The 53,723-nt window shown below is 66.0% G+C and carries 62 protein-coding genes and 1 other RNA gene (2 of these 63 cut by a window edge); 44 read left to right on the top strand and 19 right to left on the bottom strand.

Annotation, left to right across the window (positions count from 1 at the left end; genetic code table 11):
- From rseP to lpxB, 8 genes are all read left to right on the top strand, one after another.
- Positions 1–170 carry the 3' end of an RIP metalloprotease RseP gene (gene rseP / locus ABD923_RS17960; protein WP_259554123.1) on the top strand. Its footprint begins 1,159 nt before the window's first position, so 170 of the gene's 1,329 nt are visible here — the last part of the coding sequence; its start codon lies beyond the left edge, outside the window; it ends in the stop codon at positions 168–170.
- A gap of 109 nt (positions 171–279) precedes the next feature.
- Complete coding sequence (locus tag ABD923_RS17955; protein WP_222187173.1) at positions 280–417, top strand: hypothetical protein; 138 nt, start codon at positions 280–282, stop codon at positions 415–417.
- A gap of 320 nt (positions 418–737) precedes the next feature.
- Positions 738–3,008 carry an outer membrane protein assembly factor BamA gene (bamA, locus tag ABD923_RS17950; RefSeq protein ID WP_259554124.1) on the top strand — a complete coding sequence of 757 codons (2,271 nt, stop codon included), beginning with the start codon at positions 738–740 and terminating at the stop codon, positions 3,006–3,008.
- Between the two features lie 46 nt (positions 3,009–3,054).
- On the top strand, positions 3,055–3,711 hold the full coding sequence (locus ABD923_RS17945) for an OmpH/Skp family outer membrane protein (protein ID WP_345229560.1): 657 nt from the start codon (positions 3,055–3,057) through the stop codon (positions 3,709–3,711).
- Between the two features lie 116 nt (positions 3,712–3,827).
- On the top strand, positions 3,828–4,307 hold the full coding sequence (gene fabZ, locus ABD923_RS17940) for a 3-hydroxyacyl-ACP dehydratase FabZ (RefSeq protein WP_222187176.1): 480 nt from the start codon (positions 3,828–3,830) through the stop codon (positions 4,305–4,307).
- On the top strand, positions 4,307–5,107 hold the full coding sequence (gene lpxA / locus ABD923_RS17935) for an acyl-ACP--UDP-N-acetylglucosamine O-acyltransferase (protein WP_259554127.1): 801 nt from the start codon (positions 4,307–4,309) through the stop codon (positions 5,105–5,107). The genes fabZ and lpxA overlap by 1 nt, the downstream gene beginning before the upstream one ends.
- Positions 5,108–5,119: 12 nt before the next feature.
- Positions 5,120–5,902, top strand: a complete 783-nt coding sequence (locus ABD923_RS17930) for an LpxI family protein (RefSeq protein WP_259554128.1) — start codon at positions 5,120–5,122, stop codon at positions 5,900–5,902.
- A gap of 2 nt (positions 5,903–5,904) precedes the next feature.
- Complete coding sequence (lpxB, locus tag ABD923_RS17925; protein ID WP_259554244.1) at positions 5,905–7,074, top strand: lipid-A-disaccharide synthase; 1,170 nt, start codon at positions 5,905–5,907, stop codon at positions 7,072–7,074.
- Positions 7,075–7,078: 4 nt separating this feature from the next.
- Here the strand turns inward: lpxB and ABD923_RS17920 are convergent, their stop codons facing one another.
- A complete protein-coding gene (locus ABD923_RS17920) occupies positions 7,079–7,549 on the bottom strand; it encodes a YbaK/EbsC family protein (protein ID WP_222187180.1) in 471 nt (156 codons plus the stop codon).
- A gap of 74 nt (positions 7,550–7,623) precedes the next feature.
- Here ABD923_RS17920 and ABD923_RS17915 point away from each other — a divergent pair, with 74 nt between their 5' ends.
- The 3 genes from ABD923_RS17915 to ABD923_RS17905 are packed head-to-tail and all read left to right on the top strand — an operon-like array spanning position 7,624 to position 11,090.
- Positions 7,624–8,001: a nuclear transport factor 2 family protein gene (locus ABD923_RS17915; RefSeq protein ID WP_222187181.1), complete on the top strand. Its 378-nt coding sequence runs from the start codon at positions 7,624–7,626 to the stop codon at positions 7,999–8,001.
- Positions 7,998–10,802, top strand: coding sequence for a bifunctional [glutamate--ammonia ligase]-adenylyl-L-tyrosine phosphorylase/[glutamate--ammonia-ligase] adenylyltransferase (locus ABD923_RS17910; protein ID WP_259554129.1), 2,805 nt, complete (start codon positions 7,998–8,000; stop codon positions 10,800–10,802). The genes ABD923_RS17915 and ABD923_RS17910 overlap by 4 nt, the downstream gene beginning before the upstream one ends.
- Positions 10,803–10,811: 9 nt before the next feature.
- Complete coding sequence (locus tag ABD923_RS17905; RefSeq protein ID WP_222187183.1) at positions 10,812–11,090, top strand: hypothetical protein; 279 nt, start codon at positions 10,812–10,814, stop codon at positions 11,088–11,090.
- Between the two features lie 7 nt (positions 11,091–11,097).
- Here ABD923_RS17905 and ABD923_RS17900 read toward each other — a convergent pair whose 3' ends face one another.
- The gene (locus ABD923_RS17900) at positions 11,098–12,102 is read right to left on the bottom strand and encodes a GlxA family transcriptional regulator (protein WP_259554130.1); all 1,005 of its coding nucleotides are present in this window, start codon (positions 12,100–12,102) and stop codon (positions 11,098–11,100) included.
- A 178-nt stretch (positions 12,103–12,280) separates the two neighbouring features.
- Here ABD923_RS17900 and ABD923_RS17895 point away from each other — a divergent pair, with 178 nt between their 5' ends.
- The gene (locus tag ABD923_RS17895) at positions 12,281–13,651 is read left to right on the top strand and encodes a class II 3-deoxy-7-phosphoheptulonate synthase (protein WP_259554131.1); all 1,371 of its coding nucleotides are present in this window, start codon (positions 12,281–12,283) and stop codon (positions 13,649–13,651) included.
- A gap of 60 nt (positions 13,652–13,711) precedes the next feature.
- Here ABD923_RS17895 and ABD923_RS17890 read toward each other — a convergent pair whose 3' ends face one another.
- Entirely contained in the window at positions 13,712–14,344 is a 633-nt protein-coding gene (locus tag ABD923_RS17890; RefSeq protein WP_259554132.1) for a PAS domain-containing protein, read from the bottom strand.
- Positions 14,345–14,473: 129 nt separating this feature from the next.
- Here ABD923_RS17890 and ABD923_RS17885 point away from each other — a divergent pair, with 129 nt between their 5' ends.
- Genes ABD923_RS17885 through ABD923_RS17875 form a run of 3 tightly spaced genes read left to right on the top strand, consistent with a single transcriptional unit; the run spans position 14,474 to position 16,556 of the window.
- Positions 14,474–15,379, top strand: coding sequence for a YicC/YloC family endoribonuclease (locus tag ABD923_RS17885; protein WP_310796450.1), 906 nt, complete (start codon positions 14,474–14,476; stop codon positions 15,377–15,379).
- 2 nt (positions 15,380–15,381) lie between these two features.
- On the top strand, positions 15,382–16,038 hold the full coding sequence (gene gmk / locus ABD923_RS17880; protein WP_222187186.1) for a guanylate kinase: 657 nt from the start codon (positions 15,382–15,384) through the stop codon (positions 16,036–16,038).
- Entirely contained in the window at positions 16,035–16,556 is a 522-nt protein-coding gene (locus tag ABD923_RS17875) for a gamma carbonic anhydrase family protein (protein WP_259554133.1), read from the top strand. Before gmk ends, ABD923_RS17875 begins: the two co-directional genes overlap by 4 nt.
- A 5-nt stretch (positions 16,557–16,561) precedes the next feature.
- Here the strand turns inward: ABD923_RS17875 and ABD923_RS17870 are convergent, their stop codons facing one another.
- Positions 16,562–17,194 carry a histidine phosphotransferase family protein gene (locus ABD923_RS17870; protein WP_259554134.1) on the bottom strand — a complete coding sequence of 211 codons (633 nt, stop codon included), beginning with the start codon at positions 17,192–17,194 and terminating at the stop codon, positions 16,562–16,564.
- 12 nt (positions 17,195–17,206) lie between these two features.
- Between ABD923_RS17870 and ABD923_RS17865 the strand changes: the two genes are divergently transcribed.
- From ABD923_RS17865 to olsA, 3 genes are all read left to right on the top strand, one after another.
- A complete protein-coding gene (locus tag ABD923_RS17865; protein WP_259554135.1) occupies positions 17,207–17,392 on the top strand; it encodes a DUF3553 domain-containing protein in 186 nt (61 codons plus the stop codon).
- Between the two features lie 167 nt (positions 17,393–17,559).
- Positions 17,560–18,339, top strand: coding sequence for an L-ornithine N(alpha)-acyltransferase (gene olsB / locus ABD923_RS17860; protein WP_259554136.1), 780 nt, complete (start codon positions 17,560–17,562; stop codon positions 18,337–18,339).
- Complete coding sequence (gene olsA, locus ABD923_RS17855) at positions 18,336–19,172, top strand: lyso-ornithine lipid O-acyltransferase (RefSeq protein ID WP_259554137.1); 837 nt, start codon at positions 18,336–18,338, stop codon at positions 19,170–19,172. Before olsB ends, olsA begins: the two co-directional genes overlap by 4 nt.
- Before the next feature lie 127 nt (positions 19,173–19,299).
- Here the strand turns inward: olsA and ABD923_RS17850 are convergent, their stop codons facing one another.
- On the bottom strand, positions 19,300–19,920 hold the full coding sequence (locus ABD923_RS17850) for a thiamine phosphate synthase (protein ID WP_259554138.1): 621 nt from the start codon (positions 19,918–19,920) through the stop codon (positions 19,300–19,302).
- Positions 19,921–20,024: 104 nt separating this feature from the next.
- Here ABD923_RS17850 and ABD923_RS17845 point away from each other — a divergent pair, with 104 nt between their 5' ends.
- The 3 genes from ABD923_RS17845 (at position 20,025) to ABD923_RS17835 (ending at position 23,550) form a co-directional block, all read left to right on the top strand.
- Entirely contained in the window at positions 20,025–20,783 is a 759-nt protein-coding gene (locus ABD923_RS17845; protein ID WP_259554139.1) for an RNA methyltransferase, read from the top strand.
- A gap of 153 nt (positions 20,784–20,936) precedes the next feature.
- Positions 20,937–22,070: a heme A synthase gene (gene ctaA, locus ABD923_RS17840; RefSeq protein ID WP_259554140.1), complete on the top strand. Its 1,134-nt coding sequence runs from the start codon at positions 20,937–20,939 to the stop codon at positions 22,068–22,070.
- A gap of 4 nt (positions 22,071–22,074) precedes the next feature.
- Positions 22,075–23,550: a carboxypeptidase M32 gene (locus ABD923_RS17835; RefSeq protein WP_259554141.1), complete on the top strand. Its 1,476-nt coding sequence runs from the start codon at positions 22,075–22,077 to the stop codon at positions 23,548–23,550.
- Between the two features lie 30 nt (positions 23,551–23,580).
- On the opposite strand, the gene ABD923_RS17830 is transcribed toward ABD923_RS17835, so the two are convergent.
- A complete protein-coding gene (locus ABD923_RS17830) occupies positions 23,581–24,375 on the bottom strand; it encodes an enoyl-CoA hydratase (protein WP_259554142.1) in 795 nt (264 codons plus the stop codon).
- An 84-nt stretch (positions 24,376–24,459) separates the two neighbouring features.
- Between ABD923_RS17830 and ABD923_RS17825 the strand changes: the two genes are divergently transcribed.
- Positions 24,460–24,882 carry a PaaI family thioesterase gene (locus tag ABD923_RS17825; RefSeq protein WP_222187196.1) on the top strand — a complete coding sequence of 141 codons (423 nt, stop codon included), beginning with the start codon at positions 24,460–24,462 and terminating at the stop codon, positions 24,880–24,882.
- A 100-nt stretch (positions 24,883–24,982) separates the two neighbouring features.
- Entirely contained in the window at positions 24,983–25,960 is a 978-nt protein-coding gene (locus ABD923_RS17820) for an SLAC1 anion channel family protein (RefSeq protein WP_259554143.1), read from the top strand.
- 85 nt (positions 25,961–26,045) lie between these two features.
- Here the strand turns inward: ABD923_RS17820 and speE are convergent, their stop codons facing one another.
- Both speE and speD read right to left on the bottom strand, forming a co-directional pair.
- Positions 26,046–26,912 (bottom strand): polyamine aminopropyltransferase, encoded by an 867-nt coding sequence (gene speE / locus ABD923_RS17815; protein WP_259554144.1) that lies wholly within the window; start codon positions 26,910–26,912, stop codon positions 26,046–26,048.
- A gap of 89 nt (positions 26,913–27,001) precedes the next feature.
- Positions 27,002–27,499 (bottom strand): adenosylmethionine decarboxylase, encoded by a 498-nt coding sequence (speD, locus tag ABD923_RS17810; RefSeq protein WP_222187199.1) that lies wholly within the window; start codon positions 27,497–27,499, stop codon positions 27,002–27,004.
- A 258-nt stretch (positions 27,500–27,757) separates the two neighbouring features.
- Here speD and ABD923_RS17805 point away from each other — a divergent pair, with 258 nt between their 5' ends.
- From ABD923_RS17805 to ABD923_RS17770, 8 genes are all read left to right on the top strand, one after another.
- Positions 27,758–29,071: an NAD(P)/FAD-dependent oxidoreductase gene (locus ABD923_RS17805; protein ID WP_476691415.1), complete on the top strand. Its 1,314-nt coding sequence runs from the start codon at positions 27,758–27,760 to the stop codon at positions 29,069–29,071.
- A gap of 12 nt (positions 29,072–29,083) precedes the next feature.
- Positions 29,084–29,440, top strand: coding sequence for a DUF5368 domain-containing protein (locus ABD923_RS17800; protein ID WP_259554147.1), 357 nt, complete (start codon positions 29,084–29,086; stop codon positions 29,438–29,440).
- A 269-nt stretch (positions 29,441–29,709) separates the two neighbouring features.
- Positions 29,710–30,171, top strand: coding sequence for a 50S ribosomal protein L13 (gene rplM, locus ABD923_RS17795; RefSeq protein WP_222187202.1), 462 nt, complete (start codon positions 29,710–29,712; stop codon positions 30,169–30,171).
- Between the two features lie 2 nt (positions 30,172–30,173).
- The gene (gene rpsI / locus ABD923_RS17790; RefSeq protein ID WP_259554148.1) at positions 30,174–30,671 is read left to right on the top strand and encodes a 30S ribosomal protein S9; all 498 of its coding nucleotides are present in this window, start codon (positions 30,174–30,176) and stop codon (positions 30,669–30,671) included.
- Between the two features lie 201 nt (positions 30,672–30,872).
- On the top strand, positions 30,873–31,136 hold the full coding sequence (locus ABD923_RS17785) for a hypothetical protein (RefSeq protein WP_259554149.1): 264 nt from the start codon (positions 30,873–30,875) through the stop codon (positions 31,134–31,136).
- Between the two features lie 268 nt (positions 31,137–31,404).
- The gene (locus ABD923_RS17780) at positions 31,405–32,295 is read left to right on the top strand and encodes an ABC transporter permease (protein WP_259554150.1); all 891 of its coding nucleotides are present in this window, start codon (positions 31,405–31,407) and stop codon (positions 32,293–32,295) included.
- Positions 32,292–33,098 carry an ABC transporter permease gene (locus tag ABD923_RS17775; RefSeq protein ID WP_259554151.1) on the top strand — a complete coding sequence of 269 codons (807 nt, stop codon included), beginning with the start codon at positions 32,292–32,294 and terminating at the stop codon, positions 33,096–33,098. The genes ABD923_RS17780 and ABD923_RS17775 overlap by 4 nt, the downstream gene beginning before the upstream one ends.
- Positions 33,095–34,201: an ABC transporter ATP-binding protein gene (locus ABD923_RS17770; protein WP_259554152.1), complete on the top strand. Its 1,107-nt coding sequence runs from the start codon at positions 33,095–33,097 to the stop codon at positions 34,199–34,201. Before ABD923_RS17775 ends, ABD923_RS17770 begins: the two co-directional genes overlap by 4 nt.
- A gap of 128 nt (positions 34,202–34,329) precedes the next feature.
- Here ABD923_RS17770 and ABD923_RS17765 read toward each other — a convergent pair whose 3' ends face one another.
- The gene (locus ABD923_RS17765) at positions 34,330–34,560 is read right to left on the bottom strand and encodes a sulfurtransferase TusA family protein (protein WP_259554153.1); all 231 of its coding nucleotides are present in this window, start codon (positions 34,558–34,560) and stop codon (positions 34,330–34,332) included.
- Positions 34,561–34,654: 94 nt separating this feature from the next.
- Between ABD923_RS17765 and ABD923_RS17760 the strand changes: the two genes are divergently transcribed.
- Genes ABD923_RS17760 through ABD923_RS17750 form a run of 3 tightly spaced genes read left to right on the top strand, consistent with a single transcriptional unit; the run spans position 34,655 to position 38,116 of the window.
- Positions 34,655–35,425, top strand: coding sequence for a cytochrome c biogenesis CcdA family protein (locus ABD923_RS17760; protein ID WP_259554154.1), 771 nt, complete (start codon positions 34,655–34,657; stop codon positions 35,423–35,425).
- A gap of 43 nt (positions 35,426–35,468) precedes the next feature.
- Positions 35,469–36,767, top strand: a complete 1,299-nt coding sequence (locus ABD923_RS17755) for a hypothetical protein (RefSeq protein WP_259554155.1) — start codon at positions 35,469–35,471, stop codon at positions 36,765–36,767.
- Positions 36,764–38,116, top strand: coding sequence for a cytochrome P450 (locus ABD923_RS17750; RefSeq protein WP_259554156.1), 1,353 nt, complete (start codon positions 36,764–36,766; stop codon positions 38,114–38,116). Before ABD923_RS17755 ends, ABD923_RS17750 begins: the two co-directional genes overlap by 4 nt.
- 73 nt (positions 38,117–38,189) lie before the next feature.
- Here ABD923_RS17750 and ABD923_RS17745 read toward each other — a convergent pair whose 3' ends face one another.
- The 10 genes from ABD923_RS17745 to ABD923_RS17700 form a co-directional block, all read right to left on the bottom strand.
- Complete coding sequence (locus ABD923_RS17745; RefSeq protein WP_222187212.1) at positions 38,190–38,453, bottom strand: hypothetical protein; 264 nt, start codon at positions 38,451–38,453, stop codon at positions 38,190–38,192.
- Between the two features lie 34 nt (positions 38,454–38,487).
- Positions 38,488–38,709, bottom strand: coding sequence for a ribbon-helix-helix domain-containing protein (locus tag ABD923_RS17740; RefSeq protein ID WP_259554157.1), 222 nt, complete (start codon positions 38,707–38,709; stop codon positions 38,488–38,490).
- On the bottom strand, positions 38,706–38,897 hold the full coding sequence (locus tag ABD923_RS17735) for a DUF4169 family protein (RefSeq protein WP_259554158.1): 192 nt from the start codon (positions 38,895–38,897) through the stop codon (positions 38,706–38,708). The genes ABD923_RS17740 and ABD923_RS17735 overlap by 4 nt, the downstream gene beginning before the upstream one ends.
- Entirely contained in the window at positions 38,894–40,285 is a 1,392-nt protein-coding gene (gene fumC, locus ABD923_RS17730) for a class II fumarate hydratase (RefSeq protein ID WP_259554159.1), read from the bottom strand. Before fumC ends, ABD923_RS17735 begins: the two co-directional genes overlap by 4 nt.
- A gap of 84 nt (positions 40,286–40,369) precedes the next feature.
- Entirely contained in the window at positions 40,370–40,930 is a 561-nt protein-coding gene (locus ABD923_RS17725; protein ID WP_259554160.1) for a class I SAM-dependent methyltransferase, read from the bottom strand.
- 107 nt (positions 40,931–41,037) lie between these two features.
- Positions 41,038–41,535, bottom strand: a complete 498-nt coding sequence (locus tag ABD923_RS17720; protein WP_259554161.1) for an SspB family protein — start codon at positions 41,533–41,535, stop codon at positions 41,038–41,040.
- A 123-nt stretch (positions 41,536–41,658) separates the two neighbouring features.
- The gene (locus ABD923_RS17715; RefSeq protein ID WP_259554162.1) at positions 41,659–42,027 is read right to left on the bottom strand and encodes a DUF4345 family protein; all 369 of its coding nucleotides are present in this window, start codon (positions 42,025–42,027) and stop codon (positions 41,659–41,661) included.
- A gap of 157 nt (positions 42,028–42,184) precedes the next feature.
- Positions 42,185–42,535: a transfer-messenger RNA gene (ssrA, locus tag ABD923_RS17710) on the bottom strand.
- A gap of 92 nt (positions 42,536–42,627) precedes the next feature.
- The gene (locus tag ABD923_RS17705) at positions 42,628–43,665 is read right to left on the bottom strand and encodes an extracellular solute-binding protein (protein WP_259554163.1); all 1,038 of its coding nucleotides are present in this window, start codon (positions 43,663–43,665) and stop codon (positions 42,628–42,630) included.
- A gap of 90 nt (positions 43,666–43,755) precedes the next feature.
- Positions 43,756–44,496, bottom strand: a complete 741-nt coding sequence (locus tag ABD923_RS17700) for a FadR/GntR family transcriptional regulator (protein ID WP_259554165.1) — start codon at positions 44,494–44,496, stop codon at positions 43,756–43,758.
- Between the two features lie 74 nt (positions 44,497–44,570).
- Between ABD923_RS17700 and ABD923_RS17695 the strand changes: the two genes are divergently transcribed.
- The 10 genes from ABD923_RS17695 to ABD923_RS17650 all read left to right on the top strand — a co-directional run.
- The gene (locus ABD923_RS17695) at positions 44,571–45,329 is read left to right on the top strand and encodes a DUF2182 domain-containing protein (RefSeq protein WP_259554166.1); all 759 of its coding nucleotides are present in this window, start codon (positions 44,571–44,573) and stop codon (positions 45,327–45,329) included.
- Positions 45,330–45,347: 18 nt separating this feature from the next.
- On the top strand, positions 45,348–46,013 hold the full coding sequence (locus tag ABD923_RS17690) for a DUF1326 domain-containing protein (RefSeq protein ID WP_259554167.1): 666 nt from the start codon (positions 45,348–45,350) through the stop codon (positions 46,011–46,013).
- Positions 46,014–46,041: 28 nt separating this feature from the next.
- Positions 46,042–47,145 (top strand): dimethylsulfoniopropionate demethylase, encoded by a 1,104-nt coding sequence (locus ABD923_RS17685; RefSeq protein ID WP_259554168.1) that lies wholly within the window; start codon positions 46,042–46,044, stop codon positions 47,143–47,145.
- Positions 47,146–47,200: 55 nt separating this feature from the next.
- A complete protein-coding gene (acuI, locus tag ABD923_RS17680; RefSeq protein ID WP_259554169.1) occupies positions 47,201–48,193 on the top strand; it encodes an acrylyl-CoA reductase (NADPH) in 993 nt (330 codons plus the stop codon).
- A 99-nt stretch (positions 48,194–48,292) separates the two neighbouring features.
- Positions 48,293–49,711, top strand: a complete 1,419-nt coding sequence (locus ABD923_RS17675) for a cryptochrome/photolyase family protein (protein WP_259554170.1) — start codon at positions 48,293–48,295, stop codon at positions 49,709–49,711.
- Between the two features lie 85 nt (positions 49,712–49,796).
- Positions 49,797–51,008 carry an SAM-dependent methyltransferase gene (locus ABD923_RS17670; protein WP_259554171.1) on the top strand — a complete coding sequence of 404 codons (1,212 nt, stop codon included), beginning with the start codon at positions 49,797–49,799 and terminating at the stop codon, positions 51,006–51,008.
- Between the two features lies 1 nt (position 51,009).
- Entirely contained in the window at positions 51,010–51,450 is a 441-nt protein-coding gene (locus tag ABD923_RS17665; protein ID WP_259554172.1) for a TrgA family protein, read from the top strand.
- Positions 51,451–51,454: 4 nt separating this feature from the next.
- Positions 51,455–52,576 (top strand): gamma-glutamylcyclotransferase, encoded by a 1,122-nt coding sequence (locus ABD923_RS17660; RefSeq protein WP_259554173.1) that lies wholly within the window; start codon positions 51,455–51,457, stop codon positions 52,574–52,576.
- Between the two features lie 61 nt (positions 52,577–52,637).
- A complete protein-coding gene (locus ABD923_RS17655) occupies positions 52,638–53,663 on the top strand; it encodes a cysteine synthase A (protein WP_259554174.1) in 1,026 nt (341 codons plus the stop codon).
- Positions 53,664–53,667: 4 nt separating this feature from the next.
- Positions 53,668–53,723, top strand: partial view of a DUF3772 domain-containing protein gene (locus ABD923_RS17650; RefSeq protein WP_259554175.1) — the 5' portion only. The gene runs 2,404 nt beyond the window's last position; 56 of the gene's 2,460 nt are visible here — the first part of the coding sequence; its start codon is at positions 53,668–53,670; its stop codon lies beyond the right edge, outside the window.

Here is a 53,723-nt window from a genome sequence, read left to right as displayed (position 1 = left end):
TGTTTCCGATCCCCGTGCTGGATGGCGGCCACCTGGTCTTCCACGCTTACGAGGCCGTGGCGGGCAAGCCGCCGTCGGACAAGGCGTTGCGCATCTTCATGACGGCGGGTCTTACCCTGCTTCTGTCCCTGATGCTGTTCGCATTGACCAACGATCTCTTCTGTCCGTAAGCGCCTTTGGCCCGCCCGCTCTCCGCTAAATCGTCGCCGCGAAGCCATAATCGTGCCACGTTCCGCGACCATTAACCCTCTGTAAACGCATCGTCAGAAGGAGGGCGTCATGAAACTCATGAGCGAAAGCTATCGCGGGCTGTCCCTGTTCGTTCGTCTCAACACGGACCGGCTGCTTGTGCCCGTTCTGATCGTTGCCGCGCTGACCCTCGCCGGCTGGGCGGTGTCGCTCCTTCAGGTCATCTGATCGAGGTCGGGCGACTCGCCCGGTTTCAGCGCCGAAGTTTCTGAAATCACGTCAAGTCCCCCTGCTCGGACGCGTCCGTGCGGGGCTGTTTTCGTGCCGCTACGGCCACAGGTTGTGATAAAGGCACGCCAGGACCCAATCCCTGCTCACCATCGTTTTGACAACCCGTCGCCTAGTAGCTAGGCAGTTCATGTCTGCAAGAATTCTAGGGGTTGGATTCGATGATCCGGCATGTCCGCGTTTTGATCGCCGTTTTGGCTTCCCGACTTTTGGTCGTGAAGGATGCCTCGCCTCGAATTCCAGCCTTCTCGACCGGCGCCATGGCAATTGCGATGGCGGTCGCCCTCGCTCCGGTGACGGCGCAGGCACAGAATTTCCGGTTCTCGAATTTCGTTGTCGAAGGGAACCAGCGGATCCAGTCGGATACGATCCTGGCCTATGCAGGGATCGAGCCCGGCACCGCGGTCAGCGCCGCACAGGTCAACGACGCGTTGCAGCGGTTGCAGACGACTGGCCTCTTCGAAGAGGTCGAGATCCTGCCGCGCGGCAACACGCTCGTCATTCAGGTGCGCGAATACCCGGCGATCAACCGGATCGCGATCGAGGGGAACCGCCGTCTCGATGACGAAGATCTTCTGGCCCAGATCGAGTCGGCGCCGCGCCGCGTCTACTCGCCCGCCGTGGCCGAGGCGGATGCCGCGATCATCGCAGACGCCTACCGTCAGTCCGGTCGCCTGACGGCGACGGTGAACCCCGTCATCATCCGCCGCGAAGATAACCGCGTTGACCTGGTTTTCGAGGTCAGCGAAGGCCGCGTCGTAGAAACCGAGCGGATCGCCTTCGTTGGCAACCGCGAATACTCCGACCGCCGCTTGCGCCAGGTGCTCGAAAGCACGCAGGCCGGCATTTTCCGTGCCATCATCCGGTCGGACACGTTCATCGACGACCGCATCGCGCTGGACCGCGAGCTTCTGACGAATTTCTACCTTGATCGCGGCTATGTCGATTTCGAGATCCTGTCCGTGACGCCGGAACTCTCGCGTGATCGCGGTGCCTATTTCGTCACCTTCAACATCCGCGAAGGCCAGAGCTTCGATATCGGGCGTGTCTCGGTCGTGTCCGAGATCCCCGAAGCCGATGCCAACGAGTATCGCTCGGTGATCCGCACGCGCGAAGGGGCCACCTACAGCCCGCGCATCATCGACAACGCGATCAGCCGGATGGAGAACCTGGCGACGCAACAGGGCCTGCGCTTTGTCCGCATCGAGCCGCGCATCACGCGCAACCCGGCCAGCCTGACTTTGGACGTCGAATACGTGATCTCGCGCGGCGAGCGCGTGTTCGTCGAGCGCATCGACATCGAAGGCAACGCCACGACGCTCGACCGGGTTATCCGTCGCCAGTTCGACACGGTGGAAGGCGACCCGTTCGACCCCCGTGCGATCCGTCAGGCTGCCGAACGCATCCGCGCCACGGGATTCTTCTCCGATGTGCAGGTCGAAGGACGCCAGGGCAGCTCGCCGCAACAGGTCGTGGTGGATGTCGACGTGGAGGAACAGCCGACCGGGTCGCTTGGCTTTACGGCCAACTACTCCACCGATAGCGGGCCGGGCCTTGCCGTGAACTTCGCGGAAAGCAATTTCCTCGGGCGGGGACAGCGGCTTGCCTTCGGGTTCAATACGGTTGCGGATTCCCAAAGCGTGAACTTCTCCTTCATCGAGCCGAATTTCATGGCGCGCGATGTGGGGCTGGGTCTGTCCGCCGGCTACACGGTGACCGATGACGACGATCTGACCTATGACACCGAGCGGGTCTCGCTGGGAACGTCCGTCAGCTTCCCGGTGAGCGAGATGGGACGTCTGCGCCTGTCTTACGATCTTGAATGGGACGATATCTCGATCAACGATCCGACCGAGACCTCGGATATCATTCAGGCAGACGATGGGGATCGTCTCGCGTCGATCATCGGCCTGAGCTATACTTATGACAGCCGTGACGTCGGTCTGAACCCCAATGCCGGCGTCTTGCTGCGGGTAGGGGCAGAATACGCGGGCCTCGGCGGTGACGCCGAATTCCTGCGCGCCACCGCCCTGGCCATCGCCGAGACATCCGTCATGCGCGAAGAGGTGAACCTGCGGGCCAGCTTTGAAACGGGGGCTTTGTTCTCTCTCGATGGCGACAGCCGGCTGACCGACCGGTTCTTCCTCAGCTCCCGTCAGATGCGCGGCTACGAGTCCCGCAGCATCGGGCCGTACGATACCGCAACCGGAGAGGCGCTCGGCGGTAACTACATGGCTGTTGCCCGGTTCGAGGCTGGCTTCCCCATCGGGCTGCCCGATGAATACGGCATCACCGGCGGCGTGTTTTACGATATCGGGACCGTCTGGGGCCTGGACAACACGAATGGCGGCAACAGCACCGTTGGTGCAAGGAGTGTCGATGACGACCTGTATTGGCGTCAGGCCGTCGGTGTGTCGCTGTTCTGGGACAGCATCCTTGGTCCGCTGCGCTTCAACTTCAGCCACGCCTTCGGCGAGCAGAACACCGACGAAACGCAAGCCTTCGATTTCTCGGTCGAAGCGCGGTTCTGACCGGCACGACATGGGTCTTCTTGCGAAAACAGCCTCGGCCGCCATCTTGGCGGCCGCTGCTTTCTTGGCCGCCCCGCTGGCGGCCCAGGAAAGCGCAGCCCCCCCGCCGCAAGGTGGGGTGGTGGTGCTGAACCAGGAACAACTGGTGTCAGGCACGCGCTTCGGGCAACGCATTCAGCGCGAGTTGGAGGCGGCGTCTTCGGCCCTGTCCGCGCAAAACCGGCGCATCGAAGCGCAGTTGACCGAGGAAGAACTGGACCTCACGGAATTGCGCGACACCATGGCCCCCGAGGAATTCCGGGCCCTGGCCGATGAATTCGACACGCGTGTCGAGGAAATTCGCGCCGCGCAGGCGGCCAAGGCGCGGGATCTGCAGACGCAAGCCGAAGCGGCGCAAAGCCGCTTTTTCGAGTTGAGCTTTCCGATCCTGCTCGAACTGGTCCGCGACCGCGGCGCCGCCGTCCTGATGGACAGCCGCGCGGTGCTCCTGTCTGCCGAAAGCGTGGATATCACCGCCGCAGCCATCGTGCGGATTGACGGCGAACTTGGGGAAGGCGGGGATACACCGTTGATCTCGGTAGATGGGGTGTACCCGGTCGCGCCGGACAGCCCGGTCCTCCCGCAGGAGGACACCGACGTGCCGCCACCGGTCGAACTGGAAACCGACCCCGACGCCCCGTCGGGCGCAGAGGAGACCGAGTAGGCGCAGCCCTGCTTGTCGTGGCCCATCCAAGTTGCTAAGCCCCGGCTGACATTGGCCTTGAAGCGCGCCCCCCGGCGCCGCTGCGGCCCGAGACCCGAGTTTGAGGAGAGCCGCCGATGACGAGCACGGCCGAGACCCCGACCATCGCTGATATCGAAATGATCCAGCGGATCCTGCCGCATCGCTATCCGTTCCTGCTGATCGACAAGGTGCGCGATATCGTGCCCTTCGAATCCGCCGTCGGGATCAAGAACGTCACCTATAACGAGCCGCACTTCCAAGGCCATTTCCCCGGCGTGCCGATCATGCCCGGCGTGACGATCGTCGAGGCGATGGCCCAGACGGCCGCCGTGATGGTGGGGGTCAGCTCGAACCTCGCCGACCAGGATCTGCTCGTTTATTTCATGGGCATCGACAAGTGCAAGTTCCGCCGCAAGGTCGGCCCCGGCGACGTGCTGGAACTGGCCATCGAGGTCACGCGCGGCAAGCCCGGCGGCAAGGTCTGGAAATTCGCGGCGCGCGGCACGGTCGAGGGCGAGGTCGCCGCGGAATGCGAGTTTACCGCGATGATGGATCTTCCGACCGAGGCGGCGTGATGGCCGTCGACCCCAGCGCAGAAATCCACCCCTCGGCGGTTGTCGAGGAGGGCGCAACGATCGGGGCAGGGTGCCGCATCGGCCCCTTCTGCGTTGTCGGTCCCGAAGTGACGCTGCATGCGCAGGTCACGCTGAAATCCCATGCCGTCGTCACGGGCTGGACCGAGATCGGCGAAGGCAGCACGATCTTTCCCTTCGCCAATATCGGTGACATCCCGCAGGACCTGAAATACGCGGGCGAGCGCACGCGCCTGGTCGTCGGCAAGCGCAATCGCATCCGTGAAGGCGTGACGATGAACACCGGCACCGAGGGCGGTGGCGGCGAGACGCGGATCGGCGATGACGGCCTGTTCATGGCGGGCGCCCATGTCGCCCATGATGCGCGGATCGGCGACCGCGTGATCCTTGTGAACAATGCTTCGGTGGCGGGGCACTGCGTGATCGACGATGACGTGATCATTGGCGGCTTGTCCGGCGTGCACCAATGGGTGCGCATCGGGCGCGGCGCGATCATCGGCGCGGTCACGATGGTGACCAATGACGTGATCCCCTATGGCCTCGTGCAGGGGCCGCGCGGGGGTCTCGATGGGCTCAACCTTGTCGGTCTCAAGCGGCGCGGGGTGGACCGCGCGGAGATTACCGCGCTGCGGGCGGCGTTCCAGGCCCTGGCGCAGGGCGAAGGCGCGTTTCAGGACCGCGCGCGGCGTTTGGGCGAAAGCGAATTGGGCGACAGCGCCTATGTCCGCGAGATCATGGATTTCGTGCTGGGCGACAGCGACCGCTCCTATTTGACGCCGTAGGCCGGGGGCTGGATGACGAAGCGGGCCATCATCGCGGGATCTGGATCGCTGCCGGGTTTGCTTTTGGCCGGTGGTCCGGCCAAGGTCGTGACCTTCAGCGAAGAGGCCCCCGACCTGCCCGGCGCGGCGGGGCATATCCCGGCCCGGTTCGAGAAGCTGGGCAAGCTTTTCTACGATCTGTCCGTGGCCGGCGTGCGTGAGGTGACCTTCGCGGGCGCGATGAGCCGCCCCAGCCTGGACCCGGCCCAGCTTGACGCCGCCACCGCAGCGCTGATGCCGCGCCTCATGGCCGCGATGGGGCAAGGCGATGATGCGCTGCTGCGCGATGTCATGGCGCTGTTTCAAGAACGCGGTTTCAGGATCCTCGGCGCGCATGACCTGCGCCCCGACCTCGTGGCCGAGCCGGGTTGCCTCGCCGGAGAGGCCTTGCCCGAGGCGGATGTCGCCCGCGCCCGCGCGGTTCTCGACGCGCTCGGGCCGCTCGATGTCGGGCAGGCGGCGGCGGCGGCCAAGGGGCAGGTCATCGGCATCGAGACTCTGCAAGGAACCGACGCGATGCTGCGTTTCATTATCGATAGCGCCCCGGGCTCTGGCGGGGTGATGGTCAAGCGGCCGAAACCGGGCCAGGACCTGCGCGTCGACATGCCGGCGATCGGGCCGGAGACGATCCACCTTGCCGCCGAGGCGGGGCTTGCGGGTATCGAGATCGCCGCCGGGGCCGTTCTGATGCTCGACCGGGACGCTGTCCTGGACGCCTGCGCCGAAACCGGCCTGTCGCTCTGGGCCGCGCCGTGACCCTGCGGCTTTTCATGGTCGCGGGTGAACCGTCCGGCGACCGGCTGGGAGCGGCGCTGATCCGTGGTTTGAAGGAACTCGCCGGTGAGCCGCTGGAGCTTCACGGGATCGGCGGCCCGCTGATGCAGGCCGAAGGGATGCAAAGCCTGTTCCCCATGGAGGAACTGTCGGTCATGGGCCTGACCGAGATCCTGCCGCGCCTGCGCAGCTTGTTGGCCCGCGTCAACCAGACCGCAGACGAGGTCGTGGCGCAACGGCCCCATGCGCTGATCACCATCGACAGTCCCGAGTTCTCCCTGCGCGTCGCCGCCAAGGTCAAGGCGCGCCTCGAACACATGCCGACGATCCACTATGTCGCGCCCACGGTCTGGGCGTGGCGGCCCAAGCGCGCGGCGAAAATGGCCAAGTCCATCGACCACGTTCTGGCGCTCTTGCCGTTCGAGCCGCCCTATATGCAGGCTGTCGGCATGAGCTGCGATTTCGTGGGTCACCCGGTGACGACCGAACCCGTCGCCAGCGAGCATGCGGCGGCGGCCTTCCGCGCCCGACACGGCATCGCCGACCTCGCACCGCTGATCCTTGCCCTGCCGGGCTCGCGGCGATCCGAGGTTGATCGCCTTACCCCCGTTTTCGGGGAGACCCTCCGCAAGGTGAAGGCGGAACATCCCGGCGCCCGCGTGGTTGTGCCGACGACCGGGGCCGTGGCCGCAACCCTGTCCGACAGGCTGGCGGATTGGCCGGGCGATCCGCTGATCCTCGATCCGCGCGACCAATCGGGCGAGGCGTTTCTTGCCGAAAAACGCGCGGCCTTCGCGGCGGCGGATGCGGCGCTGGCGGCCTCGGGCACGGTCAGCCTCGAACTGGCGGCCAACGCGGTGCCCATGGTGATCGCCTATGATTTCAGCTGGCTCACCCGCAAGATGATCGGGGCCATGTTGCGCGTGGACACCGTGACGCTGGTCAACCTGGTCTCGGACACGCGCGCGGTCCCGGAATTTCTCGGGCCCAACTGCCGGGCGGATCTGATCGCACCGTCCCTGTCCCGCATTCTCGACGAGTCGCAGGCGCGCACCGACCAGCTCGACGCGATGGCGGCGACCATGTTGCGGCTCGGGCGTGGTGGCGAAGACCCGGGCCTGCGCGCCGCGCGCTCGGTCCTGTCGGTTCTGTGACCCGTCAGGCGGTGAAATCCGCCTCGGTTGCGCCGGACAGGCGCAGCAGGTCCTGCGGGGCAATCGCGAAGATGTGGCGCGGGGTGCCGGCGGCGGCATAGACGGTATCGAAGGCCAACAGGCGCGGGTCGAACCACGCCCGGATCGGCGACAGGTGCCCGACGGGGGACACGCCGCCAATCACAAAGCCGGTCTGCGCGCGGATCAGGGCGGCATCGGCCTTGCCCAACGCCTCTCCGGCCAAGGCGCTGGCCTTGGCGTCATCCACGCGGTTGCCGCCAGCGGTGACGAACAGCACGGCCGTGCCATGCTCTTCGGCGCGAAAGATGATGGATTTCGCGATCTGGTCGATCTCGCACCCGGCGGCGCGGGCGGCCTCTTCGGCGGTGCGGGTGCCTTCGGCCATTTCCAGCACCTCGGCAGGCACGCCGCCGTCTTCGAGGGCGCGTTTCACCCGCTTGAGACTTTTCGACATGTCACGCCCCCTTGTCGTTACCGCCAGACACTTGCAAGGTCGCAGCGAGAGTTGCAAGGGCCGGGGAGGGGCGTGTGGACGAGGCGACGAAGAACGCGATCCGCGGGGCCGAGCGCGCCGTGTGGGAGGCGCTGAGGCGCGGGGATGCGGCCGCCGATCAGGCGATGCTGTCGCGCGATTTCCTCGGTGTTTATCCGGATGGTTTCGCCGGGCGCGAGGCCCATGCCGAGCAGCTGTCCTTCGGCCCGTCCGTTCTGGCCTATGAAATCGGCGAAGATCATGTCCGCAGCCTGGGACCGGGCCATTTCCTTTATGCCTATCAGGTGCGCTACGCCCGCCCCGGCCACACGCCCGAGACCATGCTGGTCAGTTCGATCTGGCGCATCGAGAACGGGCATCTTGTCAACATCTTCAGCCAGGACACGCCGTTGACCGGCCAGCAGGTTCCATGAGTTTCGCTTCCCGTATCACGCGCCACCCGATCCCCTACGCGCCCGAGCGCGGGGCCGAGGCCTTGGCCCATCTGCATCATCTTCCGCCCGAGCTGCGCCCGTTGATCGAGGGCACGGCGGGATGCTCACCCTATCTCGCGGGGCTCATGGCCAAGGAAGGCCATTGGCTGTCACACGCGCTCGACGAGCCGCCCGAGGACACGATCGCCGCCCTGATCAAGGAGGCGGGGGAACTGACCCTCAAGGATCTCAACCCCGGTTTGCGGCAGTTCAAGCGGCGCGCGGCCCTGATCGTCGCGCTGGCCGATCTGGGCGGTGTCTGGGGGCTTTCCACCGTCACGCAGGCCTGGACCGATTTCGCCGATGCCTGCGTGGAGGTCGCCTTGCACACCCATGTCGCCAACGAGGCCCGGCGCGGCAAGATCCCCGGCGTGACCGAGGAGGAGGCGCTAAAGGACGCGGGCGGCATGGTGGCACTCGCCATGGGCAAGATGGGGGCAGGGGAGTTGAACTACTCCTCCGACATCGACCTGATCTGCCTGTTCGACGAGACCCGCTTCGACGATGCCGACGAGATGGAGGCGCGTGCCGGTTTCATCCGTGCCACGCGCCGAATGGCGGCGACCCTCTCGGAAACCACGGCGGAGGGCTATGTCTTTCGCACCGATCTGCGGCTGCGCCCCGACGCCTCGGTCACGCCGGTCTGCATCTCGATGGCGGCGGCGGAACGCTATTACGAGGCCGAGGGGCGCAGTTGGGAACGCTCGGCCTATATCAAGGCGCGCGCGGCGGCCGGCGATGTCGCGGCGGGCGAGCGGTTTCTCGACACGCTCACGCCCTTTGTCTGGCGGCGGCATCTGGATTTCGCGATGGTGCAGGACACGATGGACATGCGCCGCCGTATTCGCGAGCACAAGGGATTGCATCGCGGGACCGGCGATATCGTCCTCGAAGGGCATAACATGAAACTCGGTGCGGGCGGCATCCGCGAGATCGAGTTCTTCGCCCAGACCCGGCAACTGGTGGCCGGGGGGCGCGACGACAGCCTGCGCCAGCGGCGAACGGTCAAGGCGCTTCAGGCGCTGGCGCGCGCGGGCTGGATCGACCGGGGGGCGGCCAGCGACCTCGCCGAGCTTTACGCACAGCACCGCGAGATCGAGCACCGGCTGCAAATGATTGACGATGCGCAAACCCACGCGCTGCCCAAATCGGCCGAGGGGTTCGACCGGCTGGCGCGTTTCTGTGGCGAAGGCGATACGCAGGCGTTCCGCAAGGCGCTGTCCGAGCGGCTGGAGCGCACGGAACGCATCTGCGGGGAGTTCTTTGCCCCGATGGGCAGCGAGGTCGCCGAGGGTCCGTCCGACATCTCCGAGGAAGCGGCCGAGATCGTTGCGCGCTGGCCCGGCTATGCCGCGCTCCGCTCGGTGCGCGGGCAGGAGATTTTCGAACGGCTGAAACCCGGCTTCCTCGCCCGCTTCGAGAAAGCCGCCAAGCCGCTGGAGGCGCTTCAGAATTTCGACGGGTTCCTGCGTGGCCTTCCCGCCGGGGTGCAGCTGTTCTCGCTGTTCGAGGCGAACCCGCAACTCGTGGACCTGATCGTCGATATCTGCGCCACGGCACCGGGCCTGTCGCGCTACCTGTCGCGCCATTCCGCCGTGCTGGACGCGGTGTTGGATGGGCGCTTCTTCGCACCCTGGCCGGGGCGCGACGCGCTCGTGGCAGACCTGCAAGAGGCGCTGAACGGGCTCGATTACGAGGACCGGCTGGACGAGACGCGGCGCTGGCAGAAGGAATGGCATTTCCGCACCGGCGTGCACCAGTTGCGCGGCATGATCGACGCCGAGACGGCGGGGGCGCATTACACCGATCTTGCCGATGCGGTGCTCATCGCCCTCTGGCCCGCGGTTTGCGAGGACATTGCGCGCCGCCATGGTCCCGCGCCGGGACGGGGCGGGGCCGTCGTGGCGATGGGAAGCCTTGGCTCGGGGCGGATGACGGCGGCCTCGGATCTCGACCTGATCGTGATCTACGATGCCGGCGGCGTCGAGATGACCGAGGGGCGCCGCCCGCTCGATCCGCGCGGCTGGTTCGCCAAGGCTACCAAGGCGCTGGTTACGGCCCTGTCCGCGCCGACGGCGGCCGGCAAGCTTTACGATGTGGACATGCGCCTGCGCCCCTCGGGGCGGCAGGGGCCGGTGGCCACCGCGCTTTCGGCCTTCGAACGCTACCAGCGCGAGGAGGCCTGGACATGGGAGCATATGGCCCTGACGCGCGCCCGCGCGCTGGCGGGCGAGGCGACGCTTCTGGCCGATATCGAGGCGATCCGCTGCGCGGTGATCGAGGCCAAGGCCGACCCCGCCAAGGTCATTCCCGATGCCGCCGAGATGCGCGACCGCCTGGCCGCCGCGGGCCGCAGCGGGGGCACATGGGCGGTGAAGGAAGGGCCGGGCGGCCTGCAGGACATTGAACTGGTCGCGCAGGCCGCTGCCCTGATCGCCGGCGTGCCGCTGCGCCCCGTGTCCGAACAGATCAAGGCCGGGGCGGCCATCGGCTGGCTCGGCCGGGACGAGGCGGAAACACTCTGCGCCGCGCACAAGCTCTTTGCCACGATCAACCAATCCGGCCGTCTTCTGACCGACGAGGCGCTGGACCCCGAGGCCATCGGCCTCGGCGGACGCCGCTTCCTGTCGGAGCAGGCGGATCAAGCGGACGCGGAGACTTTGGCTGACGTGCTGGACAAGACGCGCGCAGAGGCCAGATCGGTGATCGAGGCCGCCTTGACCCGCCGGATGAACACGTGAGGTGCCGTTATGCCCCTTCGACCCAATGACCCCGCCGACCCCAAGGGCCTGATCCACGAGGCGTTTCGCATCGACGGCATCACCGAACCTGAATGCCGGTCGATCTTCGTCGACTGGGCCCTCTCCATCGGGGACAGCCCGCCGCGCGACCTGATCAGGACGTTGATCGCGCGCCATGCCGCCGCACCCGCGGACCATCCGATGCGCAAGGTGCTGGAGGAGGGGCTGGGCAAACCGCCCAAGGCCCGGCGTCGCGGGGGGCGGGGCGCGCGCGTGACCGACGGGTAAGGGCGGCTCAGGCCTCGGTGGCCTTGACGCGTCCGGCTTGCGACCCGCGCTCGCGATAGGGCGTCGTGTCGTAATGGGCGCGGTAGCATTTCGAGAAATGCGACGGGCTGGCAAAGCCGCAGGCCATGGCGACGTTGATGACGCTCATGTCGGTCTGCATCAGCAGGTTGCGCGCCTTGGCCAGGCGAAGCTCCATGTAATACCGCTTGGGGGAGCGGTTGAGATAGCGCCGGAACAGGCGTTCCAACTGCCGGGTGGACATGCCCACCTCGGCGGCCAGTTGCGCCGGGCTGATCGGGTCCTCGATATTCTGCTCCATCATCCGGATGACCTGACCCAGTTTCGGGTGGCGCACGCCGATGCGGGTGGGGATCGACAGGCGCTGCGTGTCCTGGTCGGTCCGGATCGAGGTATAGATCAGCTGGTCGGCCACGAGATTGGCGAGGTCCTCGCCATGATCCTCGGCAATGATCTTGAGCATCAGGTCGATCGAAGCCGTGCCGCCCGCCGTGGTGATGCGCTTGCCGTCGATCACGAAGACCGACTTGGTCAGCGTCACCTCTTCGAATTCCTCGGTGAAGCTGTCCTGATTTTCCCAGTGGATCGTGGCGCGCTTGCCGTCCAGCAAACCGGCTTTGGCCAGCGTGTAGCCCGCCGTGCACAGCCCGCCGATGACCGGCCCCTTGCGCGCCTCGCGCCGCAGCCAGCTGACCACGCGCTTGGTGGTGGCGCCTTGCACGTCGATCCCGCCGCACACCAGGATGGTATCGTCGCGGTTGACCTCGTCCAGGTCGCAGTCGAGCTGGAACGTGATCCCGGCGCTGCATTGGGCGAAATCGCCGCCTTCACCGGCCAGCAGCCAGCTATAGAGCGGGCGGCCCGACATGCGGTTGGCGATCCGCAGCGCCTCGACCGCGCTGGAAAAGCAGAGCATCGTGAACTGATCGAGCAGGACGAAAACGAAACGTTTGGTCGGCAGGGCCGAGTGTATTGGGTCGTTCCGTGTCGTCATGGCCTGGTTGCGCCTCCTGTCGTGGGGACCGATCGCCCCGCGCCTGTCCTTTGCCCGTTCAAACAGCGAAAGCACCATTTTTCGGCGGGCGCAATCCCCGCGAAACGCCAAATGCGGGATTGGCCCCGTGGTCCACGTCGCGTATAGACGGCCCTCGAAGAGAGATGTGGAGGCCACGATGACCACCCAAGGCTGGACCAAATCGACCTGGCGCGACAAGCCCCGGATCCAGATGCCCGACTATCCGGATGCCGCCGCCCTCGACGGCGTGGAAGCGAAGTTGCGCCAGTATCCGCCCCTGGTCTTCGCCGGTGAGGCGCGTCGCCTTCGCGATGAGCTGGCCGCGGCCAGCCGGGGCGAAGCCTTCCTTCTGCAGGGCGGCGATTGCGCCGAAAGCTTCTCGGAGTTTTCCGCCGACACGATCCGCGACACCTTCAAGATCATGCTGCAAATGGCGATGGTGCTGACCTATGGCGCCAAGGTGCCCGTGGTGAAGGTAGGCCGCATGGCCGGCCAGTTCGCCAAGCCCCGCAGCGCGCCCACCGAGGTGATCGGCGGCATCGAGATGCCGTCTTACAAGGGCGATATCATCAACGATATCGCGCCCACGCCCGAGGCGCGCATCCCGGACCCGACCCGCATGTTGCAGGCCTACACGCAGGCCGCTGCCTCGCTGAACCTGCTGCGCGCCTTCTCGACGGGCGGTTTCGCCGATATCCACCGCGTGCATAGCTGGACGCTGGGGTTCATCGGCGGCGACGGGGCCGAGCGCTACCGGGACATGGCCAACCGTATCCAGGACAGCCTCGATTTCATGTCGGCTGCTGGCCTGACGGGGGAAACCAACCACGAGCTCAGCACGGTCGATTTCTACACCAGCCACGAGGCGCTGCTGCTGGAATACGAAGAGGCGCTCTGCCGTCTCGACAGCATCTCGGGCAAATGGCTGGCGGGCTCTGGCCACATGATCTGGATCGGCGACCGGACGCGCCAGCCCGATGGCGCGCATGTGGAGTTCTGCCGCGGCGTGCAGAACCCGATCGGCCTGAAATGCGGCCCGACCACCACGGCGGAGGACCTCAAGGTCCTGATGGCCAAGCTGAACCCGAATAACGAGGCCGGCCGCCTGACCCTGATCGCGCGGTTCGGCGCGGGCAAGGTCGGCGACAACCTTCCGCGTCTCGTCCAGACGGTGCGTGAAGAAGGTGCCAACGTCCTGTGGTGCTGCGACCCGATGCACGGCAACGTCATCAAGTCCTCGACCGGCTACAAGACGCGGCCCTTCGACTCGATCCTGCGCGAGGTGCAGGAGTTCTTCCAGGTCCACCGCGCCGAGGGCACCGTTCCCGGCGGGGTGCATTTCGAGATGACCGGCAAGGACGTGACCGAGTGCACCGGCGGCATGCACGCGCTCAGCGACGAGGACCTGTCCTCGCGCTACCACACCGCCTGTGACCCGCGCCTGAACGCGAACCAGTCGCTGGAACTGGCCTTCCTCGTGGCCGAGGAACTGCAGAAAAGCCGCGAAGCGATGCGTGCCGTCAGCTGATGCATTGCCCATAGCCCGGAATGAAACCGCCGCGTCCGAAAAGGCGCGGCGCTTTGCTGTTCAGGCCAGCCCGCCTTGGATAACGCGGAACGGGTGTTGTGGCGGCGGCTGGGGCGCGGGCCGCCCGGGCAACACCAACACACCGGGCCGCAAGGGGACCTGCAAGGTGTGTGTCACACGCCAGCGGCAGGGCACGGACGGCACGGTGCGACAGGCCCCTTCGCCAAGCAGAACCAGGGCCCGCGTGACGGCGCCGGACGTATCGCTCAAGGGCATCAGCGCCATGTGGGTCTCGGAGCGGTCGCCCGGCGGCGCATCGCGTGGGATCAGTGACCCGAACAAGAGCGATACGGTGTCAAAACTCGCCTCCACCTCCTCGGTCACACGCCGGCGGTGATCCAGGTCGAACAGCGTGCGAAACGGCATGCCCCGTGCCTCCAGCCCCATCAGGGCCGAGATGCGCCCGCCCGCCAGGCGAAACCGGATCGTGCCGGGGCGGGGGCGTTCCAGCATGGCCGCGTGCCCAAGCAGGTCGGATAAGGCCCCGGGGTCGATCTCGGACCGCGCCGGCACGAGGCGGCCTTGCCGCAGCCCGTCCCAATACGCCACCGCGTCGCGCAGCATGGCATCGCCGTGAAGGGCCGCGATGGCGGGGTGCGCTCCGTGATCGGCGATCGTACTGTCCTGGCTCATGTCCCTTGGTCTCCATCCCCGGAATGGATGCCGTGCGCGCTTTGTGGGCCGGTTGACGCAGGCGGGCTTTTCCGGTCCCATCCAAGGATAGCCCGGAGCGCTTAACCGGGGCAGAGGGAGAGTTTACCATTGGTTAACGATGTATCGGCCGGCGCGATCGCGTCGATGACCGGCTATGGCGCGCGCGAGGGCGCGTCGGGCGAGGCCGCCTGGTCCTGGGAATTGCGCAGCGTGAATGCCCGCGGCCTGGACCTACGCCTGCGCCTGCCCGATGGGTTGGGCGCGCTGGAGGCGCCCTTGCGCAAGGAATTGTCCCGGCGGCTCGCCCGCGGGTCGGTCACGTTGAACCTGCGCCTTGCCAAAACGGCGACCGGGACTGGCGCCGGGTTGAACATCGACGCGCTGGAGACCGCGCTGCACGCCATAGCGCAGGTGCGCGCCGCCGCCGAAGCGCAGGGCATGGTGCTGACCGATCCCAGCCCCGCCGATATCCTATCGCTGCGCGGCGTTGCCGATGCGGGGGAGGGGCCCAACCTGCCGTCGCCGGAGGTCCTTTTGGCCGATTCCACCCCGCTGATCGATGCGTTCCAGGCGATGCGCGCGTCCGAAGGCGCCGCTTTGGCCAAGGTGCTGACCGCCCAGATCGACCATATCGCCGCCCTGACCGACGCCGCCGAGGAGGCCGCCAAATCCCGCGCCGAGGCGCAGAAGGACACCTTTCGCGCGAACCTCACGAAACTGATCGAGGAAAGCGATCTCGACGAGGCCCGGCTGGCCCAGGAACTCGCGCTGCTCGCCGTGAAATCGGACGTGACCGAGGAAGTCGACCGCCTCCGCGCCCATGTCGAGGCCGCCCGCGCGCTGATCGCCAAGGGCGGGCCGGTGGGCCGCAAGCTCGATTTCCTGATGCAGGAGTTCAACCGCGAGGCCAACACGCTCTGCTCCAAATCGGGCGATGCCGCGCTGACGGCCATTGGCCTTGACCTCAAACTCGCCATCGACCAGACCCGCGAGCAGGTTCAGAACGTGGAGTGACCATGCCCGCCGACCCCGTGGCCCGACGCGGCCTGCTCATCATCCTGTCCTCGCCCTCGGGCGCCGGGAAGTCCACCCTGGCCAAGCGCTTGATGGGCTGGGACCCGACGCTCAGCTTCTCGGTCTCGGCCACGACGCGCGAACCCCGCCCCGGCGAGGTGGACGGCAAGGATTACCGCTTCCTCAGCGAAGCGGAGTTCAAGGCCATGGTCGCGGGCGGGGCAATGCTGGAGCATGCCCATGTCTTCGGCAATTTCTACGGCTCGCCCATGGCGCCGGTGTCGGACGCGATCGAGTCGGGGCGCGACGTGCTTTTCGACATTGATTGGCAGGGCGCGCAGCAGATCCGCAATTCCGCACTGGGCCGTCACACGCTGTCGATCTTCATCCTGCCGCCCTCGATCCCCGAGTTGAAGCGCCGGCTGATCTCGCGCGGGCAGGACGGCCCCGACGTGATCGCCAAGCGGATGCAGAAAAGCTGGGACGAGATCAGCCATTGGGACGGCTACGACTACGTTCTGGTGAATGACGACCTGGACGCGACCTTCGAGCGTCTGACGACCATCGTCACCGCCGAGCGTTTGCGTCGCGAACAGCAGCCGGGCCTTGCGGGCCATGTGCGCCGGTTGCACGAGGAATTCGAGGAGGGAGAAGCATGATTTACGCGCTGGACGGGATCGCCCCCGAGATTGCCGAGGACAGCTGGGTGGCACCGGATGCCAACCTGATCGGCCGCATCGTGCTGGAGACGGGCGCATCCGTCTGGTTCGGCTCGACCCTGCGCGGCGATAACGAGGAAATCCGCGTGGGCGCTGGCTCGAACGTGCAGGAAAACTGCGTGTTCCATACCGATATGGGCTATCCGCTGACCATTGGCGCGAACTGCACCATCGGGCACAAGGCGATGCTGCACGGGTGCACCATCGGCGACGGGTCCCTGATCGGGATGGGCGCCACGGTTCTGAACGGCGCGAAGATCGGCAAGGGCTGCCTGATCGGCGCCGGTGCGCTGATCCCGGAGGGCAAGGAAATCCCTGATGGGTCCCTCGTCATGGGGATGCCGGGCAAGGTCGTGCGCGACTTGGACGCCGCCGCGCAGGAAAAACTCCTGGCCTCGGCCGAGCATTACCGCCAGCGCATGCGCCGGTTCCGCGAGGGGATGCGTCCCGTGTCCTGACCGGCCTAGGTCGTCGACATCCTGAGCCCGCCCTCTTCAGCCACGTAATTGATCGTCACGCCAAGGGTTTCGGCCAGCACATGCAGCGCGAGGAACTGCGCCTCGGCGGGGCGCAAGGCGCGGCCCGCGGCGGAGGGGCCGAAGCGCAGGACCGACCACAAGGCCTCGTCCATGGCGACGCGCGGAGCCTCGGCCCGCAACTGCCACTGGCCCGATGCGGTATGGCTGACCTCCAGCTCGGCCCCCATGGGCAGGGCAGATTCGGCGCACAGGACCATCAGGAACGCCAGTTTCACATCGCGGCGTGAAAGATCCGGGGCGACGTTCCAACTTGAATCGATGCGTCCGGCGCGGTGATAACCGGTCAAGGCCGCCGCCGCCTCGCGCGTGCTGGTCACCTGGTCCGGGCCGGCCGCGCCGAAGGCGAGGCGAAAGAACCGCACCCGCGCTTGCGCATCGGCCACGGCATCGCGGATCAATTCCATCTCGGGCCCGTCTGCCGCGCCCGTCATCTCGATCAACTCGACCCCGTTGCCGATTGCCCCCAAAGGGTTACTTAGATCGTGGCAGAGTCGCGAACCGATCAATTCGGCAAGCGTCTGCGTCGGATGCACGGTATGGCTGTGGTCATCCATCATGAAAGGGATCCCATGTCTGATGCGCTGAACGCGATGCTGGAACCGGGGATGTTCGTGCGCCACCCCGACCGCCCCGATTGGGGACTGGGGCAGGTGCAGTCAAACATCGACGGCCGCATCACGGTGAATTTCGAGCATGAGGGCAAGGTCGTCATAGACGGTCGGCGCGTGACGCTGATCATGGAATTCCTCCCCTAAAGCCTGTTCATGCCTGTGTCTGAACCTACCTTACGCGCCGGCGGTTAACACGGGCTTAACGCCGCCCCTGCCGCGCATCGCTTGCACGCGGTGGCATCGGTAGGATAGGTCCCGCACAACGCCGCGCGCCGGACGCGCCCTTGCACGAAGTGACCTGACGACCCCGGATGCAGATCGACGATCCCCATTTCGAACTGCGCCTGGCCAACACCGAGGCCGAGCGCCGGGCCGCGCAGCGGCTGCGCTACGAGGTGTTCGTCGCGGAACTGGGCGGTGACGGCCCGCTGGTCGATCACGACGCCAGGCTGGAGGCCGACCGGTTCGACCCGTTTTTCGACCACCTGCTTCTCCTCGATCACCGGCGCGCCCCTGAGGACGAGGTCGTGGGCGTCTACCGTGTCATGCGCTGCGACCAGGCAAAGGCGGCGGGCCAATTCTATTCCGAGGATGAATATGACCTGACGCCGCTGCGCGCCTCGGGGCGGCCCTTGCTGGAGCTCGGGCGGTCCTGCGTGCATCGCGACTATCGCGGCGGCACCGCGATGATGCATCTCTGGAACGGGCTGGCCGAGTATATCGCCGATCACGGGATCGAGGTGATGTTCGGCGTGGCGAGTTTCCACGGCACCGATCCGGCGCCGCTGGCCGCGCCCCTGTCACTCCTGCATCACCGCCACCTGGCCCCGCCCGATATCCGCCCGCGCGCCAAGCCGCCCGGCGCGTCCCGCATGGATCTGATCGCGGAAGAGGCGCTGGATCGTCCGTCCGCCGTCCGCCAGATGCCGGCGCTGATCAAGGCGTATCTGCGATTGGGCGGCTTCGTGGGCGAGGGGGCCTTCATCGACCAGCCCTTCAACTGCATCGACGTCTGCCTCGTCATGGACGTGGCGCGCATGTCGGAAAAGCACCGCGCGATCTATCAACGCGGTGCGGAGATCCGGGCATGAGCGTGACCTGGGAGGGCGATGCCCCGCCGCCGCCGCCCCGCAAGCTGGGGCTGGGCGACTGGCTGCGCGTGATCCGGCGCGGTGGGCCGATGCTGCTGCTGCTGGCGATCTGTTTTCCCCTGCTCCTTCTTCTGCGGCTGCCGGAGCGTTTGGTTTTCGGCCTGAACCGGCCGGTCACGCCCTTCATCACGCAATTCGTCTGCATCTGGTCGTGCAGGGCCATGGGGCTTCGCCGGCGCGTGATCGGCGCCCCGATGCCGCAACGGGGGGCCTTCGTCGCCAATCACTCCAGCTGGCTCGACATCTTCACGCTGAACGCGTCGAAACGTCTGTATTTCGTGTCCAAGGCCGAGGTGCGTGGCTGGGCGGGCATCGGCTGGCTTGCGCGCGGCACGGGCACGGTGTTCATCCGCCGCGACAGGGCCGAGGCGGCGGCGCAGACGCGGCTCTTCGAAGACCGCCTGCGCGCGGGCCACAAGCTCCTGTTCTTTCCCGAAGGCACCTCGACGGATTCGCGCCGCGTGCTGCCGTTCAAGACGACGCTCTTCGCGGCCTTCTTCTCGGATCGCCTGCGCGACATCCTGTGGGTGCAGCCGATCACCTTGCGCTACCACGCGCCCGAGGGGGCGGACCCGCGCTTTTATGGCTGGTGGGGCGAGATGGAGTTCGGTGCAAGCCTGCTGCAAATCCTTGCCGCGCCGCGCCAGGGGGCGGTCGATGTGATCTATCACGCGCCGCTGAAGGTCTCGGAGTTCGCCGACCGCAAACCGCTTGCCCGCGCGGCGGAGGCCAAGGTCAGGGCCGGCTTCGACAGTGGCCAGAGCCAAGGCTGAGGCCTGTTCGACCCGTTGCATCTTTATCCCGAAAATATGCCCGCCGGAGGCGCAGAGGCGCGTGACGCGCCGACCGGGGCGCGCGACGGCCGCTGGCGGCCCGAGCGTGGCCCGATTGCCTCGCGGCTCATCCCAGCGGCTTGAGCAGGTCTTTCAAGACCGCGACCGGGTCGTCGGCGCGCCAGATCTCTGCGCCAAGCGCGAAGAAATCCACGACCGGGGCGAACTCGGCGATCAGCTCCACATCGAGCGCCCCTTCGGCCACGACGGGCAATTCGATCATCTGCGACCACCAGGCGAAGAGATCGCGCTCGGCGCGCGTCCCGTCCCCAAGGCCGGTTTCCCCGACAGGGCCGAAGCTGATGTAGTCTGCGCCCGCTTCGCCCGCGACCAGACCGTCATGGCGCGAGGCCGCGCAATAGCTGCCGAGGATCGCATCGCCGCCCAGGGCCTTGCGCGTCGCGCGCACCGAGCGCGCGCCATCGGTAAGGTGCACGCCATCGAGGCCAAGCCGCTCGACCAGCGCGATATGGCGTTCGATCACAAGCGGCACGTCCCGGGCATGGGCCACCTCGCGGCAGGCATCGGCGGCGCGGGCCAACTCGCTTTCATCCTCGCTGGCCGAGGCGAGCCGGACGCAGGCGATCTCGACTGAATCGAGAATGCGCGCAAGCTCTGGCGCAAAGGCCTCGGGGTCGAAGCTGTGCGGCGTCACGAGGTAGATCTGCGGGCGCTCGGTCTCGGCCATGATGCGGGGTTCCTTCACGTTGCGCCCGCGTCGATACGCGCCCCGGGGCGTCCTCGCAAGGGGGACGCTTGCGCCTGTGCGGCCTGCGCGGTATCGCCCGCCCCATGGAACAGCGTGATCCCGGCGGCCAGCCCGCCTTCGTCCTCGTCCGCCCGCAGATGGGCGAGAATATCGGCGCCGCCGCGCGCGCGATGTGGAATTTCGGCCTCGACCGGATGCGGGTCGTCGGCCCGCGTGACGGCTGGCCGAACGAACGCGCCGTGGCGCTGGCCAGCGGGGCGGGGCGGTTGCTGGACGAGGCGGGCCTTTTCGACCGCGTGGAAGACGCGGTTGCCGATTGCACCTACGTCTTCGCGACCACCGCCCGCGAGCGCGGCCTGACCAAGCCGGTGGTGACGCCCGAGCGCGCCATGCAGCAGGCCCGCGCGATCACCGCCGAGGGCGGCAAGGTGGCTGTCCTCTTCGGGCCGGAACGCGCGGGGCTGGAAAACGCCGATATCGCCCTGGCCAATGCCATCGTGTCGGTGCCGGTGAACCCGGCTTTCCCCTCCCTGAACCTCGCGCAATGCGTATTGCTGACCGCCTATGAATGGCGGCGTGAGACGGTCGAGGCGCCGCCCGAGGTAATGGAGATGGCGAAAACCGAGTTCGCGACCGGCCTCGAGATCGAGAAGCTGGGCGATCATTTCGAGCAGCGGCTGGAGGCGGCGGGGTTCTTCTTTCCCGAGTTGAAGGCCGAGGGGATGAAGCTGAACCTGCGCAACATGTGGTCGCGGCTGCCCCTGACGCGGGCCGATGTGCAGGTGCTTCACGGGATGCTGCGCCAGATGGTCCGCTGGGCCGAGAAGCGCCTTGACGGGTAGGGGGCTCTGCCCCCGCGCGCGTGCCGCGCGCTCCCCCGGAGGTTTCTGGCCAAGATGAAGGGTCGGGCCGGGCATGGTCAGGCCGTCGCAGGCGCTTGAAGGCCGCGCGGGCGCGGGATAGGTCTGACCCCGAGATGTGAGGGGAGACGGGCCATGGCCGAGCGTCGCAGCATTTTCGAAGAGGTCACCGAAACACAGAAGCCCGCCGCCACGCCGGGCGGCGTCAGCCGCGACCGGTCACGCGCGCGGCGGCTGGTGCGGGGCTGGCTGATGATCCTGTTCGCGCTGGTCGTCGTGATGATCGCCGTGGGCGGCCTGACCCGCCTGACGGATTCGGGCCTGTCGATCACCGAATGGGCGCCGCTTTCGGGCGCCATCCCGCCCCTGTCCGAGGCCGACTGGCAGGCCGAGTTCGACGCCTACCGCGCGATCCCGGAATACCAGTTGCAAAACCGTGGCATGAGCATGGCGGAGTTCCAGGTCATCTACTGGTGGGAATGGGGCCACCGCCAGCTTGGCCGGTTCATCGGCCTGGTCTGGGCGGTGGGCTTCCTCGGTTTGCTGGCGACGCGCAATATCCCGAAGGGCTGGACGGGGCGATTGCTGTTTCTTGGCGCGCTTGGCGGCGTGCAGGGCGCGATCGGCTGGTGGATGGTGCATTCGGGCCTGCAGGAGGGGATGCTCGATGTCGCCTCCTACCGGTTGGCGACGCATCTGGGGCTGGCCTTCCTGATCCTGTCGCTGATCGCGTGGTATGTCATGCGGCTTGGCCGCGAACAGGCGGAGTTGTTCTCGGCCCGGCGCGAGGGGGACCGCAAGCTCAAGGGCATGTCGACCGGGGTGATGCACCTGGCCTTCCTCCAGATCATCGTCGGCGCGCTGGTGGCCGGGATCGACGCGGGCCGCAACTACACCGATTGGCCCTTGATGGCCGGTGGCCTGACCCCGCCGGGCATGTGGGCGATCGAACCGGTCTGGCGGAACCTCTTCGAGAATGACGGCACGGTGCAGTTCATCCACCGCATGCTGGGCTACCTCCTGGTGCTGGTGGCGCTCGGGGCCTGGATCGCGAGCCTGAGATCTGCGCGCAAGGCGACGCGCACGGCCTTCAACGACATGATGGCGATGATGGTCGTTCAGATCTTTCTTGGCGTCGTGACGGTCATGACCTCGGCCACGTGGTACCTCGCCATCCTGCACCAGTTCGGCGCGGTGGTGCTGATGGTGCTGATCCTGCGCGCGCGGTTCCTGTCGATGTATCCCCTGAAACAATCTGTCCGAGGTTAAGCTTATGAGTGCACTGACCGATCTTCTCGCCTTTCAGCGCGAGACCGAAGCGCTGGCGCAGGTCATGGGCCGTCTCGGCTGGGACCAGGAAACGGTCATGCCCAAGGGCGCGGCCGAGCAGCGCTCGGACGAGATGGGGGCGCTGGAATCGGTTTTGCACGCCCGCCGGACCGATCCCAGGGTCGGGGAGTGGCTGGACAATGCCGAGGCGACGACCGAGGCCGAGGCGGCACAGCTTCGCCTGATCCGGCGCGGATACGAGCGGGCGATGAAGGTTCCCGCAGATCTGGCCACGGCCTTGGCGCGGACCACCTCGCTGGCGCAGGGCATCTGGGCGCGGGCGCGGGCGGCCGATGATGTGGCGCATTTCCTGCCCACCCTGGAAGAGGTCGTGAACCTGCGCAGGCAGGAGGCCGCGGCGCTGGCCGGGTCCGACGGCACTCTCTACGACGCGCTCCTCGACGATTACGAGCCGGGCATGAGCGGCGACGAGATCGCGGCGCTGTTCGACCGGATGCGCCCGCGCCTTGTCGCGTTGCGCGAACGGGTGCTGGGGCAGGGCACACCGCCCAAGGGCCTGACCGGCGCCTTTCCCGAAGACAGGCAACTGGCGCTCGCCCACGAGGTCGCGGGGGTCTTCGGCTACGATTTCCTGCATGGCCGGATCGACCAGGCGGTGCATCCCTTCTCTTCCGGCTCGGGCAAGGATGTGCGGATTACCACGCGTGTGGACGAAGGCGAACCGCTCGGCTGCCTCTACTCCACGATCCACGAGGTCGGCCACGCCACCTACGAGCAGAATATCGACGATGCCTATGGCCTGACCGCGCTGGGGCAGGGCGTGTCGATGGGGGTGCATGAAAGCCAAAGCCGCATCTACGAGAACCAGTTGGGCCGGTCGGCCCCCTTTACCGGCTGGCTGTTCAACCGCATGCGGGCGCATTTCGACGATATCGGCCTGCACGATCAGGCGGCCTTCCACGCTGCGGTCAACCGCGTGAACGCGGGCTTCATCCGGACCGAGGCCGACGAGGTGCATTACAACCTGCACATCATGCTGCGCTTCGATCTGGAGCGCGCGCTGATCTCGGGCGATCTGGCCGTGGCGGACCTGGAGGCGGCCTGGAACGACCGGTTCGAGGCCGATTTCGGCGTCAAGGTCGACCGGCCCAGCCACGGCATGTTGCAGGACGTGCACTGGTCGGTGGGCCTGTTCGGGTATTTCCCGACCTACAGCCTCGGGAACGTCTATGCAGGCTGCCTGAACGAGGCGATGCGCCGCGACATTCCCGATCTCGACGCGCATCTGGCCGAGGGCGACCCTTCGGCTGCAACCTTCTGGCTGCGCGAACGGCTGCAACGCCATGGCGGGCTACGCCCGCCGCGCGAGACGATCATGGAAGCCACGGGGGGCGAGATCAGCGAAGCGCCGCTGCTTGACTATCTCGACGCGAAATTCGCCGCGATCTACGGGGTGTAAGGCCCCGAGAATCGTGGCGCGGGGTTTGGATCAGCCGGGCTGGTTCCAGTCGGGTTTGCGCTTTTCGATGAAGGCATCGACCCCTTCGGCCGTGCCCTTGTCGAGCATGTTCTCGACCATCACCGCGCCGGTCAGCTCGTAGGCCTTGTCCAGCGGCAGGTCGATCTGGTCGTAGAAGGCGCGTTTGCCGATCCGCACGGCGCTGCCCAGCTTGCTGGCGACAAGCGCGGCGAGCGCCTCGGTCTCCTCGTCCAGCGCATTGTCGGGAACAACGCGGTTCACAAGGCCCAACTCCCGCGCGCGGTGGGCGTCGATGAACTCGCCCGTGGTCAGCATCTCGAACACCTGCTTGCGCGGGGCATTGCGGCTGAGCGCCACCATGGGCGTCGAACAGAAGAGGCCGATATTGACGCCGTTCACGCCAAAGCGGCAGCTTTCGGCGCTGACCGCCATGTCGCAGGAGGCGACAAGCTGGCAACCGGCGGCCGTCGCGATGCCGTGGGTCTGCGCGATGACCGGCTGGGGCAGGCGGGGGATCAACTGCATCATGCGTGCGCAGCGGTCGAAAAGGTCCCGCAGCTCGGCCGCACCGTTTCCGCTCTCGCGCTTGGCCTTCATCTCTTTCAGGTCGTGGCCCGCGCAAAACGCCTTGCCCACGCCCTTCAGCACGATCACGCGCTGTGTCCTGGATTGGATCAGGTCGGTGAAGGTTTCGGTCAGCCGCGCCAGCATGGCGTCAGACAGCGCGTTCAGGCTGCCCGGTGCGTTCAGCGTCAGGTGCGTGATCGCGCCCCGGTCCTCGCGCAGAAGAATATCGTCCGTCATGGTGGATGCCTCCCTTGCCACCGTCCCATCCCGGCGGCACGTTAGCGGCAATCGAGGGTGGGGGAAACAGGAAGGGAGCCATTCATGCCAGTCGTGATGACCGAGGCCGATCTGCACGCGTTTCTGGAGCGGGAGTTTCCGCAGACCGCCGGAGATTTCATCATCGAAGAGGTTGGCGAGAAGGCGATCCGTGTCCGCCTGCCCGTGGCCGAGCGGCACCTGCGCCCCGGCGGCACCGTCTCGGGGCCGTCGATGTTCGCGCTGGCCGATGTGTCGGTCTACCTTGCCGTGCTGGCGATGATCGGGCCCAAGGCCTTGGCCGTGACGACCAATTGCTCGATCGATTTCATGCGCAAACCGGCGGCGGGGGCGGACCTGATCTGCGTGTGCCGGCTGCTGAAGCTGGGCCGGGTGCTGGCGGTGGGCGAATGCCTGATGTTCTCGGAAGGGTCGGACGCGCCGGTCGCACGCGCCTCGCTGACCTATTCGATTCCGCCAGAACGCTGAGGCGGCCTGGCTGCGACACCCTGTGACGCTGCACCCGTGGTACAATCCCGCTAGAAGATCTAGTTGACACCTGCAATCGAATTGCCGGGAAGGGACCGACATGACCGACACCACCGCCCCCGCCGACAGCCATAGCCGGCTGGAGCATCTGCCCGTGACATTCCACGCCATCCTGATGGGCCTTTTCGGCCTGACGCTGGCCTTGCGCGCGGCCTCGCACGCGCACAGCTGGGCCGAGCCGCTGGCGCAAGGCATGCTCTGGGTCGGGATCGCGGCCTTTGCCGCCATCGCGCTGGTCTACCTGACCAAGGCCGTGCGCTACCCAAGAGCGGTCGTCGCCGAATGGCACCACCCGGTGAAACTGGCCTTCTTCCCGACGATCTCGATCTCGCTGCTTCTGATGGCGACGGCGATGAACACCGATTTCCCCGTCATCGCGCGGATCGTCTGGGTGATCGGGACGGTCCTGCAGGGCGTTCTGACGCTGTCGGTCATCCATAGCTGGATCAGCCACCGCGCTTTCGAGGTCGGGCACCTGAACCCCGCGTGGTTCATCCCGGCGGTGGGCAACATCATCGTGCCGGTGGCCGGTGCGCAGATGGGCTATACCGATATCAGCTGGCTGTTCTTTTCCGCCGGTCTGATCTTCTGGATGGTGCTGCTGGTTCTGGTCTTCAACCGTCTGATCTTTCACAACCCGCTGCCGGGCAAGCTGTTGCCGACCATGCTGATCCTGATCGCGCCGCCGTCCGTGGGCTTCGTCTCCTATTTCCGGCTGGTGGGTGAGGTCGATACGTTCGGCATCCTGTTGGTGAACATGGGCTATGTCTTCGCCGCGCTGGTGTTCATGGAACTGCCCAAGTTTGCCAAACTGCCCTTCGCGCTCAGCTGGTGGGCGCTGAGTTTTCCTCTGGCGGCGCTGTCCATCTCGTCTTTCCTTTACGGCGCGCAGACGGGCAGCACGCTCCATGACGCCATCGGTCTGATCGTTCTGGGTGTGCTGGTGCTTGTTGTGGCGGGCCTGATCCTGCGCACGGCGCTGGCGATCGGGCGGGGCGAGATCTGCGTTCCGGAATGACTGGAAAGGGGCGGAGACCTCCCGGTCTCCGCCCCGCCGAAAATCTCGAGATTTTCGGCCGTTTTCCTCGAGGAAAACGCCCCGCTTACGGGATAAGCCGCGCCACGTAAGGGGGCAGGGCAAAGGCGCCTTGGTGCACTTCGGGCGTGTAGTAGTCGGTCGACAGTCCCGCCGCCTCGAACCGTGCGCGCAAAGTGGCAAGGTCCGTCTGACGCGCCGTGCCGTTCGTGCCCCAGCCGAAGGCCATCGGCCCACCCGCATAGGTCGGGATCGTGGCGAGATAGCAGGTGGCATCCGAGAACAACGCGCGGAAGGCCCGCATCGTGTTGGTCAGCTCTTCGCCCTGCAGGAAGGGCACCCCGTTCTGGGTCACGAGAATGCCGCCCTCGGCCAGGCGGGCGCGGGCGTGGCCATAGAAGGTGTCGGTGAACAGAACCTCGCCGGGGCCGACCGGATCGGTGGAATCGACGATGATGACGTCGTAGAAATCGGCGTTCTCCTTCATGAAGGCCGCGCCGTCCGCGATCACGAGATCGAGGCGCGGGTCGTCGAAGGCGCCCGCCGAGATGCCGGGCAGGTATTGCTTGCAGAAGTCCACCACGCCGCCGTCGATCTCGACCATGGTGACCTGTTCGACCCCGTCATGCTTCAGCACCTCGCGGGCCATGCCACCATCGCCGCCGCCGACGATCAGGGCGCGCTTGACGTTGCCATGGGCGAGGATCGGCACATGGGTCAGCATCTCGTGATAGATGAAATTGTCGGCTTCGGTGACCTGCACCACGCCATCGAGCGTCATGATCCGGCCAAAGGTCGGGTTCTCGAAGACGCGGATGCGCTGGTGCTCGGTCGCGCTGTCGTAGAACTCGGTCGTGATGCGCAGGCCTTGCAGGTGATCGTCGTGCAGACGCTCGATGTTCCAGTCGGCGGGCCAGTCGGTGCGATCGGTCATGATGTGTCCCCCGGGTGTTATGGCTTGAAACGGATGCGGGCCGCGGCGGGGTGCGCGCGGCCCGGTTCTTTCGAGAATGACAGCCGCGATCAGGCGGCCACGACCTCGCTCACGAGGCCTTCGCCGCGGCGCAGTTCCTTGACGTGCACGGTCTCGGTGCCGAAGGCCCGGCGCAGCACGTCCACGGCCTTCCACGGCTGCGCGTCGCCGCACATGAACACGTCGAAGGCGCCGTAGCCGATCTCGGGCCAAGTGTGCACCGAGATATGGCTTTCGGCCAGAACGGCCACGCCGCTCACGCCCTGGGGCGAGAACTTGTGCGTGTGGATGTGCAGCAGCGTGGCGCCGCATTCATCCACGCAGTCACGGAACGCCTGCTGGATGCGATCCTCGTCATCCAGCCCGTGGCCGTTCTCGACTTCGATGATCAGGTGCGTGCCGGCAAACACCGCGCCATCGCGGCGGATGAAGTGATCGTCACGGGTGTCGTCAAAAATATCGCGTGCAGCCGTCTGGCTGCGGGATTCTTCCGCATGGGCGCCTGTCTCCAGACCAGTCCCCAGTTGGAAGAGGTCGGCGCTGTCCATGGCGCTCCCCCTTCTTACCAGTAGAGTGATGTGGTGGGTCCTTAGCGCCCCCCCGGCTGTCGCCGAAGTTGGGATCGGTCCCGGTTCGTGAGGGGGCACCTAAGGCCGAGCCCGAGTCGGATCAAGAGGGAATTTTCACCGGTCGCGACAAATTCGCCCTGAAGGCGAGTGATTTGATATATGTCAAAGTCGGAATTTAACATTGCACACTATTGCATGCCAAATCAGAGACGCGTCACGGACTCGGGAGACATGCGAATGACAGAGAATTTCAACACCAGCCGCCGGGCCTTTCTGGCCATGGCCGCTGCGGGGGGCGCTGCCGCCACCCTGCCGGGCGCCGAGGCGCGCGCACAGACCGTGCAGACCAGTGCCCGCATCGTGATCATCGGGGCCGGGGCCGCCGGCACCGCGCTGGTCAACCGGCTGGTCGACCGCCTGGACGGGGCTCAGATCACGCTGATCGATCCTCGGGTGCGCCACCTGTATCAACCGGGCCTGACGCTTGTTGCGGCTGGCCTCAAGCCCGCCGACTATGTGGTCAGCACGACAACCGAGTGGCTTCCGGACGGCGTAACCCTGATCGAGGATGCGGTTTCGGCCGTGGACCCGGAGGTGCGGCGCGTGGACACCGAGGGTGGCGAAAGCGTCGAGTATGATTTCCTCGTGCTCGCGCCGGGCCTCATGCTCGACCATGACGCGATCGAGGGCTTTTCGCGCGACATGATCGGCACCAACGGCATCGGCGCGCTCTATGGCGGGCCCGAAGATGCCGCGGCAACCTGGGAAGCGGCGTCGCGTTTCGTCGAGGAAGGGGGCAGGGGGCTATTCACCCGTCCGGAAACCGAGATGAAATGTGCCGGCGCGCCGCTCAAGCACACCTTCCTGATCGACGACCGCCTGCGCCGGGCCGACAATCGCGGCGCGGCCGAGATCCTCTATGCCGCCCCGCAGACCAGCCTGTTCGGCGTGCCGATCGTGTCCGAGCGGGTGCGCATGCTGTTTGGCGACCGCGATATCGATTACAGCTACCAGCGGACGCTGCGGGCCATCGACGCCGAGCGCAAGATCGCAACCTTCGAGACACCCGACGGCACCGAAGAGCAGGATTACGACTATATCCACATCGTCCCGCCGCAGCGCGCGCCGCAGTTCATCCGCGATTCGGGCCTCAGCTGGGCCGATCGCTGGACGGATCAGGGCTGGGTCGATTGCGACCAGTATACGATGCGCCACAATCGCTATGACAATATCTGGGCTGTGGGCGACGTTGCGGGCGTGCCCAAGGGCAAGACCGCCGCGAGCGTCAAGTTCCAGGTGCCGGTGGTCGAAGATCACCTCGTCGCCGCCATCCAGGGCGAGGACGGAACGGCAACCTATGATGGCTATACCTCCTGCCCGATGATCACGCGCATTGGACGCGCGATGCTGATCGAGTTCGACTACAACAACAACCTGACGCCGTCCTTCCCCGGGGTGATCGCCCCGCTGGAAGAGCTGTGGATCAGCTGGCTGATGAAGGAAATCGCCCTGAAAGCCACCTACAACGCCATGCTGCGCGGCCAGGCCTGAGGAGACGGGAACATGGAAGAACTAACCCTTGAGACAATGATTGCCGTGTTCGAAGAGGTCTTCGGCACCGGCCTGTTCTGGACCATGGTGGCTGTCGCCGCCATCATCACGGTCGGGTATCTGTACGTGCTGATCCGGGATCACAACCTTGGCATGCGGCGCTTTTTGATCGCGCAGCTGTTCATGCCGGTGGGGGCAGTCCTTGCCGTCTGGTTCGTGATGTTCATGACGGACTCGCACCTGCGCGATATCGGCGGGCCGGTGGATGTCATCGTCTTTCTCGGCATCGCTGCCATGGGGGCGATCGGGATGTCGATCCTCGTCTACACCGTGGAATCGCTGTTTTTCCGCGACAAGCTGGGCGACTGAGCCCCGGCCTGATTTGCACGTGACTGCGGCACGCCGCCCCGAAACCGGGGCGGTGCTTTGCTTTTGGAGGCAAAAAGGGCTGCAATTGAATGGGGTAAAATAATACCGCAATCATAAGTCGCTGAAAACGCACGGTTTTGGGCGAAACGTGCCGCTTGACGGGGCGTTGGAAATGCTTAGAACACCGGCATCCACCCGAGGGGCGCGTATTAGCATGCGTGCCCCCATGTGTTTCCGGCCGGATCCCGGCCCCCGAAAGGACTGACCCGATGAAAACCTTCACCGCTACCCCGGCGGATATCGAGAAGGAATGGATCGTGATCGACGCCGAAGGCGTCGTGCTCGGCCGTCTCGCCTCGATCATCGCCATGCGGCTGCGCGGCAAGCACAAGCCGACCTTCACGCCATCCATGGACATGGGCGACAACGTCATCGTCATCAACGCCGACAAGGTGCAGCTGACGGGCAACAAGCGCAACAAGCCGAACTACTGGCACACCGGCTATCCGGGCGGCATCAAGTCCCGCACCACCGGCCAGATCCTTGAAGGGGCGCATCCCGAGCGCGTCGTCATGCAGGCTGTCAAGCGCATGCTGCCGGGCGGCAAGCTGTCGCGTCAGCAGATGACCAATCTGCGTGTCTATGCCGGTGCCGAGCACCCGCACGAGGCGCAGCAGCCCAAAGTGCTCGACGTCAAGTCGATGAACCCCAAGAACACCCGGAGCGCATGACAATGGCCGAGACTCTCTCTTCGCTCGATGCGCTGAAAGGCGCCGTGGACGGGGCGGACGCCCCCGCCGCCGTCACCCTCGACGAAACCCCGCGGGAGCCGCAGCGCGACGCGCTTGGCCGTTCCTACGCCACCGGCAAGCGGAAAGACGCGGTGGCCCGCGTCTGGATCAAGCCCGGTTCCGGCAAGGTCGTGGTCAATGGCAAGCCGATGGACGCGTATTTCGCACGTCCCGTGCTGCAGATGATCCTGCGCCAGCCCTTCACCGTCGCCGGTGTCGAGGACCAGTTCGACGTCATGGCCACCGTCAAGGGCGGCGGCCTGTCCGGTCAGGCCGGTGCGGTCAAGCACGGCATCTCGAAGGCGCTGCAACTCTATGAACCGTCCCTGCGGGGCGCGCTCAAGGCCGCTGGCTTCCTGACCCGTGACAGCCGCGTCGTGGAACGCAAGAAGTTCGGCCGCCGCAAGGCCCGCCGCAGCTTCCAGTTCTCCAAGCGCTGATCCGGCGTCAGACAGATTTCGGAAAGGGCCGCTCATCTGGGCGGCCCTTTTCTTTTGGCCGCGACGCGGATCACAGATGCGTGAGCGGGTCTTCAACCCGGGTCGCCGTTCTCCAAATCCATCGGCGTGCGGGGCAGCAGGCCGATGTGCCATCGCTCCGCCGGTTCAACACCACCACCTCTGGACCTTGGAGACATGATCATGAAACGCATGGTTCTTTCTTCTCTGTTCATCCTGGCCGCGCCCGGCCTGGCGCTGGCCACCACGTCGGCGATGCCGGACGCGCAGCAGGGCAACCTCGCCAAACCCGCGCAAGCGGTCGAGACCCTTCCCACCGACGCGGCCGAGGCGCTGCAAGGCAAGAAGGGCCTTTTCGACGACGCCCTGTTGACCGACGCAGACAGCGATCTGCCGAAGCCGGACGCGTCGATGGCAGATCCGACGCGGGTCGAGACCAGCCTCTGATACCGCGTTGCCATGCTCGTGGCGCGCGATGGCCCGTCCGGGCGCGCCACGGCACCCACGGCCCCCCCCCGCCCACGACGTTGCAACCTGCCGGGGTGGAGTCCTCCTCGAGACGCTCAAAAAGTGATCCTTTCGCGCCGGTCCCCCCGAAAAACGCCGTCGCAGCAAGCCTGCACCGCAAGCTTCCTCTTGCAGCATCGCCAGCATGTCGCCATCGTCGGGAACCGGGGATGCGAACAGGCCCCGTGCGGAAAGGGACACCCGCAACATGGGCGAGAGCCATTCGGGGCTGAGACGAGCATTGCGCAGCGAAGCGGGAAAGGGCCTGACCATCGTCAGCCCGCCCCTGGTCTATTCCCTTCTTCTTCTGGCGGCGCCGCTGGCGACCATCGTGCTGCTGAGCTTCTGGACGCAGCAATTCCTGACCATCGACCGCACCTTCACCTTCGCCAATTACCAAGAGGCGCTGAGCGACCCGCTCTATCGAGAGTTGATGTTCCGCTCGCTGCGGATCTCGGGGATGGTCACCCTGGTCACGGTGGTGACGGCCTTTCCCATCGCCTATTTCATCAGCTTTCGCGTGGCGCCGAACCGCAAGTCGCTTTGGCTGTTCCTGATCACGATCCCGTTCTGGACCAGCTACCTGATCCGCGTCTTCCTGTGGCGCGTGATCCTGGCCTATGACGGGCCGGTGAACGGCACGCTTCTGGGGCTTGGCATCATCGACGAGCCGCTTGGCTTCATCCTCTACAACGCCAATGCCGTGGTCGTGACGCTGGCCCATGCCTTTGCGCCCTTCGCGATCCTGCCGATCTTCGTCAGCCTCGAACGCATCGACCGCAGCCTGTTGGAGGCCGCGCGCGACCTCGGCGAAAGCTACGTCATGACCTTCTTCCGCGTGACCCTGCCGCTGGCCATGCCGGGGGTGCTGGCGGCCGCCCTGATCGTGTTCATCCCGACCGTGGGCGATTACGTCACCCCGCGCCTTGTCGGCGGGTCGGGCGGCACGATGATCGCCAACATGATCTACGCGCAGATCTTCGACCTGAACAACCGGCCCATGGGCGCCACGCTTGCCGTGCTCGCCATGGGAACGGTGGCTGTCATCTCCATCGGGTTGATCCTGCTGACGCGGATCTGGACGGGGCCGAAACGATGAAGGGCGGGGGGCTGAAACTCTACGCGATCCTGTATCTCGCGTTCCTTTATGCGCCGATCGTTCTGCTGCCGCTCTTTGCCTTCAATGACGGCACGGTTATCGCCTTCCCGCTGCAGGGCTTTACGCTGAACTGGTTCGCGGCCCTGCTCGACACCCCCGCGCTGCATCAGGCGACGCTGAATTCGCTGATAATCGCGGTCTCGGTCGCGATCCTGGCCACGTCGCTCGGGCTGTTCGCCGCCCGCGCCGCCACGCGCTACAAGTTTCCCGGCAAGCCCGGCATCCTTGGCTTCATCATGCTGCCGCTGGTCCTGCCCGAGGTGATCGTCGCCATCTCGCTTCTGGCGGTGCTGATGCAGCTCGGCCTCGACAGCGGGCTGTGGACCATCATCCTTGGCCATTCGCTTTTGTGCATGCCGTTTTCCATCGCGATCCTGCAGGGCAGTTTCGCCAACATGGACCAGAGCCTGGAAGAAGCCGCGATCGACCTGGGCGAGACGCCGCTCTCGACCTTTCGCCTCGTGACCTTTCCGCTGGTGCTGCCGGGCATCATCGCCTCGCTTCTGATCTGTTTCACCATCTCGCTGGACGAGTTCATCATCGCCTTCTTCCTGTCGGGCAACGAGCCGACGTTGCCCGTCTACCTCTGGGGGCAGTTGCGGTTCCCGGCACGTCTGCCGGTGGTGATGGCGCTTGGCACGATCCTCGTGACGCTATCGGTCCTGCTGCTGGTGGTGGCCGAGTTTTTCCGCCGCCGCGGCCTGAAGCGCGCGGGGCTTGAAGATACCGGAGGGTTCCTGTGAAGGACACGACACCGCCGCCTGCCATCATCACCCTGGACGATGTGCACAAGTATTACGGCGACTACCACGCGCTGCGCGGCATCTCGGCCGAGATCCGGCAGGGCGAGTTCTTTTCTCTGCTGGGGCCGTCGGGCTGCGGCAAGACCACGCTGCTGCGCGCCATCGCGGGGTTCGAGGATATCTCCTCGGGGCATATCCAGTTGAACGGCCGCAACATGGAGGGGGTGCCGCCCAACAAGCGCCCGACCAACATGGTGTTCCAGTCCTATGCCATCTTCCCGCATCTGAGCGTGGCCGCGAACGTGGCCTTCGGTCTGCGCCGGACATCCATGTCCGGCGACGAGAAGCAACGCGCCGTGGCCGAGGCACTGGAGATGGTGGGGCTGAAGGATTACGGGCGGCGCGCGGCCCATGCCCTGTCCGGTGGCCAAAGGCAGCGCGTGGCGCTGGCCCGCGCCCTGATCCTGAAGCCCAAGGTGCTGCTGTTGGACGAGCCGCTGTCCGCGCTGGACAAGAAGATGCGCGAGCAGATGCAGGTGGAACTGATCAAACTGCAGCGCGAGGTGGGCATCACCTTCATCCTGGTGACCCATGACCAGGAAGAGGCGCTGGTGATGTCGGACCGCATCGCGGTGATGTTCGAGGGCGAGATCGCGCAGCTCGATGATCCGGAACTGCTGTACCGGCGTCCGAACTCGCGCCGCGTGGCCGAGTTCATCGGCATGATGAATTTCCTGCCCGCCGATGTCGTCTCTGTCTCGGACGGCAGGGCCGAGGTGGAGGTGGCAGGCCTGGGCCGGGCCGAGCTTGACGCGGCGCAATGCCCGGGCGGTGCCACCTTCGGCGCGGCCCGGATCGGTCTGCGCCCCGAAAGCCTGACCATCCTGTTCGAAGGCCAGAGCCCCGAGGGCGGGCGCAGCGCGGAAGGCGTGGTCGAGGAGGTCGTCTATTACGGGGACATGACCTATTACGACGTGCTGATCGATGGCGCGCCGAACAAGGTGTCGGTCTCGATGCGCAACATGCCGGGGCGGCGGGTCCTCGAACGGGGCGCGCCGGCGCACCTGGCCTGGGATCCCCGGGCGATGGTTCTGTTTTCCTGACGGATTGCGCCGGCGTTGCCGTCGCCCGGTGTCGCGGGGCAAGGGGTCTTGACCCCCTTGCCCCGCGCGCGCGTTTCACGCGCGTTTGCATATTTGAAGGATAAAGATGGGGGCGGGTTGCGCGCCGGTCAGGCCCGCTTGCGCACGAGATAGGCCGGGCAGGGGCCGCTCGTGTCGGAGCCGAGGAAGTCATGGCCTTCTTCGGTGCAGAAATGGGGCACGTCGATCGCGGCCATCGGATCCGTCGCGCGCAGGCAGACCACCTGGCCGGGGGCGATGCCCCGAAGCCGCTGTTTCAGGCGCAACACGGGCAGCGGGCATTTCAGCCCTTCGGCATCGATTTCGACATCCCACTCCATGACGTGCCGATTAGCCCCCGGCGCGACGCCCTGTCCACGCCAATGTGAGCGTTGGCGACGTGACGCCGCGCCGAATCCCGCGTATGTCAGGGCCATGTTCGGGATCGATCTGTTCGATGCGTCGCTTTTGCCGGCGATGCTGGTGGCCCTGGCCGCCGGTGTGCTGAGTTTCCTCAGCCCCTGTGTCCTGCCGATCGTGCCGCCTTACCTCGCCTATATGAGCGGGATCACCATGGCCGACATGGCCGAGGATGCCGCCGGGGAGGCGCGCCGCGCGGCCCGGAAAAAGGCGCTTCTGGCCGCGCTGTTCTTCGTGCTGGGCCTGTCGACCGTGTTCATCTTCCTTGGCTTCACCGCGTCCATCTTCGGGCAGTTCTTCTTGCAGAACCAGATCCTGCTGGCGCGGATCGCGGGGGCGGTGATCATCGTTTTCGGGCTGCATTTCCTGGGCGTGATCAACATCCCGCTCCTCAACCGGGAGGCGCGGCTGGATGCGGGCGACCAGGGGGGCACGGCCTTTGGCGCCTATGTGCTGGGCCTTGCCTTCGCCTTTGGCTGGACGCCCTGCATCGGCCCGCAACTGGGCGCGATCCTGTCCATCGCGGCGACGGAGGCCAGCGTGACCCGTGGGACGGTCCTGTTGGCGGTCTATGCCGTGGGCCTTGGCATTCCCTTCCTTCTGGCGGCCGGGTTCATCGACAAGGCCATGGGGGTGATGGCCCGGTTGAAGCGGCATATGCGGATGATCGAACGCGCCATGGGCCTGCTTCTGGTCGCTGTCGGGCTTGCCCTGATGACCGGGGCGTTCTCGGCCATGTCCTTCTGGCTGCTCGAAACTTTCCCCGCGCTTGGCAACCTGGGCTGATTTGCGCCCTAGGCTTGCCGGATTTCATGGCTAACCTGCGCCCATGAGCAGAGTTGAGGCAGATCAGCCGCGCCGCCGCGTGGCCCGCCGCCGGGTGATCTACATCCCCGGATACGACCCCGTGCCGCCCCGCAAGTACCGCGAACGCTACCGCCGCGAGGCCGCGAAACAGGCGGCTTTGTCGGGCTACCGGATCGAGATGGGCAAGGCGCAGGGCGGTGCGCGCTTTGGCTGGCATGTCAGCGCCCGGATCGAGGGGGCGGCGGTCGAAACGGAGGTCGAGGTCGCCTACTGGGCCGATATCGTGCGCGACTCGATGGACCAGGGTGTGTTGGCAACCTATGGCCAACTGGCACGGACGGCCTGGGCCTATATCGGATCGGGGGCTCTGTTCCGCCTGATGCGGCTGCGCAAGGGGCCGGTGATCGCGGCGCTCTACCCGGTTGTTCTGTTGCTCTTGGAACTGCTCTTGGCCCTTGGGCTGGGCTATGCGGTCGCCTGGGGGTTCATGCTGGCCACGGACTGGGCGCTGGCGCAGGTTGCAGGGGCGCAGGGCGGCTCCATCGTCCGGGCGGCGTTCGCCGTGCTGGTCCTTCTGCCCGCGGTGGCGTGGCTGGTGTTGCGCCGGTTCAAGCGCCGGGACGCCTTTTACGAGTGGTATCTCATGCATGATTACGCCTTTTCCGCGCGATACGGCGGGGCGTTTCCGGCCGGGCAAGAGGCGCGGATGGCCGAGGTCGGCGACCGCATCGCTGGGGCGCTGCAGGGGGGGGCTGACGAGGTGCTGGTCGTCGGCCATTCCTCGGGCGCCTATATCGCGGTGTCGATCCTGGCCGACCTGATCCGCGCGGGGCGCGTGCCGGCGGACGGCCCGTGCCTGTCGCTGCTGACACTCGGGCATGTCGTGCCGATGGTCTCCTTCCTGCCGCGGGCGGGACGCTTGCGCGCCGACCTTGCCTATCTCTCGGCGCGGGAGGAGCTGTCCTGGGTGGATGTCAGCGCACCGGGCGACGGGTGTGCCTTTGCGCTGTGCGACCCGGTGGCGGTCAGCGGAATGGCGGCCGGGGGCAAACGCTGGCCGCTGGTGATTTCGGCGGCCTATACGCAGACCCTCCGCCCCGAGACATGGGCGGCCCTGCGCTGGCGCCTGTTCGAGCTGCATTTCCAGTATCTGAATGCCTTCGACAACCTGTCGGGGCGTGAGGACGAGTATGACTACTTCCGCGTGACGGCGGGGCCGCTGACCTTGTGGGACCGGTTCGGGGCGCGCGCGCCCTCGGCCAGCCGGATCGAGCGACCGGTGAACCGTCATACGGACCAGGTGGTGAGGGCGAAGGCATGACGATGATGCCGCCGAAACCCGAGGCGAGGCCCGATCGCGTCTCGCTTTGGCGCTACATGAAGCTGTTTCGGCAGGACATCCTGTCCGCGCAGCCCGCGCGGCTCTATCGCGCGTGGATGGCGGAGTTCCGCACGCCGTTTTTCCGCAGTTTCATGGTGAACCAGCCAAGCCTCGTGGACGAGGTCCTGCGCGCCCGCCCGCTCGATTTCCCGAAATCGGATCGCGTGGGCGAGGGGTTGCGCCCGTTGCTTGGCAACTCGGTCTTCCTGACCAATGGCGAGACATGGCTGCGGCAGCGCCGGATCATCGACCCGGCCTTCGAGGGCGGGCGGCTGCGTGACACGTTTCCCGCCATGTGGGCGGCGGGGGAGGCCGCCGTGGCCCGCATGGAGACCGGCGAGGTCGAGGTCGAGGCGGAGATGAGCCACGCGGCCGCCGACGTCATCTTTCGCACGCTGTTTTCCATCCCGATCGAGAACGAGGTCGCCGCCGAGACCTTTCACCAGTTCCGGGCCTACCAGCGCACGCAGCCGATCCTGAATGCCGCCGCCTTCGTGCCCTTGCCGCGCTGGATGCCGCGCGGGTTTTCGGCAGAGACCAAGCGCACCGCGCGGGCGATCCGGGGGCTGATCGCGCAGTTGACGGCCGAGCGGATGGCGCTGATCGAGGCCGGTGACGCGCCGGACGACCTGGCGACGAAGATCATGACGACGACCGACCCCGAAACCGGCGCGCGATTCTCGACCGAGGAGATGGTGGACCAGGTCGCGATCTTTTTCCTGGCCGGGCACGAGACCAGCGCAAGCGCGCTTGGCTGGGCGCTGTACCTTCTGGCGCTGCATCCCGACTGGCAAGACAAGCTCGCGACGGAGGCCGAGGCCGCGCTGGCGGGCGGGATGGAGTTCGGCGTCATGTCGAAGCTGAAACTGGCCCGCGACGTGTTTCGCGAGGCGCTGCGGCTTTATCCGCCGGTCCCGATGATGGTGCGCGAGACGGTCAAGCCGGAACGTTTCCGCGACCGCGATCTGCCGGTGGGAAGCCAGGTGGTGCTGTCGCCCTGGCACCTGCATCGCCATGAACGGGTGTGGGAGAACCCCGACGGGTTCGATCCGGGCCGGTGGGCGACGGAGAACGGCAAGCAATGCCTGCGCGAGGCGTGGATCCCGTTCTCGGTTGGGGCGCGGGTCTGCACCGGGGCGGGCTTTGCAATGGTCGAGGGGCCGTTGTTGCTGGCGATGCTGTTGCGCGCGTTTCGGTTCGAGCGGGTCGAGGGCAGGGACCCGGTGCCGGTGGCCTACCTGACGGTGCGCGCGAAGGACGGGATCTGGTTGAAACTGACTCGACGGTAAGGAACGGAAATCTCGAGATTTCCGTGCGGAAAACTGCAGTTTTCCGGGCAGAAAAACTCGAGTTTTTCTGCACCTAAGCTTCATGTCGGGTTTTCGATGCTTCCTTCGGGCGCAGGATGCGCACCGGTTCGCGGTTGCAGAAGATGATGATCTGACCGGCATTCTCGATGGCGCGAAAGCCGCGGCGATACACCTCTTCGACGAAGGCCTCCTTGCCGAAATAGCGCTCGATATCCCGCGCGCTGCGCCGCAGGACCTTGCCGTCGCGGACAAGGCGGGTGCCGAAAACGTCGGCAAGAAAGGCCTCGGGCGAATGGTTCGGTGGCAGCTTTTCCATGCCGCCACCCTGCCAGAGAAAGGTTAAGGTCCCGTTAGCGGCCGGCCTTTATTTCTTCGAGAACGAAAATCCGGATCGCCGAGGCCAGGCCCGAACTCAACCCGCGCGCCGCGTCCACCTCGGCCGCGAGGTCATTCACCGACTGCCCGCGCGCCGCCGCGATCCGCTGGAACTCGGCCCAGAACGTATCTTCAAGGGAAACGCTGGTGCGATGCCCCTTCAACGTCAGGGAGCGTTTCTGCGGACGTTCGCTCATTCCTCGTCGGTCCCGTCGCGCTTGTGGGCATCGAGATGCGCGGTGTCCTTTTCCGCGCGCGCATCCTGCAAGGCACGCTCGACCTTGCTACGGCCGAATTTCGCGGCGTTCTCATCCCCGCGTCGCCGCTTGTCCTCCCGCGCGCGGGTTTTCCGCACGCGGGAGAGGTTGACGATCTTGCCGCTCACTTGGGCCCGATCATGTCTTCGGGACGCACGACACGGTCGAAGGTTTCTTCGTCGACGAAGCCGAGGCGGATCGCCTCTTCCTTCAGGGTCGTGCCGTTCTTGTGCGCCGTCTTGGCGACGGTGGTGGCGTTGTCATAGCCGATGGTGGGCGCCAGCGCGGTCACCAGCATCAGGCTTTCCTTCATCAGCCGGTCGATCCGCTCGACATTGGCCTGCGTGCCCATCAGCATCCGCTCGGTGAAGCTGTCGGCGGCGTCACCCAGAAGCTGCATGGATTGCAACAGGTTATAGGCCATCATCGGGTTGTAGACGTTCAGCTCGAAATGACCCTGGCTGCCGGCAAAGCCGATGGCCGCGTCATTGCCCAGCACATGGGCACAGACCTGCGTCATGGCTTCGGCCTGGGTCGGGTTCACCTTGCCCGGCATGATCGAGGAGCCGGGCTCGTTCTCCGGCAGGATCAGCTCGCCAAGGCCCGAGCGCGGGCCGGAGCCGAGGAAGCGCATGTCATTGGCGATCTTGTAGCAGGCCATGGCGGCGGTCTTGATGGCGCCCGACATGAAGACCATGGCGTCATGGGCGGCCAGCGCCTCGAACTTGTTGGGCGCGGTCACGAAGGGCAGGCCGGTGATGGTCGCGATGTGGCTGGCCACGGTGGTGTCCCAGCCCTTGGAGGTGTTCAGCCCCGTGCCCACGGCGGTGCCGCCCTGCGCCAGTTCGTAGATGCCGGGCAGGGCCAGCTTGATGCGCTCGATCCCGTTGCGGACCTGCTTGGCATAGCCCGAGAATTCCTGGCCCAGGGTCAGCGGGGTCGCATCCTGCGTATGGGTGCGGCCGATCTTGATGATGTCCTTGAATTCTTCGGACTTGGCCTCCAGCCCCGCAGCCAGTTTTTCCAGCCCGGGGATCAGGACCTCGTTGGCCGTTGTGGCCGCCGCGATATGCATCGCGGTGGGAAAGGTGTCGTTCGATGACTGGCCCATGTTGCAGTGATCGTTCGGGTGCACCGGGTCCTTGGAGCCGATCACGCCGCCCAAGATCTCGATCGCGCGGTTCGAGATCACCTCGTTGGCATTCATGTTCGACTGCGTGCCCGAGCCGGTCTGCCAGACGACCAGCGGGAAATGGTCGTCGAGCTTGCCCTCAATCACTTCGCCTGCCGCTTCGATCATCGCGTCGGCCAGCTTGGCATCCAGCTTGCCGCTGTCCTTGTTGGCCAGGGCGCAGGCCTTCTTGATGACGCCGAGCGCGCGGACGATGGCCACGGGCTGCTTTTCCCAGCCGATGGGAAAGTTCATCAGGCTGCGCTGGGTCTGGGCGCCCCAGTAGCGGTCAGCGGGAACGTCGAGCGGGCCGAAACTGTCGGATTCTGTACGGGTCGCGGTCATGGTCTCTCTCCGGTATGCGGTTGCATGCCGTTTAGCCTGACGTTGGGTCCAAGCGCAACGGCGTCAAATGGCGCAGGCCGCGCCTCAGGATGGTTGAAAGAAGCGATAAACGCGGGCGGGGGGCATGTTCCACCAGATCTTGCCGCTGACGCGCCAGTCGAGGCCAAGCTCCTCGCGCACGGCGCGGGTAACGGGCGGTTTCGGGCCGTAGGTGAACTGCACATAGGTGCCGCCCGGCTTCACGCGCTGGAAGGTGCCGGTCAGGATATCGCGCTGCAACGGCACCGGCATGGACAGAAGCGGCAGGCCCGAGACCACGGCTTGCGCGCCGTCAACCGGCAGCGTGCCGACATCGCCCGCGCTCATCTGGTGGACGTTCAGCCCCGGAAAGCCGTTGCGCAGGCGGTCGCAAAACTCGGGGTTCATCTCGATGGAATGGAGGTTTTCGGGCGCGACGCCCCGGTCCAGAAGGGCCTTGGTGATGTTGCCCGTGCCCGCGCCCAGCTCGATCACCGGGCCGGCGTCGGGGTCGATCTCGGCCACCATTTCGGCGCAGAGAAACCGCGAGGAGGGGGCGAGCGCCACGACCTGGTGCGGTTTGCGGAAAAGCTGCCCCATGAACAGCGCGAAATCGGAAGAGGCCATGTGGAAATCCGCCTGTGCCGCGTCGAAAAAACCGTTGACGGTGAAAGGCCACGGGTCGCGGCGCAAGGCAAGCCCCCAATCGCGGCGCTGCGGCGTTTCGGATGCGATCAGTGGTTGCGGCGGAAGGTGTCGAGGCTGACCACCTCGGCATCCTTGTGCTCTGCGCGCTCCTCGGTGTCCTCGTCGCGGTCGTCCGGCCCGTCATCGGGGGCGGGCGGCTCGTCTTCGGGGTCATCCTCGGCGCTGATGCTTTCAAAGCGCAGGCCAAACTCGACCGAGGGATCGACGAAGGTCAGGATCGCGTCGAAGGGAATCGACAAACGCTCGGGGCTGTCGCCGAAATTCAACGTGATCGCGAAGCCGTCATCATCCACCTCCAGCGCGTCGTACCAATGCTGGATGACGATGGTCATCTCGTCCGGGTAGCGCTCGGTCAGCCACGGCGCGATGTCCACGCCCTCGGCCTGCGTGTCGAAGGTGATGAAGAAATGGTGATCCCCCGGCAGGCCATGTTCGGCCACGTCCGACAACACCGTCTGGATCAGCCCCCGCATCGCGTGATGCATGAGGCGGCCATAGGCGATGGATTGGGATTTGTCGGACATGTCTGAGAGCATCCTTGGAACAGATGCCCCCACCATAGAGATTTGGTTCCGATTCGAAAGACGCCCCGGACGGCGGAAGGGCCGAACCGGGGCGCGCGGGGGATCGGGGGGTGGAATGTCGCGTCAGATATTGGCGAGGATCAGCCAGGAAGCGAGCGCCGCCTCGGCGCCGAAAAAGGTCCAGCTTTGGCGCGAGGCCGCGTTGTCGCGGAAGATCGAGGTCACGCGCCCCACGGCCGCACCGCCATAGGCAAGGCCCATCACCACCCAGCCGAGCGGTTCGTTCAGGATCATCGCGCCGAGGCCCATGCCGACGAACAGCGCGCCCGAGACGGCGGACACCTCGGTATAGGCCATGTGGGTCGGCCCGGCGACCATGTCGAGTTGCTCCATCGTCCAGCGCGGCGCCAGCCAGCCCAGCAGGCCCAGCCCGATGGTCAGAAGGCCCACGGCCATGTTGATGAAATCGATCGCGGTAAGTGCGCTTAGCATGGGGTACTCTCTCAAAGCCTGTTTCCTCTTAAACGCGCGGCGGGCCGGACCGGATCACTCAACCGTGATTTTTTTCGCGTGAAACCAATTCGGGAAGACTGCGACGGATCAAAGGCGCGATCGTCACAACGGCAGGTCGGAGCAGAGAGGGGGGGGAAGTGCAGGCTTCTGTTGCCAGGTGCCTGCGAACCCCGCCTTACGCGGCTAGGCGCAAGGGCTTAAATTTCGATTCCTCGAACTGCTTACGCAGCCAGAGCAACCGGAGCACGATTGTCGTTGGCAATTATGCTTTACGGACCGATAACGGTGGTACCTCACCGGGACAAAGCCACGTCTTTACACGCTCGTCGATCCTGTTTCGGCCCCATGATCCCCCAACGACGGGATGTTTGGTGGAGCCGCCGGGTACCGCCCCCGGGTCCGAACCGCTTATTTCACGCACGTTTATGCCCATAGTTCCCGAGGGAACATCGCAAATATGGGCGTATTGCGGGGCAGGTTCAAGGGCCAAGGCAAGCCCCGGCCTGGCCGCGCGCCGCGACGGGGGCGCATGAAAAAGGGCGCCGCGACGGGCGCCCTTTCCGTTGCGGGTCGCTTGGATCAGAAGCCGGCCTTGATCCGTTCGAAAGCCTCGGCCTGACGCTCGCGCTGTTCGTTGGAGATCGGCAACTGGGCCAGAACCGGGACGGTCACTTCGCCAAGCCCCGACGCTTCCAGCGCCTCGGCGCCGAGCGCCTGAAGCGCTGCGTCATTGGCCGAGCCAAAGCCGTTTTCCAGAAGCGGGCCGGCCGATGCCTCGGACAGCAGCGCGTTGACATAGTCGTAGACAAGGTCTTCGGAGCCTTCGCCTTCGGTCATGTTCACGTAACCGCAGAGCCACACACTCGTGCCTTCCTCGGTGTTGCGGGCGAAGCCGACGGGGAAATCTTCCTCGGCCAGCGCGACCGGCACCTCGTTCCAGACCCACGCGGCCAGCACCTGGCCCGAGGCCATCAGCTGCTGGATCTCGGCCGGGTCCACCCAGTAGGTCAGCAGGTTCTCGTGGATGCCGCGCAGCCACGCGGTGGCGGCCTCGAACTGTTCGTCGGTCACGTCGGACCAATCGCTGACGCCGGTGGCCAGGTAAGCCAGCGCATAGGCGTCATCGACGTTGTCGGGGATCGACAGGCGGCCGGCGAACTCGGGGTTGTTGAAAATCTCCAGCGAGGCCACGGCGTCGTCGGCCACTTCATCGCTGTTGTAGATCAGCGCGGTGGAACCGTAATCGGTCGGCAGGAAGTAGAGGTCGGACGACCCGGCCAGAACATCGGCCCCGACGAGATCGGAGTTCAGGTCGGCGAAGGCCGCGATGCGGGACGTGTCCCAAGGCTCGATGATGCCCGACTCCTGCCAGCGCGGCACGGAGCCTGCGCAGATATGCGTAACGTCCGAACGGAAGCCCGCCAGCAGACGCTGGAACGCCTCGTCCTCGTCGCCGAAGAAGACGAATTCGGGGGCGCTGCCGTGCTGGTCGATATAGGGCTGGTGGAAGGACGGATCCTCGAAACCGGAATAATCGAAGACAAGCACGTCCTGCGCGAAGGCGGGGGCGGCCAGCGCGAGCGTGATCGTCGTGCCGAGGGTGAAGGTCTTTTTCATGTCTGCAAGATGTCCCTGTTGGTGTTGCGGTAACAGACTGGCAGGGACGTTAGGAAACGCCCCGGCGCCTCGCAAGGGAAATCGCTGTGATCAGCGCGTCTCGGCCCTTGCCGCGCGGGCTGCGCGCACGGATTGGCCCAGCTCCAGCGTATAGGCCTCCAGTGCGCTCAGGATTTGGGCGGCCTGTGCGCCGTCCTGCGCCTCGATCGCATCGGCCAGCCGGGTATGGAGCGCGCCGATCCGCTCGCGCGAGCGGGCGGTGAAGGTGATCATGTTCATCAGGGGCTGCATCGCCTCGACGGCACCGGCCAACTGGTAGGACAGGACCGGGTTGGCCGCCGCATCCACCAGCGCCCGGTGAAAGGCCACGTCCGAGGCGCAGAAGGCCTCGTCCGTCAGGCCGGGCTGGCCCTGGCGGTGAATCTCGGCGCGCATCGTGGCCAGTTGGTCGGGCGTGCGCCGCTCGGCCGCCAGGGGCGCGCAGGCGCGTTCGAGGGCATAGCGCGCCTCGCAGGCGGTCTCGAAGGCGACGCCGTTCATCGACAGAAGCAGCGTCGCGGTGGTGATCTGCTGGGCGTAGGCCTCTTCATAGGAGAGGCGGTTGACGAAGGCCCCGCCGAAAGCCCCGCGCGTGGTGCGGATCAGCGATTGCGCGGCCAGCCGCTTGAGCGCTTCGCGGATCGTGGGGCGGGACACGTCGAACTGCTCGGCGAGTTCCGCCTCGGAGGGCAGGCGTTCATCCACGATCAACCGCCCCTCGACAATCGAGTCGCGGATCGCATCGGCGATCTGGGCGGGTAGGCCGCGGGGGCTGGATGGGTCGATTTTCATTTGTCAGACATTTAAAGGTCTGACATTTTGACTGGCAAGGGAAAACGACTCGCGGCGCGAAAGGGAGGGCCACGATGATCGCCATGCGCATCCGCGCCATGACCGCGCCGCATTGGCTGGCGCTTTATGGCGGCATCCTTGTGTGCTGGTCGCTTTTGTGGCTGATGGCGGTGCCTGCCGATCTGCGGGACGCCGCAAGCCTCTACGGGGCCGAGTTGATCGCCGCGCTGTGCGCCACCGGGCCGGAGGGCGCGGGGTATCCGGGCCTGGTGCTGATGTGGGCGCTGATGGCAGGCGGCATGATGGCGCCTACGGCCCTGCCGGCCTTCGCCACCTATGACGATCTGCGCCATGCGGGCCGGACGCAATTCGGCGCGCTGGTTGGCGGCTACCTCGTGGTTTGGGTGGGCTTCGCGGCGGTGGCAGCGGCGGCGCAACTTGGGCTGACGCGGCTTGGCCTGTTGGGTGTGCTGGGCGAGAGCCGCTCATTGGCCTTCTCCGGCGCGTTGCTGGTCGTGGCCGGCGCCTACCAGTTCAGCAGCCTCAAGGAGGCCTGCCTCAGCCGCTGTCGCGCGCCGCTGACCTTTTTCATGCAGCATTGGGAAGAGGGCGCGTTGCGCCAGGGTCTGCGCCTTGGGGCCGATTGCCTCGGCTGCTGCGCCGCGTTGATGGCCTTGGCCTTTGTCGGCGGGGTGATGAGCCTTGGGTTCATGGCGCTCGGCATGGCGTTGATGGCGCTGGAAAAGCTGCCGTCCATCGGGCGCTACGTGACCGCGCCCCTTGGCGTCGGGTTGATCGGGGGCGGGCTGGTGATGCTGGCCACCGGGTTCTGAGAGGGAGGAGAGAGAGACATGCACGATCAAATGGAAGCCGAGGCTGCTCCGCGCACCGAGCCGGGCAAGACGCCCTGGGCGATCAAGGGGGAGTTGATCCTGAACTGCAACTGCACCGTGTTCTGCCCCTGTGTCGTCAGCCTTGGGAAGCACCCGCCGACCGAGGGCTACTGCCAGGCCTGGGCCGGGGTGCGCATCGACGAGGGGTTTTACGGCGACGAGAACCTTGGCGGGCTGAACGTGGGCCTGCTGCTGGATATTCCCGGCCTGATGGCGCGCGGCAACTGGAAGGCGGCGGCTTTCATCGACGAGCGCGCGAGCGAGGCCGCCTATGACGGGCTGGTGAACATCTTTTCCGGCGCGGCGCGCGGCACCACGGGACTTTTCAGCCTGCTGGTGAGCGAGTTCCTGGGGGCCGAGCGCGCGCCCGTGGTCTTCGAGACCGAGGGCAAGGCCCGCCGTCTGATGGTGGGCAAGAAGATCCAGGGCGAGGTCGTGCCGGTCGGCGGCAGCGATCCCGACGGCGATATCGTGGTGACGAACACGCAATACTGGATGGGCCCCGACATCACCGTCGCAACCGCGACCAAGGGCCGTGTGCGCGCCTTTGGCCGGGTCTGGGATTTCGATGGCCGCTCGGCCGAGATCTGCCAGATCGATTGGGTTGGACCACAGGGGCACTAGGGCCCCGTCAGCCGCAAAGGGGCCCGCCATGGCTCAACTCTCGCTGTCACGCCGCCTGCGCCGCACGCCCTTTACCGAGGGCGTGCTGGCAGCTGGCGTCACCGGCTACACCGTCTATAACCACATGCTGTTGCCGACCGTGTTCCGCTCGGTCGAGGAGGACTACCACCACCTGAAATCCGCCGTGCAGGTCTGGGACGTGTCCTGCCAGCGGCAGGTCGAGGTGCGGGGGCCGGATGCCGGGCGCCTGGTGCAGATGCTGACCCCGCGCGACCTGCGCGGGATGCTGCCCGGGCAGTGCTACTACATGCCCATCGTCGACGAGACGGGCGGCATGCTCAACGATCCGGTCGTGGTCAAACTGGCCGAGGATCGGTGGTGGATCTCCATCGCCGACAGTGATCTGCTCTACTGGGTCAAGGGCATCGCCCATGGCTATCGCCTCGACGTGCTGGTCGACGAGCCTGACGTGTCGCCGCTGGCGGTGCAGGGGCCGCGCGCCGATGACCTGATGGCCGAGGTCTTTGGCGACGCCGTGCGCGATCTGCGGTTCTTCCGCTTTGGCCTGTTCGGGTTCGGCGGGCGGCAAATGGTCGTCGCGCGGTCCGGGTATTCCAAGCAGGGCGGCTTCGAGATTTATCTCGAAGGCGGTGATCTCGGCATGCCGCTGTGGAATGCCCTGATGGAGGCGGGACGGTCGCTCGATGTGCGGGCCGGGTGCCCCAACCTGATCGAACGGATCGAGAGCGGGTTGCTGAGCTACGGCAACGATATGACGGATGACAACACGCCCCATGAATGCGGGCTCGGGCGCTTTTGCAACACGGCGACGGCCATCGGCTGTATCGGGCGAGACGCGTTGCTGCGCGTGGCAAAGGAAGGCCCGGTGCAGCAGATCCGACCGCTGGCCATCTCCGGCGCAGCGGTGCCCGCGGTCGAGGAATTCTGGCCCATCATGGCTGGTCATCGCCGGGTCGGGCGCGTGTCCTCGGCGGCTTTCTCGCCCGATTTCGACGTCAACGTGGCCATTGCCATGATCCGCATGACCCATTGGGATGCGGGAACCGCCTTGACTGTCATGGCGCCAGATGGGCCGAGGGAGGCGCAGGTTCAAGAACGCTTCTGGAATTGATATCAGATGGTTGGGCGATCTAGCTCAACCATGAAATGAACGAGGAGATGCAAAGATGACATTCCGCGCGCTGGTGGTGGAGAAGGGTGACGAGGGCAAGACGACAGCCTCGGTTCAGGACCTGGGCGAAGATCGTCTGCCCGAGGGCGATGTCACCGTCGCGGTCGAATACTCGACACTCAACTACAAGGACGGGCTGTGCGTCGGACCCGGCGGCGGGTTGGTGCGCGTCTATCCGCATGTGCCCGGCATCGATTTCGCCGGCACGGTCGAGGCCAGCGAGGATGACCGCTACAAGCCCGGTGACAAGGTCGTGCTGACCGGCTGGCGCGTCGGCGAGGTGCATTGGGGCGGCTATGCCGAGAAGGCGCGGGTCAAGGCCGACTGGCTGGTGCCGCTGCCCGAGGGGCTGACCACCCGGCAGGCCATGGCCGTGGGAACCGCCGGTTTCACCGCGATGCTGGCTGTCATGGCGCTTGAAGATCATGGCCTAACATCCGAGAAAGGCGAGGTTCTTGTGACCGGCGCCGCCGGTGGCGTCGGCTCGGTCGCGACCGCCATCCTGGCCAATCTCGGCTACGAGGTCGCCGCCGTCACAGGCCGCCCCGAGCAGGAGGAGTACCTGAAAGGGCTTGGTGCGTCGCGCATCGTACCGCGCGCGGACCTGGCGGAGACCACCAAGCGCCCGCTCGAGGCCGAGACATGGGCGGGCTGTGTCGATGCGGTCGGCGGTGACATGCTGGCGCGGGTCCTTGGCCAGATGAAATACGGCGCGTCGGTCGCGGCGGTGGGCCTTGCCGGCGGCGCGCAACTGCCCGCGACGGTCATCCCTTTCCTTCTGCGCGGCGTGAACCTGCTGGGCATCGACAGCGTCATGCAACCCTATGACAACCGCCTGAGGGCGTGGGACCGGATCGCGCGCGACCTGCCGATGGACAAGCTGGAGGCGATGGTCGAACCGGCGGGCCTGGCCGATCTGCCCGATCTGGGCCGCGCCATCCTGAAAGGCGGGGTGCGCGGCCGGGTGGTGGTCGACGTCACCGCCTGATTGATATCACGCGATAAAGAGGTGCCGGGCGGCTTGATCGCCCGCACCGAGCGCTAGATAGCGGGGAACCGAAAAGGAAACGGACCTGTTCACCCCGCCATGAGCCAAGCCCCCGTCCTCTACTGGACCCGCCGCGATTTCCGCCTGTCCGACAATCCCGCCCTGGTGGCCGCCTGTGAAAGCGGCGCGCCAGTCATCCCGGTGTTCATCTGCGACGAGGTGGTCGCAACCCACGGCGCGGCCCCGAAATGGCGCTTGGGACTGGGCGCCGAGGCGTTCGGCGAGGCGCTGAGCGACGCCGGATCGCGCCTGGTCTTTCGCCGCGGCAAGGCGTTGGACGTTCTGCGCGCCCTGATCGAGGAAACGGGCGCTGTCGCAGTGCATTGGAACCGTCTTTATGATCCCGACAGCCGCACGCGCGACGAGGCGGTCAAATCCGCGCTGAAAGCCGACGGGATCGCGGCGGTCAGCCACGCGGGCCACATCCTGTTCGAGCCCTGGACGGTCGAGACGGGATCGGGCGGGTTCTACAAGGTCTACACGCCGTTCTGGAAAGCCGTGCGGGGCCGCGATCCCGGCGCGGTTCTGCCCCCCCCTGATATTCCCGCACCCCAAAGCTGGCCCGAGAGCGATGATCCCGCTGACTGGGCGCTTGCTTCCGATATGCGGCGCGGGGCGGAGATCGTGCGCCCCTATCTCGCCGTGGGGGAAGAGGCCGCGCGCGGACGCCTGGGGGCGTTCATGGCCAATGGCATCGACGCCTATGCCGAGGCGCGGGACGATCTGGCCAAGGACGGCACCTCGCACCTGTCCGAGAACCTGACCTACGGAGAGATCAGCGCGCGCGCCTGCTGGTGGGCGGGGCAACGCGCCATGGACGAGGGCAAGACAGGGGCCGAGACCTTTCTGAAGGAACTCGTCTGGCGCGACTTTGCCTATCACCTCGTCTACCACACGCCGCGGATCACGTCGGGCAACTGGCGCGAGGAATGGGACGCCTTCCCGTGGAACGAGGATGAGCGCAAGGCAGAGGTGAAGGCGTGGAAGCAGGGGCGCACCGGCATGCAGATCGTCGATGCCGCCATGCGCGAGATGTATGTCACCGGGCGGATGCATAACCGCGCGCGGATGCTGGTGGCCTCCTACCTGACCAAGCACCTGATGTGTCATTGGAAGATCGGGCTGGATTGGTTCGAGGACTGCCTTGTCGATTGGGACCCGGCCAGCAACGCGATGGGCTGGCAATGGTCGGCCGGCTCCGGCCCCGATGCGACGCCGTATTTCCGCGTGTTCAACCCCGTGACGCAGGCCGAGAAATTCGACAAGCACGGGCGTTATCGCCGCCGCTGGCTGGCCGAAACGTCCAACCCGGCGACCGACACGGCGAAAAGTTACTTCGACGCCATCCCCGAAAGCTGGGGCATGTCGGCGTCGGACGACTACCCGTCCGAGCCGATCATGTCGGCCTCCGAGGGGCGCAAACGGGCGCTCGACGCCTATGAGAACCGGGATTTCTGAAAACAAAGGGCCACGCCACGGGACAGGGCGGGCTTGTGCAACAGGGCGGCATCCGCACAAGATGCCGCAGGACAGGGGACAGGATATGACGATCAAGACGACCACGAAGGGCGAGGCGCATCTGCCGCGCTATTTCACCGCCGTTTTCGACCAGGCGCAAAAGATGGACCGCGGCCGGCTGGACATGGTGCTGCCCGATGGGCGCGTCTTTCGCGCCGAGGGTCCCGAGCCGGGCCCCGTGGCCGAGCTTCACATCCACAACACCGATATTTTCGGCCGCCTGATCCGCGAGGGCGACCTGGGCTTCTGCGAGGCTTATCTCGACGAATGGTGGTCCACGCCCGATCTGCAGGCCTTCATGGACCTCGTCCATGCCGAGAACGACGAGATCTATGACGGCTTCATGGGCATGGGCCTGATCCGCGCCTATGAAAAGTTCCGCTTCTGGCTTCAGTCGAACTCCAAGAAACAGGCGCGCAAGAACATCTCTTACCACTACGACCTGGGCAACGATTTCTACGGCCTGTGGCTGGACGATACGATGACCTATTCCTCGGCCCTGTTCGAGACGGGGCAGGAAAGCCTGGAGGCCGCGCAGATCGCGAAATACAAGTCGATGGTCGACCAGATGGGCGCGCAGCCCGGGGACCATGTGCTGGAAATCGGCTGCGGCTGGGGCGGGTTCGCCGAATACGCCGCCAAGGAGCGCGGCCTGCGTGTCACCGGCCTGACCATCAGCCAGGAACAGCACGATTACGCGGTCGAGCGCATGAAGCGCGAGGGCCTGTCGGACCGCGTGGACATCAAGATGCAGGATTATCGCGACGAGACGGGCACCTATGACGGCATCGCCTCGATCGAGATGTTCGAGGCCGTGGGCGAGAAATACTGGCCGACCTATTTCAACGCCGTGCGCGACCGGCTCAAGCCCGGCAAGCAGGCGACCCTGCAGATCATCACCGTGCAGGACAAGCGTTGGGAGGTCTACAAGCGCGGCGTCGATTTCATCCAGAAATACATCTTTCCCGGCGGCATGTTGCCCGCGCCCAAGGTCCTGCGCGAGCAGGTCGAACGCGCCGGGCTGGAGGTCTCGCATTCCATCGAATTCGGCGAAAGCTACTCCCAGACGCTGCGCCGCTGGCACGATATCTTCAACGGCAGATGGGACGACGTGGCCGCCCTCGGCTTCGACGATCGCTTTCGCCGGATGTGGAATTTCTATCTCTGTGCTTGCGCCGCGACGTTTCATTTCGGAAACACGGATGTGACGCAGATCACGATCAAGAGGCCAGCCTGATATGCCCACCGCTGCCAAACTCGTCGGGGCCATCCTGTTTTTCGGCATCGGCTGGGTTGCGGCGGGGTTCGTGCTCGACACGTTTCCCGAGGAGATGGCAGCGACCTACTTTCCCCTGACCATCGGCCTGATCGGGGTGTGGCAGGGGTGGATGGTGGCCGGTGGCAATGCGGGCGGTGGCATCGGGGCCTCGGTCGGGCAGGGGGCGCGAACCTCCGTCCAGATGGCGTTTTTCGGCATCCTGCTTTTTGCCCTGCGCGAGATGTTCCGCCGCTCGTCCAACCTGCGCTACGACAGCCCGGGCGAGGCCGTGATCGCGACGCTGGAACTGTTCCGCGACTATTTCCTGCAATCGCTGACGATCCCGATCTGGGGCACGCTTCTGATCGGCGGGATGATCGCCGGGGCATTGGTCGAGATCGCTTCGAAGCTCTGGAAATAGCCGCATGACCCCCGTCTTTCTTTTTGGAACGCTGCGCGACGCGGCGCTGTTCGAGGCCGTTGCAGGGCAACCGCTCAGGGCCGAGGCCGCCACCCTTCCAGGCGAACGCGCGGCGCGCGCGCAGGATGGCGATTGGCCGGTGCTGGTGCCCGGGTCCGGGGCGCATGGCTTGCTTGTGCGCGTTGATGACAGCGCTTTGGCGCGCCTCGATTTCTACGAGGCGATATTCGACTATGTGCGTGTCGAGGTGCCCGTCGAAACGGCGGATGGTCCGCTCAAGGCTCAGCTCTGGCGCCCTGCCAGCGGCAGCTCGCAGCTGGACGGCCCGGATTGGTCGCTGTCGGACTGGATGACCGAATGGGGCGATCTGACCCGCCTTGCCGCCGAGGAGATCATGCGCCGCTTCGGCAAGGTCGCGCCAGGCGATATGGGGCACGTTGTCGGCATGATCCGCTCGCGGGCCCAGGCGCGCCTCGACACCTCCCGCTGGCGACGCCCGGGCCATGTGGGCGCCAGCCTCGACCTGTCGGATGTCGTGATCGAGGAACGCCGCCACCCCTATGACGGGTTCTTCACCGTCGAGGAGATGCGCGCGCGCTTCCGCCGCTTTGACGGAGCGGGCGATCACCTTGTGGACCGTGCGGTCTTCAACGTGGCCGATGCCGTCACCGTGCTGCCCTATGACCCGGTGCGCGACCGGGTCCTGATGATCGAACAGTTGCGCTTCGGTGCGCTGGCCCATGGCGACCGGTCGCCGTGGCTGTTGGAACCGGTTGCCGGCATGATCGACGCCGGCGAAGCGCCGGAGGTCAGCGCGCGCCGCGAGACGCAGGAAGAGGCCGGGATCGATCTCGGGGATCTGCATTTCGTCGCGCGCTACTATCCCAGCCCCGGCGGCATTGCGCAGGTGCTTTATTCCTACATCGGGCTTGCCGACCTGCCCGACGAGGTGACCGGCACGGGCGGTCATCCGGGGGAGGGCGAGGACATTCTGAGCCATCTCGTGCCGTTCGATCTTGCCGTCGAAATGCTGGAGGGTGGCGACATGGTGAACGCGCCGCTGGTGATTTCGATGCAATGGCTGATCGCCCATCACGACCGCTTGCGCGCGGCTGCGGCGGGTTGATCATCCTCCCCGCGGCACCTATCCCTTGAACCCCAATACGCCAGAGCCGAAAGGGCCCGCCATGACCGTTCATGCAGACCTCGCCGCCGCCGTCGGCAACACGCCGCTGATCCGGCTGAACAAGGTCAGCGACGCCACCGGGTGCGAGATCCTCGGCAAGGCCGAGTTCATGAACCCCGGCCAGTCGGTCAAGGACCGCGCCGCCCTGTTCATCATCCGCGATGCGATGGACAAGGGCCTGCTGCGGCCCGGTGGCACCATCGTCGAAGGGACGGCGGGCAATACCGGCATCGGCCTTGCGCTGGTGGGCGCGTCGATGGGGTTCAAGACCGTCATCGTCATCCCCGAGACGCAGAGCCAGGAAAAGAAGGACATGCTGCGCCTTGCCGGGGCGGAGCTGATCCAGGTTCCGGCGGTGCCCTATTCGAACCCGAACAACTACGTGCGCTATTCGGGGCGGCTGGCCGAACGCCTTGCGCAATCCGAGGAAAACGGCGCGATCTGGGCCAACCAGTTCGACAATACCGCCAACCGCCAGGCCCATATCGACACCACCGGCCCCGAGATCTGGGACCAGACCGGCGGCAAGATCGACGGGTTCGCCTGCGCCGTGGGATCGGGCGGCACGCTGGCGGGCGTGGGCATGGTGCTCCAGCCCAAGGGCGTGAAGGTCGCGCTGTCGGACCCCGAGGGCTCCGGCCTCTACAAGCTCTATACCGGGCAGGAGGCGGGCGGCGACTCGATCACGGAAGGCATCGGGCAGGGGCGCATCACCGCCAATCTGGAGGGGTTCACCCCCGATACCTGCTACAAGATCCCCGATAGCGAGGCGCTGCCGATCGTCTTCGACCTGTTGGCCGAAGAGGGGCTCTGCCTTGGTGGTTCGTCCGGGATCAACGTGGCGGGTGCGGTGCGCATGGCGCAAGAGATGGGGCCGGGCCATACCATCGTGACGATCCTGTGCGACTACGGCACGCGCTATCAGTCGAAACTGTGGAACCCCGCCTTCCTGCGCGAGAAGGGCCTGCCGGTGCCCGAATGGCTGGTGGCCGAGCCGCGCGGCATTCCCTCGGTTTTCGAGGACTGATATCATGACGGCAATATTGCGAACTCTGCGCCTCGCGCTTGTCCTGCTGGCGCTGAGCTT

Source organism: [Roseibacterium] beibuensis, from assembly GCF_039542305.1.
GTDB lineage: Bacteria > Pseudomonadota > Alphaproteobacteria > Rhodobacterales > Rhodobacteraceae > Roseibacterium > Roseibacterium beibuensis.
The sequence above is the reverse complement of the archived record's forward strand: the minus strand, read 5'-3'. Positions and strand labels throughout refer to the sequence as shown.

Excerpts from the sequence above, each read along its gene's own strand:
- ABD923_RS17955 (WP_222187173.1), top strand. The coding sequence starts at position 280 with ATGAAACTCATGAGCGAAAGCTATCGCGGGCTGTCCCTGTTCGTTCGT.
- bamA (WP_259554124.1), top strand. The coding sequence starts at position 738 with ATGGCAATTGCGATGGCGGTCGCCCTCGCTCCGGTGACGGCGCAGGCA.
- fabZ (WP_222187176.1), top strand. The coding sequence starts at position 3,828 with ATGACGAGCACGGCCGAGACCCCGACCATCGCTGATATCGAAATGATC.
- lpxA (WP_259554127.1), top strand. The coding sequence starts at position 4,307 with ATGGCCGTCGACCCCAGCGCAGAAATCCACCCCTCGGCGGTTGTCGAG.
- ABD923_RS17930 (WP_259554128.1), top strand. The coding sequence starts at position 5,120 with ATGACGAAGCGGGCCATCATCGCGGGATCTGGATCGCTGCCGGGTTTG.
- ABD923_RS17920 (WP_222187180.1), bottom strand. The coding sequence starts at position 7,549 with ATGTCGAAAAGTCTCAAGCGGGTGAAACGCGCCCTCGAAGACGGCGGC.
- ABD923_RS17910 (WP_259554129.1), top strand. The coding sequence starts at position 7,998 with ATGAGTTTCGCTTCCCGTATCACGCGCCACCCGATCCCCTACGCGCCC.
- ABD923_RS17905 (WP_222187183.1), top strand. The coding sequence starts at position 10,812 with ATGCCCCTTCGACCCAATGACCCCGCCGACCCCAAGGGCCTGATCCAC.
- ABD923_RS17900 (WP_259554130.1), bottom strand. The coding sequence starts at position 12,102 with ATGACGACACGGAACGACCCAATACACTCGGCCCTGCCGACCAAACGT.
- ABD923_RS17895 (WP_259554131.1), top strand. The coding sequence starts at position 12,281 with ATGACCACCCAAGGCTGGACCAAATCGACCTGGCGCGACAAGCCCCGG.
- ABD923_RS17890 (WP_259554132.1), bottom strand. The coding sequence starts at position 14,344 with ATGAGCCAGGACAGTACGATCGCCGATCACGGAGCGCACCCCGCCATC.
- gmk (WP_222187186.1), top strand. The coding sequence starts at position 15,382 with ATGCCCGCCGACCCCGTGGCCCGACGCGGCCTGCTCATCATCCTGTCC.
- ABD923_RS17875 (WP_259554133.1), top strand. The coding sequence starts at position 16,035 with ATGATTTACGCGCTGGACGGGATCGCCCCCGAGATTGCCGAGGACAGC.
- ABD923_RS17870 (WP_259554134.1), bottom strand. The coding sequence starts at position 17,194 with ATGATGGATGACCACAGCCATACCGTGCATCCGACGCAGACGCTTGCC.
- ABD923_RS17865 (WP_259554135.1), top strand. The coding sequence starts at position 17,207 with ATGTCTGATGCGCTGAACGCGATGCTGGAACCGGGGATGTTCGTGCGC.
- olsB (WP_259554136.1), top strand. The coding sequence starts at position 17,560 with ATGCAGATCGACGATCCCCATTTCGAACTGCGCCTGGCCAACACCGAG.
- olsA (WP_259554137.1), top strand. The coding sequence starts at position 18,336 with ATGAGCGTGACCTGGGAGGGCGATGCCCCGCCGCCGCCGCCCCGCAAG.
- ABD923_RS17850 (WP_259554138.1), bottom strand. The coding sequence starts at position 19,920 with ATGGCCGAGACCGAGCGCCCGCAGATCTACCTCGTGACGCCGCACAGC.
- ABD923_RS17845 (WP_259554139.1), top strand. The coding sequence starts at position 20,025 with ATGGAACAGCGTGATCCCGGCGGCCAGCCCGCCTTCGTCCTCGTCCGC.
- ctaA (WP_259554140.1), top strand. The coding sequence starts at position 20,937 with ATGGCCGAGCGTCGCAGCATTTTCGAAGAGGTCACCGAAACACAGAAG.
- ABD923_RS17835 (WP_259554141.1), top strand. The coding sequence starts at position 22,075 with ATGAGTGCACTGACCGATCTTCTCGCCTTTCAGCGCGAGACCGAAGCG.
- ABD923_RS17830 (WP_259554142.1), bottom strand. The coding sequence starts at position 24,375 with ATGACGGACGATATTCTTCTGCGCGAGGACCGGGGCGCGATCACGCAC.
- ABD923_RS17825 (WP_222187196.1), top strand. The coding sequence starts at position 24,460 with ATGCCAGTCGTGATGACCGAGGCCGATCTGCACGCGTTTCTGGAGCGG.
- ABD923_RS17820 (WP_259554143.1), top strand. The coding sequence starts at position 24,983 with ATGACCGACACCACCGCCCCCGCCGACAGCCATAGCCGGCTGGAGCAT.
- speE (WP_259554144.1), bottom strand. The coding sequence starts at position 26,912 with ATGACCGATCGCACCGACTGGCCCGCCGACTGGAACATCGAGCGTCTG.
- speD (WP_222187199.1), bottom strand. The coding sequence starts at position 27,499 with ATGGACAGCGCCGACCTCTTCCAACTGGGGACTGGTCTGGAGACAGGC.
- ABD923_RS17805 (WP_476691415.1), top strand. The coding sequence starts at position 27,758 with ATGACAGAGAATTTCAACACCAGCCGCCGGGCCTTTCTGGCCATGGCC.
- ABD923_RS17800 (WP_259554147.1), top strand. The coding sequence starts at position 29,084 with ATGGAAGAACTAACCCTTGAGACAATGATTGCCGTGTTCGAAGAGGTC.
- rplM (WP_222187202.1), top strand. The coding sequence starts at position 29,710 with ATGAAAACCTTCACCGCTACCCCGGCGGATATCGAGAAGGAATGGATC.
- rpsI (WP_259554148.1), top strand. The coding sequence starts at position 30,174 with ATGGCCGAGACTCTCTCTTCGCTCGATGCGCTGAAAGGCGCCGTGGAC.
- ABD923_RS17785 (WP_259554149.1), top strand. The coding sequence starts at position 30,873 with ATGAAACGCATGGTTCTTTCTTCTCTGTTCATCCTGGCCGCGCCCGGC.
- ABD923_RS17780 (WP_259554150.1), top strand. The coding sequence starts at position 31,405 with ATGGGCGAGAGCCATTCGGGGCTGAGACGAGCATTGCGCAGCGAAGCG.
- ABD923_RS17775 (WP_259554151.1), top strand. The coding sequence starts at position 32,292 with ATGAAGGGCGGGGGGCTGAAACTCTACGCGATCCTGTATCTCGCGTTC.
- ABD923_RS17765 (WP_259554153.1), bottom strand. The coding sequence starts at position 34,560 with ATGGAGTGGGATGTCGAAATCGATGCCGAAGGGCTGAAATGCCCGCTG.
- ABD923_RS17760 (WP_259554154.1), top strand. The coding sequence starts at position 34,655 with ATGTTCGGGATCGATCTGTTCGATGCGTCGCTTTTGCCGGCGATGCTG.
- ABD923_RS17755 (WP_259554155.1), top strand. The coding sequence starts at position 35,469 with ATGAGCAGAGTTGAGGCAGATCAGCCGCGCCGCCGCGTGGCCCGCCGC.
- ABD923_RS17750 (WP_259554156.1), top strand. The coding sequence starts at position 36,764 with ATGACGATGATGCCGCCGAAACCCGAGGCGAGGCCCGATCGCGTCTCG.
- ABD923_RS17745 (WP_222187212.1), bottom strand. The coding sequence starts at position 38,453 with ATGGAAAAGCTGCCACCGAACCATTCGCCCGAGGCCTTTCTTGCCGAC.
- ABD923_RS17740 (WP_259554157.1), bottom strand. The coding sequence starts at position 38,709 with ATGAGCGAACGTCCGCAGAAACGCTCCCTGACGTTGAAGGGGCATCGC.
- fumC (WP_259554159.1), bottom strand. The coding sequence starts at position 40,285 with ATGACCGCGACCCGTACAGAATCCGACAGTTTCGGCCCGCTCGACGTT.
- ABD923_RS17725 (WP_259554160.1), bottom strand. The coding sequence starts at position 40,930 with ATGGCCTCTTCCGATTTCGCGCTGTTCATGGGGCAGCTTTTCCGCAAA.
- ABD923_RS17720 (WP_259554161.1), bottom strand. The coding sequence starts at position 41,535 with ATGTCCGACAAATCCCAATCCATCGCCTATGGCCGCCTCATGCATCAC.
- ABD923_RS17715 (WP_259554162.1), bottom strand. The coding sequence starts at position 42,027 with ATGCTAAGCGCACTTACCGCGATCGATTTCATCAACATGGCCGTGGGC.
- ABD923_RS17705 (WP_259554163.1), bottom strand. The coding sequence starts at position 43,665 with ATGAAAAAGACCTTCACCCTCGGCACGACGATCACGCTCGCGCTGGCC.
- ABD923_RS17700 (WP_259554165.1), bottom strand. The coding sequence starts at position 44,496 with ATGAAAATCGACCCATCCAGCCCCCGCGGCCTACCCGCCCAGATCGCC.
- ABD923_RS17695 (WP_259554166.1), top strand. The coding sequence starts at position 44,571 with ATGATCGCCATGCGCATCCGCGCCATGACCGCGCCGCATTGGCTGGCG.
- ABD923_RS17690 (WP_259554167.1), top strand. The coding sequence starts at position 45,348 with ATGCACGATCAAATGGAAGCCGAGGCTGCTCCGCGCACCGAGCCGGGC.
- ABD923_RS17685 (WP_259554168.1), top strand. The coding sequence starts at position 46,042 with ATGGCTCAACTCTCGCTGTCACGCCGCCTGCGCCGCACGCCCTTTACC.
- acuI (WP_259554169.1), top strand. The coding sequence starts at position 47,201 with ATGACATTCCGCGCGCTGGTGGTGGAGAAGGGTGACGAGGGCAAGACG.
- ABD923_RS17675 (WP_259554170.1), top strand. The coding sequence starts at position 48,293 with ATGAGCCAAGCCCCCGTCCTCTACTGGACCCGCCGCGATTTCCGCCTG.
- ABD923_RS17670 (WP_259554171.1), top strand. The coding sequence starts at position 49,797 with ATGACGATCAAGACGACCACGAAGGGCGAGGCGCATCTGCCGCGCTAT.
- ABD923_RS17665 (WP_259554172.1), top strand. The coding sequence starts at position 51,010 with ATGCCCACCGCTGCCAAACTCGTCGGGGCCATCCTGTTTTTCGGCATC.
- ABD923_RS17660 (WP_259554173.1), top strand. The coding sequence starts at position 51,455 with ATGACCCCCGTCTTTCTTTTTGGAACGCTGCGCGACGCGGCGCTGTTC.
- ABD923_RS17655 (WP_259554174.1), top strand. The coding sequence starts at position 52,638 with ATGACCGTTCATGCAGACCTCGCCGCCGCCGTCGGCAACACGCCGCTG.